This window comes from Algoriphagus boritolerans DSM 17298 = JCM 18970 (genome assembly GCF_900108085.1).
GTDB classification, from domain to species: Bacteria; Bacteroidota; Bacteroidia; order Cytophagales; family Cyclobacteriaceae; genus Algoriphagus; species Algoriphagus boritolerans.
This window is the reverse complement of record NZ_FNVR01000033.1, coordinates 1-48,083: the sequence shown is the minus strand read 5'-3', so window position 1 is coordinate 48,083 and position 48,083 is coordinate 1. Positions and strand designations below refer to the sequence as shown.

Genomic DNA, 48,083 nt, shown 5'->3' with positions numbered 1-48,083 from the left:
CTTGTCCACGGGTTTCACCCGCGGCTATTGAGAGGTTTGACCCCTTGTCAGGGGTCGGGAATTTGAACCATCAATAGGTCTAAATGGTCATGAATCGAAAACAATGACCACGGAGTGGTCGAACCTTTCAATAGCCCTAGGTGCAACCTGGGGAAAAATGTAAACGATAACGAGGACGACAACCCTGAAAGGGTTGAACTTATAGGAAAATGGAATTACTCCCGGCAGCTGTACGGGATTCCGGAAGGGTAGAATTTGAACTCTCCTTCGCCTCGAATGCTGCCTTTGAAAAGCCTGGCGGTGACTGGTATCAGAGTGCCATTATATCGAACAGAATAATTTTCAGAAAAGACCAACCCAATTCAAAAGCACTTTAACCTTCGAAAAATGATCGTCCAAGGCTTGACAAAAATTACCGATGAACCCCAGGTGATTTTGAATTGATCTGTAAAGGAGTAAATCCAAGTGGTATTCGCATTTTCTTTCTCTCCAAAGCCCAATTCTTCTATCTTTGTGCCTTGTTTTGAGCGGGATGCCCCGCGTGAGGGATAGAAGCGGCATCCCGGCACCCCGATGGTAATCGGGGAGACGGGATACAGCGGATAGCCCGACCCGCCTTTTTTCAAGGCGGGGCACGCCCAAAAGCTCCTTTTCTTCAAGTTTATCAGACCACAGAAATTGAAAACGTACCAGGAATTTAAGCAGGTCAACTACCCGCAGATCGGGGAGGATGTCCTTCAGTATTGGAAAGAGCATCAGATTTTCGAAAAGTCAATCGCCAACCGGGAGGGAGCGGAGACTTTTACTTTTTTTGAAGGACCGCCTTCGGCCAATGGCACTCCGGGGATTCACCACGTGATGGCGCGGGCGCTGAAGGATATTTTCTGCCGCTACAAGACCCTGCGCGGATTTCAGGTGAAGCGAAAGGGCGGTTGGGATACGCATGGATTGCCGGTGGAGCTCCAAGTGGAAAAGGAACTGGGCATCACCAAAGAGGACATCGGGAAGAAGATCTCCGTGGAGGAGTACAATAAAAAGTGCCGGGAGACAGTCATGCGATTCAAGCATGAATGGGATGACCTGACCGAGAAAATCGGCTATTGGGTGGACCTGGATGACCCGTATATCACCTTTGACTCGAATTACATCGAGAGCTTGTGGGCGCTGCTTCGCAAGCTGTATGACAAAGGATTGCTGTACAAAGGCTACACGATCCAGCCGTTTTCACCTGCTGCGGGTACGGGCTTGAGTTCGCACGAACTGAATCAGCCGGGCACGTACAAAGATGTAAAAGACACCTCGATCACGGCGCAGTTTAAGTTGAAAGGGGAAGAAAACACCTACATCCTGGCCTGGACGACTACGCCATGGACTTTTCCATCCAACTCGGCATTGGCCATCGGCGAAAACCTGGACTATGTGAAAGTGAGGACTTTCAATCCCTATACCTACGAGGCGGTAAGGGTGATTTTGGCGAAAGCCAGAATGGGGGCATATTTCAATCCCAAAGCCGCCGAACTGAAGCTGGAAGACTACAAACCTGGCGACAAATTGATTCCCTACGAGGTGATCGAGGAGTTCAAAGGCAAAGCGATGCTGGGCTGGGAATACGAACAGTTGTTTCCGATCGCAGAATTGGCCTTGCCTCATCCTGCTTTTACCGTGATCGCAGGCGATTACGTGACCACCGAGGACGGTACGGGAATCGTGCACTTGGCCAAGGCCTTCGGTGCGGATGACTTTCGAACCTTGGTGCAGCATAAGGTGCCGGGAGTATTCGTGAAGGATGAACTCGGAAATGAGATTCCCGTCGTAGACAGACAGGGGAAATTCCTGCCTGTGGTAGGAGAATACCTCGCCGCAAAAATGAAAGAACACGGAATCACAGCCCATAAGGAATACGGTGCGAATGATTTCTTTGTGAAAAATTACCCGAAGGATGACGAATCGGCCGCCGACTACAAAAACACGGACGTCATCATCTCGATCATTCTCAAAAATGAAAACAAGGCCTTCAAGGTCGAAAAATACGAACACACCTATCCGCACTGCTGGAGAACGGACATGCCGATCCTCTACTATCCGCTGGAAAGCTGGTTTATCAAAACCACCGCCTATAAGGAGCGGATGGTCGAACTCAACAAGACGATCAACTGGAAACCTGAAGCGACCGGAACGGGCCGATTTGGCAACTGGCTGGAAAATCTGGTAGACTGGAACCTCAGCCGATCCCGATTTTGGGGTACTCCGCTACCGATCTGGAGAACAATCGACGGGACGGAAGAGAAATGCCTCGGTTCCATTGCGGAACTGAACGCTGAGATCGAGAAGTCGGTGGCAGCAGGCTTTATGGCAAAATCTCCCTATGAAGGCAAGGAACTTGACCTCCACCGACCTTTTGTGGATGATGTGATTCTGGTCTCAGAAAAAGGGGAAAAGATGTTTCGCGAGTCGGATCTTGTCGACGTGTGGTTTGACTCGGGAGCCATGCCTTATGCGCAGTGGCATTATCCATTCGAGAATGAGGATATTTTCACCGCCAACTATCCGGCCGATTACATCGCCGAGGGGGTGGATCAGACCCGGGGTTGGTTCTTCACGCTGCATGCGATTGCGGTAATGCTGTTTGACAGCGTGGCCTTCAAAAACGTAATTGCCAACGGCCTTGTCCTGGACAAAAACGGAAACAAGATGTCCAAGCGACTGGGCAATGCGGTGGATCCATTCAAGACCTTGAAAGAATACGGACCGGATGCTTTGCGCTGGTACCTGATCAGCAATGCCAATCCCTGGGACAACCTGAAGTTTAACCTCGACGGGGTGGCAGAAGTCCAGCGCCGATTCTTTGGCACGCTTCAGAATACCTATAATTTCTTTGCACTCTACGCCAATTTGGACGCCTTTGTCTACGACAAGTCCAAGGCGGTGCCGGTCACCGAACGTGCCGAACTGGATCAATGGATCATCTCCAAACTTCAGTCCCTGATCCAAGAGGTCCAGGATGCAATGGACAATTATGACTCGACCAAGGCTACCCGTGCGATCATGAACTTCACGGTGGATCAGCTGTCCAACTGGTACGTGCGACTGGCAAGGAAGCGATTCTGGAGAGGGGATATGAATGCAGACAAGCAGGCAGCATACGAGACGCTTTACGAAAACTTACTCAGTCTGACGCAATTGATGTCCTCTTTTGCACCATTCTATGCGGACTGGATGTACAAAAACCTCCACGAAACCAGCGAAAACGGCCTGGAATCGGTTCACCTGACCGATTGGGTTTCGGTGGATCATTCGCTGATCAATCCTGATCTGGAAGAAAGCATGGATCTGGCTCAGACGATTTCTTCGTTGGTACATTCGCTTCGCAAAAAGGAAAAACTAAAAGTTCGACAGCCCCTTCAGCGTATCCTGATTCCGGTATTGTCCAAGAAAACCCAGGCTCAAATCGAGCATGTGCAGGAATTGATCAAATCGGAAGTGAATATCAAGGCAGTGGAATACCTCGATGACGCCTCGGGTATTTTGGTGAAAAATGTGAAACCCAACTTACCGGTTTTGGGTAAGAAACTGGGACCTAAAATGCGATTTGTGGTCGCGGCGATCAATTCCTGGGGACAGGAGGAAATCGCCCTGATCGAGCGTGAGGGAAAACTCAGTATTACCGTGGAGGGAGAAGAAATCGAGCTGCTTTTGGAAGAAGTCCTGATCACCTCACAGGATATTCCGGGTTGGTCTGTGGCGTCTGATCAAGGCGTGACTGTAGCCTTGGATGTGACCTTGACCGAGGAATTGAAGCAGGAGGGCCTGGCCCGTGACCTGGTCAACCGTATCCAGAATCTCCGCAAGGAGATGGGATTGGAAGTACAGGATAAAATCAGGATCATGGTGTCTGAGGAGAACGACCTGGTGAAAGCCGCAGTTTCCTCTTTCGGAGAATATATCCAATCAGAAACTCAGGCGGTAAACTTAACCCTCGGTTTGGTTAACAACGGGACCGTCTTGGACATGGATGATTTTGAATTAGCGGTAAAAGTAGAAAAGGCCTCAGCCTGAATCAGATGAACAACTACGTAAAATATTTCGGAATTGCCTTTTTGGTGATCGCCCTCGACCAGATCGTCAAAATGTGGGTACATTTCGAGATGGATTTTGGTACGCCGGGCCAGATTCCGATTTTTGGAGATTGGTTTAAGCTGCACTATACTACCAACCCGGGGATGGCTTTCGGAATGGAACTGGGTTCGGAATATGGTAAAATGATCCTGACTTCTTTTCGATTGGTAGCGATGGTCGGCATAGGCTATTATTTATACTATATCATCGAAAAGAAAAACCACCCGGTATATATTGCCTGCATCTCGATGATACTTGGTGGGGCCATCGGAAACTTGGTAGACTCTGTATTTTACGGGGTTTGGCTAAATAATGCCCCTTACAATGCTCCCACACCCTGGTTTCATGGTCAGGTGGTTGATATGTTTTATTTCGATATTTGGGAGGGGTACATACCGGATTGGATACCCTTTTGGGGAGGAAGCTACACGGCATTGTGGCCGATTTTCAATATTGCAGATGCCTCCATTTTCGTGGGAGTTGCAATTATTTTGATCTATCAAAACCGGTTTTTTCCGGAAAAAAAGGAAGAGTCTTCTGTTGGGGGGAGCGATCTTTCTTCTTAACCAGCAGAAAAAAACGAAGATCTAAGCCTGATTTTTCAAAAAATCAGGCTTTTTTTTATTTTTTTCCCAAATAAATCCGGCATTTCATAAAAAGAAATCTCTTTTTAAGTAATTTTCAACTTGTATGTTTCTGAGCTAACCCCAATCTTATCCTATATAGTTAAAGGAGATTATTCTTGAGCTATATAACTTATATACTTACTAATGATAGTTAATTCTGATCAACCATTTCAAATAGTATATTCCATCTTCAGCCATGAATTTTTGGGGTTGCTTTTTGAATCTTTTGTAGTCCAATTGGATGAAAAAGGGAGACTTTCCCTTGCCAATCAGAACATCAGTTCTGCCAATGCTTCCGAATTTGATTCCGGCCTGGACGAAGCCGATTATAAGTTGATTAGGATCATGGATTCGATGCAGCCTGAGGTAGTGATCAAGCCCTACATGAAGAAAGGGAATATCAAACCCAAGGAGTTTTTGGCAAAGATCTACGATGCTAAAACTGCCGACCCAGTCATCCAGGAGTTAGTGTCAAAAAATCTGGAAATCAAACGCTCGCAAATTCTTCCCCTTTTGATTGGGAAGCGGCTTTTTGAAATGGGATCTGACAACAATCCGACGTGGAAAGAAATAAAAGTCAATGCAGAACGTGCCACGGTAATTTTCCATTTTGACAAGGGAGAATTCAATACGCAATACTATCCCATTGTCAAATTTCGCGGTAAAAAACTGGAATGGCAACATAAGGGTGGCTACCTGGTCTGCAAAGATCCCGCCTGGCTGATAGTCGAGGAACAGTTGTATCATTTCGAAAAAGGAATAGACGGTAAAAAACTTCAACCCTTTCTCAACAAAAGCCGAATCATGGTGGAGCGCAAGTTTGAACTGGAGTACTATCGAAAATTTGTCAACAACCTGATTACTCAATTTGAAGTCGTCGGCACGGGCTTCCAGATCAATACCGAGCAGGGGACTCCCCAGGCCTTGTTAGCATTCAATGAATTGCCTGGTGGCTCCAAAGAGAACCTATTCGGCGAGGAACTTGAAAGCCTCAATGAAGAATCGATCGTGTTTGAACTTCGCTTTAGATACGGGGAATACGATTTTGGCATTCTCACCAAAGACGGTGAAAGCAATGGAAATTCCTGTCGGTTCGAGGAAAAAGACGGGGAATTTATTTTCTGGAAAACTGTACGCACTCCACAGGTGGAGAAGAAATTCGAGACCATTCTGAAGAAAAAGGAAATGGTCTTCAATCACGGGAAATTTTCTCTGCCCAAAACCAAAGCATTCGAATGGCTGGGTACAAATGAGGACTACCTCGAGGAAAATAAGATAAAAATAGTCCAACGTGGCAGCCTCAATGGGAAAACCTACCATATTGGCAAAGCACAAATCACCATCGAAATCAATGAAAACATCGACTGGTTTGATGTCAAGGCATTGATCAAATTCGGAATTTACCTGGTGCCATTTGCCAAGATTCGCAAACTGATCATACAGGGGAAGACCGAATTTGAACTTCCCAACGGCGAAGTGGCGGTAATTCCTGCTTCCTGGTTTGTCAATTATTCGGAGCTGTTCAACTTCATCGAGGAGCGATCCTCCGAAGAGTTGGTGCTTCGTAAGCATCATCTGGCCTTTGCCCGAGAACTACAAAACGGGGAGTTGGTTCGGCTTAATCTCAGCCTGAAACTGGAGCGCCTGCGGAAGTTTGATGCGATCGAGGACTATGAATTGCCTGAGAGTTTCGAAGGAATCCTCCGGCCCTATCAGCATGCGGGCTACAATTGGCTGCGCTTTCTGAATGAATATCAGTTTGGCGGTTGCCTCGCAGATGACATGGGTCTGGGGAAGACAGTGCAGACCTTGGCGCTTTTGGCACATGAGGGGGAGGAAAATCCCGGTTTTGCATCGCTACTGGTGATGCCGACTTCGCTGATTTACAACTGGGAACTGGAAGCCAGGAAATTCACCCCGAAATTGAAAATCATGGTTTATTCAGGTGCCTCAAGAATCAAAGATCCCTGGAAATTCCGTGGCTATGATATTGTCCTGACTTCCTATGGTATTGTGCGGTTGGATGTGGATATTCTGAAGGATTTCTATTTCAATTATGTGATCCTGGATGAGTCACAAGCCATCAAAAATCCGACGTCCAACATCGCTGTAGCTGTGAACAAACTGAAAAGCAAGCGAAGGTTAATCCTGACGGGTACTCCGGTCGAAAACGGAACAATGGACCTCTGGTCCCAGATGAACTTTGTGAACCCGGGTTTGCTTGGCAACCAAAATCTGTTCAAAAAACAATATCTCCTCCCGATCGAAAAGCAAAACGACAAGGAAAAGGCGGTCCGTCTGAATGCGATGATCAAGCCATTTATCCTTCGCCGATTGAAATCTCAAGTGGCCAAGGATCTGCCGGAAAAGCTCACGAATGTGAAATATTCTAATATGACCGCTGCCCAGGAGAATATATATGAAGAAGTGAAGAGCTACTATCGGGAAAAAATCATCGGTGAATTGGACGGTACAGGTCGGGGTTCACAGCAGTTTACTTTGCTTCGTGGCCTGACCCAACTGCGGCAGATTGCCAACCATCCTAAACTGGTTCGGGAAGAATACGAGGGTGAATCAGGTAAGCTGGAGGATATCACCTACATGCTTAAAGAGACGATTTCCGAAAATCACAAAGTGCTTGTTTTTAGTCAGTTTGTACGGCATCTCAGTATCGTAAGGAAATATTTGGATGAGCAGGGGATCCCCTATGCCTACCTGGATGGCTCCACAAAAGACCGCCAAAAGCAAGTGGAGAATTTCCAGGAAAATCCAGACATCAAAGTCTTTTTGATCTCGCTCAAAGCAGGCGGTGTGGGTCTCAACTTGACCAAAGCAGAATACGTATTTCTCCTCGATCCCTGGTGGAACCCCGCCGTGGAAGCACAGGCCATCGACCGGGCACACCGAATCGGACAGGAAAACAAAGTCATCATTTACAAATTCATCACCCGTGGATCGGTCGAAGAAAAAATCATGGCGCTTCAGGATCGGAAACTTGCCATCGCAGGCGAACTGATCAGCAATGAGGAAAGCTTCATGAAGAGTCTGGACAATGAGGATATTCGGGCGCTGTTGGATTAAGGTTTGAAAGTGGTAAGGAGGCAAAGTTGCAAAGTTGGGTTCACGAACTTTCCAACTTTTGAACTTTGCAACCTTCCAACCCTTTTTTATCATTTTGATTTTCAACCCCCTATCCGAACTTGACAATTCTTAACCATTTTTTATTGGTATTTCCTAGCTATTGATGGGGATATTTTTCTAATTTAATTCGAAAGAGTACCACTACAATTTACCTGCGCATGCCTAGAGCCAAGTCCGATAAAGATCGGAAAATCTTTGTGCTGGACACGTCCGTGATCCTATACGCACACAACTCCATTATGAATTTTGCTGAGCACAATGTAGTGATCCCGATCACCGTGCTGGAGGAACTCGATCAGTTCAAGAAAGGGAACGACACCAAAAACTTTGAAGCCCGGGAATTTATTCGCCTGTTGGACAAACTGTCCAAAGATCAGCGGATTGATGAATGGGCTCCTCTAAACGGAAAGACCAGAGGGGACTTTAAGGTGATGATGTATCATCCTGAAAACGAGAAAAATGCCAATGTGATCTTCGGAGAAAACAAAAACGACCACAAGATTCTTAATGTCGCACTCCATCTTCAGGAAAAAGAAAAAACCAAAAAGGTAATTCTCGTCTCCAAGGACATCAACCTGCGACTTAAGGCCAAATCCCTCAATATCCAGGCGGAAGACTACGAGACCGGCAAAATCAAAAACATCACCGAACTCGAAAACACCGGAAAGTATGTGATGGAAAATGTCGATCCCGAAGCCATCAACAAGCTCTATGAGCAGGGGTTTATCGAAGCAAAGACCATACTTGGCACTCGAAAGCGGAAGTCCAATGCCTACTACATCTTAAAAAGCGACAAGAACTCCGTCTTGGCATTTTTCAATTCAGATGAAAATGTATTGGAGCGTGTGGACAAGCGCTTGGCTTACAATATCAAGCCTAAGAATGCCGAGCAGACGTTTGCCCTGCATGCGATTTTGAATCCGGACATCAAGCTGGTTTCGATCCAAGGTGTGGCGGGAACTGGAAAGACGCTTTTGGCACTGGCGGGAGCTTTGGAGCAACGTAGAGAATATAAGCAAATCTTCCTTGCAAGACCAATTGTTCCGCTTTCCAATAAGGACATCGGCTACCTACCCGGCGACATCAAGTCCAAGCTTAATCCCTACATGGAACCGCTCTGGGATAACCTGAAATTTATCCAAAATCAATACAAGGAAACGGACAAGGAATTCCAGAAGATCACCGAATTGGTCAATCAGGAAAAGTTGGTGATTCAGCCTTTGGCTTACATCCGAGGACGTTCGCTCTCCAATATCTTCTTTATCGTGGATGAGGCACAAAACCTGACTCCTCATGAGATCAAGACGATCATTTCCAGGGCGGGCGAAAACACCAAAATCATCTTCACCGGTGACGTCTTCCAGATCGATACGCCATATTTGGATTCACAATCAAATGGCTTGTCTTATCTGATCGATCGTGTGAAAGATCATCCGCTCTATGCCCATATCAAGCTGGAGAAAGGCGAGCGGTCTGAACTGGCGAATCTGGCGAATGAGTTGTTGTAAATAACAATTCAATCTGCGTTTTTCTGACTGTGGATCTGATTTCTTTGGTCAATAGGTCGGATGACCGAAGACGGGGGAATCCCATCAAAAAAGGTCGTGAAAAATTTTCACGGCCTTTTCTCTTTTCTTAGCTCGCAGAAATTTCAATAACTATCGCTCCACCCTGATTTGCTTACGGATCAGGCCATCCTTATTTTCAATATGGAGATAGTAGAATCCATTTTTGAGTTGGCTAAGATCAATTTTAATGGAAGGATTATTGGTCGTTTCGGTTAGGATTATACCTCCTACCGCATTATAGAGACTTACTTGGTAGGATTCAATATCTTCAGACAATACAAACCCTTCAGTGTCCATCCATTCTAGGGACAATTCATTAGATACTGGGTTGGGATACATTCTTGGGCATGGATCACAGGAACCTGATGGTGTTACATACAACAGCGAAGCACCACCTGTCCCACAAGGATTTACACCCATTGCCTGAACATAACCGTCCGAATTTCCCACATTGGCAGTCATCAAAATATCATTTTGGCCGGAATAGAAAGACCAAGGCTGCGAACATCCCACACAGTAGGGAAGGCTCCAAGTCATGGATGACGCTCCTGCTGGTAGATTATTAATGTAGTAAGGCGTAAGACTACCTGGTCCTGGTGATGTATTTCCAGTAATCGGGCCCGGTACTGCAGGCTTCCCGACCCAAAAAGGTCTTTGAATTTGAACTGAACCGCATGGTGTAGTTACATTAAAGGTAATAGTAGCCTGACCGCTGGTATTGGTATGAAATGGGGTAAGCGTTGCAGAAGATCCTGTTCCTGATGTGGAACCTGAAAATAATCTAGTCGGAGTAACCGTCCAGCTAACAGTTGCTGCCACAGGAACATCTTCAAGAATTAATGTATTTGTAGAACAAAGGAAATTTGGGCCAGAAACAAAATTATTGTTAGCTGGAGTTCCATAAATACTTTGAATGCCAGCTATATCGTCTGGGCCTAGAAATCTATGAGATCCTGTGTAATCTGCTTCCATTAATGAACCTGAGACATTGGTATGAAACAGACCTAATGAGTGACCTATTTCATGGGCAGCGACTGTTTCCAAATCGATTGGCTGAGAATCATTATTTCTTAAAACATTTGTCCAAGTTTCATCGTCATCAAAATGAATGTCACCAGCTTGATTACCGCAATCATTTGGGCCAGGACCTCCCATCGAATGTGCCAAAACCCCATTTTGATTGTCAAATGGACCTAAACCTAGCTCTGGATAACAAATGGGGTTTGGATCATTATGATTTTGCACTCCCCATGAAAAAGCAATATCCGCATTAGTTTCATTGCAAACTTCTAGAAAAACAATATCGGTAACATCTTCCCATAAATCTAAGGCATTGCGAATTGACTGTCGCTGAGCAATAATGGTTATATCTAAAGTGCTATTCTGAAATGAATAAGTAATAATTCTATGATCCCACTCTCTTCCAATTAGATTAAAAAATGGCTGAAAATCTGAATCGTATTGGCTTTTAATTCAATCGTTTGATTCAAATGTAGGCCAATTGTCATATTTGACTTGAGCATTTACAATATTACCTAAAAGAATAAACAAAAATACACCTAATACAACTTTCATAAATCGTCTCAATTTTCGATAAATTCAATTTTAGATAAATCCCCTAAAAACACGTGTGGTAATTCAATAAATTCCTTTCCATAAAGCGCAAGATTTCCTGAAAACCTAACCAACTCTCCTTCTTTCATAAAATCATTATGAAGACTACAAGGGATCACCAAGTCTCTAGTATCGTAAGTAGGAGCACTTTGTCCAATTACCCCTTCCATTGATAAAATGTACCAAATTTCCCTTCCTCCCTTCTCCATTTTCATGATTACACCTTTTGCATTAATTGCAGTTTTGATTATTTCACCTTGCTGAACGCATGCCATTTCTTTTTGGGAATCACTAAATTTATCAGAACAAGAAATTAACAGAAGAAAAAGAAAGATAATTTTTGCCGCACTATTTAAATTTCCCATATTAGTAGACTAATTATTCTGATTATACGCTATTCTGCCAGTAGAGGAATATACCCTTGATTTTGGGCTGGGAGACCGAATACGGAAGACCGAAGAAGTCCAAGAATTGGCATTTACTAGTTCATTTGAACTTCGAAGTTAGCTACTGGCAAAGTTCCGTATATCCATATTAATTATTGTTAATTACGAAACCTTTCTTAAAAACGCTACTACTCTCTTAAAAAATATTTATAAGATTATTATTGTCTTTCCATATTCTGTTATATCCCCACATCAAGCTGGAACGGAGAGCGATCCGAATTGGCAAATCTGGCGAATGAGTTGTTGTAAAGTTTGAAATTGAAAAGATTACTAAATTGGCACAGGTCTTCCGGCTTGTGCTTTTTGCATTTTATAAAAGTCACCTTTGTGAAGTGATAAAATACTGATTTGATTATTATGAAGTTAGATAGGTCAAAGCTCAATCAAATCAAGCAATCTTTCAGAGACAAGCCCGTCTTGAAAGCTTATTTATTTGGCTCTTTCAGCCGAGAACAAGCTTCTGTTGATAGCGATATTGACATTTTAGTCGAATTGGATTATTCTCAAAAAATCGGCTTGAAATTTTTCCAGATGCAAACCGAACTTGAGAACATTTTAAACCATAAAGTGGATTTGATCTCTAACGAAGCACTTTCTCCACTTATAAGGCCTCAAGTAATCCGAGATAGAATGCTCGTCTATAAAAAATGAGCTTTGCCTGGGTATAGGTTTAAGTGCTGATTTTTTTCGATGATTTAAAACTTGGTCGGATAAGAAAAAGTATATACTTTAGGTACTACTCAAGATAGTATGAAGACGCTCTCTCTAAAACTAAAGGAAACGATCTTGGAAGAAACCGAGGAAATTCTTCGGGAAAAGCAAATTCCAAGAAATCGATACATCAATGATGCCTTGGATTTTTACAATCGCTACCAAAAGCGGAAAAAGCTGGCCAATGCTTTCAGCAAGGCATCTTTGATGGTCCGAGAATCCTCATTACAAGTCAATAGCGAATTTGACCGGCTGATAGATGAAGGTGCAGTATGACATTTGGTTAGTTAACCTGAATCCTTCCCGAGGGACTGAGCCAGGCAAGATTCTTCCCGCAGTAGTCATTCAGACAAACTTGCTAAATCAGGTAGCTCATCCATCAACCTTGATTTGCCCGATAACCTCTCCACTTTCTTCCGAAGAAAACATTCTTCGTGTTCGGGTCGATACCTCAACTACTGGTTTGGATCAAGAATCCGAGATTTTAGTGGATCAAATCAGAGGGTTGGACAATCAGCGATTCATTCAAAAGCTAGGTAAACTCGAGCCCTCAACATCAATTGAACTTCAACAAAAATTACAGGCGATTTTGGATTTTTGAAGTAATCTGACTTGATAGCTGAGGATTTTTTGAGATAAGAGTTCAGAAATCAATTCCTTTTACAGCAACCTTTATTTTCGAGAGTTTTTGTCCGCCACTGGCAGTATGCTGTACGGAACCGTACAGTGATTTTTGGAAAAAGCGCCTTTGAAACTGAATTTGACCATTTTTAGAGTTTGGTCGTCTTTTGGCATATTCAGTCAATACGAAAACAAACCAACTTATTATTACTGCCATGACTACTGCAATCTTTTCTCAAAAAAACGTCTGTGCGGCTCTGGGACTTGCAATGGCAATTACCATCGTCATCAAAGCGAAAGCTGAAACCCATATCGCTCAGCAAACTGCCCGATTTGAAACTGCTAAACCAACTCCACAGATCGGATTCGATACTACATCTGGCCCTGAAGCACTTCAGGTAAACAGCTACAAAACAGAAAAGTCCCTAGAATCAGGGACTTGTTAAAGACAATTATCCGTAAGGGTTAATTTGGTTGATTGTTTGGTTAATCTAAAGAGGCGGATCCTGTCCGCCTCTTTTTTATTTCTTTCAAGGTATAGATAGAATTAAAATGTGGTTAAGTGTGATTTAGAATAGTCAAATCTCACGAGCCAATATTTCGTCCAACGTAGTTGGACTTATCTCTACCATATTTCGCCTTTGGCTTATCTCCCTTTACTTAACTTTCAGTGATTGTATTCAATTTGGCTAAGAAGCTATTGTAGTACTGTCTTCCGACCTGAATGATTCCTCCTTGAAGCAACGTGATTTCTTTAGTATTAAAGCTTTCGATCTGTCCAAGGTGAACGATGTAGGACTTTTGCACCCGAAGAAACAGGTGCGAAGGAAGGATATCCTCGATTTCCTTCATGGACTTTCGGATACTGTAATCTCTATTTTTTGTGAAAATCGTCACCATGTTTCCATTGGCTTCGACGTAGAAAATATCGTCGTATTGCACTCTTTCGAAGGAATTGTCAGCTTTGATAAATACTGCATCAGTCACCAAGAAAGGACTCTCCGTGCCGGTCTTTACTACTGCAGCTTCCGGTGAGGGCTTTGTACGCTTATTGTAAAGTACGATTTCAACAATTGCATGAATATCATTGGTATTGAAAGGCTTTACGATAAACCCTGCCGGGGAAATTCGTTTGGCACGCTCGATGATCGTAGGATCACTGTAGGAGGTCACAAATACAAGTGGTGCATCCACCATTTGCTTAACAATCTCACCCAGCTCAATTCCATCTTTATCACCCTTCAGCTTGATGTCCATGAAAATGAGATCAGGCCGGTATTTCTTGATCACTTTAATGCACTGATTGGCAGAATTGGCTATGTCTATATTTACATAACCCAAGAGCTCAAGTATTTCCTGAATATTTTCCGCAATACTTTGATCATCTTCGACAATCAGAATCCGTTCTTCTTTCATAAGCTAAGCAATAAGGGTGGTTATTCGGTTCAAAAATGGGTTCTACTATTTTTGATAGGGAACAGTAGCCCTAATGTCAAAATTTTCTTTGGAAAATCAAATGCTTTTTTTTGCCTACGAAAGGGCTACAAGCTCATCATTTCCTTGAAGCGTGCAGCTTGACGTCGGCTTACCTCGATTCGATCGCCACCTTTCAGCGTCACTACCAAGCCACCATTGAACCAAGGCTCGATGGCTTCCACCCAACCGAGGTTGATGATGTGTTTTCTGCTGGCACGAAAAAATGACTTCTCATCCAGCCGTTCGTCCAGTGCATTCAGTGATTTATGAATCATTGGCTTGAAGTTATCAAAGTAAACTTTGATATAATTGCCGTCTGATTCAAACAGGCGCACGTTGGATAATCTCACAAACCAGCATCGGTCTCCATCTTTGACGAAAACCTGATCTTCCAACGTAAGCTTTTTCTGGTTTACGTAGGCGCCTTCCTCATCCCGTTTGGATCCTCCTTCTATTTTGCCCAGCAGCTTATTGATCGCATCTTCCAATCGCTTTGGTTCGATTGGCTTCAGCAGGTAATCGAGCGCATTGACCTGAAATGCCTTCAGGGCATACTCATCATAAGCAGTAGTAAAGATCACATGAGGCACGTGATCCAATTCTTCCAAAAGATCAAAGCCGGTTTTTTCGGGCATTTGAATATCCAAAAATATGACATCAGGCTGCAACTGTTCGATCTTTTCCTTGGCATCATCCACGTTTACAGCTTCACCGACTACTTCTACAGTCTCCAGTTGATTCAATAGATTGATCAGTTCTTTTCGGGCTAGGCGCTCGTCATCGATTACAATTGCTCTCATAGTTATTGAGTTTGTTATTCTAAAGTAACTCTTTGTTTTGGTATTTTTATTTCAGTGATGACGAATTGGTTGCCGGAATTGAAAATCCGAAAACTCGCTTGATCGCCGTATAATAACTTCAGTCGCTGTCTTGTATTTTCTATACCATGTCCTGCGCCCTCTTTTTGGGACTTGAAGGAATTGGGATTGAGGTATCCGCTATTTTTTACCTGAATATACAGCTCTTCCTGTAAGCCTTCCCGGCATTTAATCTCAATCAATCCCCCTTTGACCAGATTGGAGATGCCGTGTTTGATTCCGTTCTCCACGATTGTCTGCAGCATCATCGGTGGAATCTTATAGCCGAATGCTTCCTCTTCAACCTGGTAAATCACCTCCAGACGCTCCTCAAAGCGAATAGACTCCAATGCCAGATAATCTTTGACTGTCGACAGTTCATCCGCAAAGTCAATTACCTGCTTTTTGTCCATCATCAGCGAAAATCGAAGCATGTTCGATATTCGGGTGATCGCTGACTTGGCTTTTTCAGGGTCTTCATCCACCAGGGCACGTACAGAATTCAGGGCATTGAAAATAAAGTGGGGGTTGAGCTGACTCTTTAGGTGATTGAGCCTAATTTCATTAATTTTTGCCTCGTACTTGAGACTATTATTATAATTATCAAGGAAGTGAAATAAAAAATAAAGCAAAAACCAAAATGCGTAGTACAAAAAGCTCACAAACAGATTGACCGCTATCACTAAAGAACGGAAATCCTCATTCGGGTTTAGCGTACCAAAGGCAAGATTGATGAGGATTTGTGCCAAAACATTGACTACAGACAAAGCCAATAATGCCAGAATCGTCTGGACCAAGAGTCTAAAAATGCCCATTTTGAACCAGCCGTAGGATTTGACTACGTGGCGCATAGCATGGGTAGAGATCAGATAGAAAGCTGCAAGAACTACAAAAGCCCACAGCTGCACAGCTGATATTCCCTGAGAAAGTGAGGCAAAAAAGATATTGACAAAGGCAAAGCCTCCCCAGCCCAAGAGCTGCAACATCCAATAAAGCCTGACTCTGTTCATCCTTGGGTTAAAGTTAGCCATGACTGAGGAATGGAGGTCTTTAATTTGATAGATGGACGAGACGCTTGATTTTGGTGTCAATTTCAGCGTTTTAGTTCTGCCTTTAAGAATCTTCCGGTATGACTTTTAGCATGAGCAGCTACTTCTTCCGGTGTTCCTTGAACTACGATCATTCCCCCTTTATTTCCTCCTTCAGGTCCAAGATCTATCACCCGGTCAGCCACCTTGATCACATCCAGGTTGTGCTCGATGATCAGGACGGTATTGCCTTTATTCACAAGCTTTTGCAACACCCCCATCAACAATTCGATATCCTGAAAATGCAATCCTGTCGTAGGCTCATCCAAGATATAAAATGTCCTTCCGGTGTCCTTCTTAGAAAGCTCGGTGGCTAACTTTACCCGCTGCGCTTCCCCGCCCGATAGTGTAGTGGCATGTTGTCCCAGCGTAATATAGCCCAAGCCTACCTCGCTGAGCGTCTTTATTTTTCGGAGGATTTTCGGTTGAAACTCGAAGAAATCAACCGCCTGCTCGACGGTCATATCCAAAACATCTGCTATGGACTTTCCCTTAAACCGAACTTCGAGTGTCTCTCTGTTATAACGCTTACCCTTGCAGGTTTCGCAAGGGATATGCACATCTGGCAGAAAGTCCATTTCGATCAGTTTCATTCCCGCTCCCTCGCAGTCTTCACACCTGCCACCCTTGACATTGAATGAAAAACGACCAGGTTTGTATCCTCTGATTTTGGATTCAGGCAACTCCGTAAAAAGCGTCCTAATTTCTGAGAAAACTCCGGTATAAGTAGCCGGATTTGATCGTGGTGTTCGGCCGATCGGAGACTGATCGACTTCGATGACCTTGTCTAATTCTTTGAGTCCTTCGATGCTTTTATACGGCATTGGATCTTTCTTGGAATTATAAAATTCCCGATTTAAGATCGGATACAGCGTATCATGAATCAGCGTACTTTTGCCGCTTCCGGATACCCCTGTGATCAGAATTAAAGTACCCAAAGGAAGTTCCAAAGTCACATTTTTCAGGTTGTTTCCACTAGCTCCCTTGAGTATAAGACTCGTTCCTTTTCCTTTTCTTCGTTCCTTCGGAATCGACAAACCCCGCATACCGCTGAGATACTTGGCAGTGACTGATCCGTTGTTAAAAATCTCCGTAGGATGACCGGCGGCTACCACATATCCACCGTGTCGACCCGCACCGGGCCCCATGTCCAGCACAAAATCAGAAGCCAGCATCATATCCTTGTCATGCTCCACCACCAAGACCGAATTCCCCAAGTCCCGAAGACTCTGAAGTGCTTTGATCAACTTTTCATTGTCCCGCTGATGGAGTCCAATGCTCGGCTCATCCAAAATATATAAGACACCTACCAGTTGAGTTCCGATCTGTGTAGCCAACCGAATTCGTTGAGCTTCGCCGCCGGAGAGCGTCCTTAGCGGACGGTTTAGGGAAAGGTAATTCAATCCGATGTCCACCAAAAAACCGATTCGCTTTCGGATCTCCTTTAGCACTTCTACCCCGATAAGGTTCTGCTTTTCGGTGATTCGGTTTTCCAATCCTTCAAACCATTCGGCAAGACCCTGAATATCCATCATTGCCAGTTCGCCGATGTGTTTTCCGTCAATCTTGAAATGCAGAGCTTCTTTTTTCAGTCGGTAGCCCTCGCAGTCCGGACAGGTTTTGGTCACAGTAAATTCCGACACCCAATCCTGGATTTTGTCTGAGCTGCCTTCCTGATATTTCTGAAGAAAATTGACAATGCCTTCAAATGTGGTATTCCACTTCGTACCGGGATATTTGACCGAATCAACAGCTACTTCGACCTTGTCCCCAAAAAGCAAAACCTCCACCACGTGGCCTGGCAGATCCTTGATCGGCGTACTCATGCTACATTTGTAGTGCTTGAGTATCGCTTCTATTTTCTTAAAGATCCAAATATCACGGTATTCTCCAAGCGGCACTATTCCTCCGCGGGTGATACTCAGACTTGGATCCGGAATGATGCTTTCCCTTGTGATTTCTTCGATAATCCCCAATCCATTACAAGTCGGGCAGGCCCCATAAGGTGAGTTGAAAGAAAAGGCATTGGGTGCCGGTTCATCGTAGGAAAGGCCTGTTTCCGGGTCCATCAGGTACTTGGAGAAATGGTGGACGTCGCCGTTTTCCTCCCGGATCATGATGACCCCTTTTCCATGCTGAAGTCCGGATTTGAGCGATTGGGTAATTCGAAAGCGATCGGATTCATCAGCTATGATCCGATCGATGACAATCTCAATGTCGTGGATTTTGTAGCGGTCCACTTGCATTTTGGGCACGATATCCATCACTACGCCATCAACCCGGACTTTGGAAAAGCCCATTTTTCGAATCTGCTCAAAAAGCTCCCGGTAGTGACCTTTTCTTCCTTTGACTACAGGAGCAAGGATATACAGCTTTTTCCCCGAAAAATTCGAGAACAATTGTTCAATGATCTGATCTTCCGTCTGACGGATCATCCGCTTTCCGGTCAGGTAAGAGTAAGCTTCTCCTGCCCGGGCATAAAGCAGACGCATGAAATCATAGATTTCGGTCACCGTACCTACCGTCGATCGGGGGTTTTTGGAGGTGGTCTTTTGCTCTATGGCAATGACAGGGGAAAGTCCGTTGATTTTGTCCACGTCGGGACGCTCCATTCCACCCAAAAACGAACGCGCGTACGCCGAAAAACTCTCCATGTAGCGGCGTTGCCCCTCGGCGTAAATGGTGTCAAAAGCCAAAGAACTTTTTCCACTTCCACTCAGACCGGTGACGACTACCAGCTTGTTTCGTGGGATTTTTACATCTATGTTTTTAAGATTATGCTCTCGGGCTCCAAAAATTTCAATATATTCTTCCTGTGAAGCAGGGGATTGACTCATGAAAGTGCGGAATTATTAATCGGCGAAGGTACAATTTTTTAAGGGGAAGCGCGAAGCAAAACCCCAACCTTGTAACCTGAAACCAGGCAACTTGGTTCTCGGGAATTTTCTAAGCAAATGGCTGAGAAATCGAGGGACTGGGCTGAGAAAACCAAACCGGCCCTGATTCAGTCATGTACACACAGTCTTCGTGTCTGATACCGAATTCTCCAACAATAGAAATATTTGGCTCGATGCTGAAACACATGCCCGGTTCGAGGATTTGCGTATTACCCCGGACAGCGTTGCCCCATTCGTGGCCATCCATCCCGATACCGTGTCCTGTACGATGGGGCAAACCCGGCAATTTGTAATCGGGTCCAAATCCTGCGTCTGTAATCACTTTTCGTGCAGCAGCGTCCACGTCTCCAAGCGTCGCCCCGATTTTGGCTGCCCGATAACCAGCCGCTTGAGCCTCTTTTTCCAGATTCCAGATTTCCAATTGCCTGGCTGTTGGTTCAGCTCCGAATACAATCGTACGACTGATATCTGAATTATATCCTTCAACGGTACATCCACAATCGACCAAAACGACATCCCCATTCTTCAACACCTGAGGTCTCGAAGTGCCATGTGGAAAAGCTGAGGCCTCCGCAAAATTAGCCAAGGCAAAGGCATGTCGACCGCCCATCTTTTGGTGTGCTTGGGACACTGCGGATGAAAATGCGGAAGGGCTAATTCCCTCTTTCAGCGCGGAAAAACCCAAAGTCATTGCCTCGATGGTCAATTCCGTGGCACGCTGCATCAATGCAATCTCTGCCGAAGACTTGATGATCCGACAGGGAATGACGATCGGATCTGCACTGACCAACTCAAAATTGGTAGCCACTTGCCGCAATCCGTCGGCGATAAAAAAACGCACCCGCTCTTCAATACCAATCTTGCCGGAGGTCGCTCCGGAATCCAGGATTACTTGTTTGATTTGTTCGTAAGGACTTTCATCTTCTTCCCAAGGATAAACATCACTGCCAATAATAATTCGCTCCTCCAATCTGTCCTGCTCAAACTTAGGACAAACGTAACTCACCTCGCCTTTGGCAGGGATAACGGCTACCATGGGTCGTTCGCTTTGTCCCCAAGTCATCCCCGTGAAATAATTCATGGAAGTGCCAGAATCCAGTACAATTGCCCGAAAGCCTTTTTCCTCCATGAGGCGCTGTGCTTTTGAGATCCTGGATTTCCTTTCGGCTATGGAAATAGGGACAATATCGGCGACACAAGAAGTCAATTGGTCTAATTGAAAATCGAACATTGTGGATTTAGATCCTGCAAAGGCTGAACTGCCTGCAAAAAGGGAGGTGCCTACTCCTAAGGCAGAAGCCTGAATAAAATTCCTTCGTTTCATTTTGGTCGGTTTTGGTGATTTTGACTAATCCTTATTCTGGTAAGATTATTTCGTAGGTTTTCCCTCTTCTTACATTGAGATTGCGATCTCTCAACCATGGATTATACAGCTTCAGATCCTTGTAGGAACTACCCTGATCTTTCGCCCATTTTGCAAGATCCTTGATATCCTCCTCTACTCGAATCGTTCTGAATGTCGGGTTTTTATAGTAATCACTTTCCCTAAAGTGATATCCAAAAGCTCCCGGATTCTCAAAAATCACCTTGAAAGCAAGTATGCGAAAAAGATAGCGACTCGTCTCATCGTTCAGGTATAGTTCGTAATAATTGTCATGCAGCTGCTCTTCCTGTCTTCGGCTAAATCCAGCCTGCCCCATGTTGTAGCTCGCGGCCACCGCGGTCCAGTCCCCAAACCTCGCATGTGCTTTTTTGATGTATTTGCTGGCTGCCAAAGTTGACTTCTCAAAATGGTAGCGCTCATCCACGTTATTAGTGATTTCCAAGCCATATTCTTTGCCCGTACTTTCCATAATCTGCCAAAATCCCCTCGCTCCGGCTGGGGAACCCACATTCATCAGTGCACTTTCGGCAATAGCCACATATTTGAAATCATCCGGAATTCCGTTTTCTTTCAGCATCCGCTCGATTTCCGGAAGGTATTTCGCAGAGCGTTTGAGCAAAAGGATCATATTGGACTCCCAATAGGCATTGACATAGATCTCACGCTCCAGTCGCTCGAAGATGTCACCTTTTTCCAGTGGAACTTTCTCTCCCGCAAAGTCCAGCTCTTTTGGAATGTCAAAGAGCCGAATGGAATCCCGTGTAACTGTAAATACCTGTACCGGATAAGATCTTTCGTCCATCTGAATCTCAGCGTTGCCTTGGATAGTTGGAGTTTTCAGAATCGCCCATGCTCCCAAACCTATGGCAATGAAAAGAAGAAAATAAATGAAAAAGAGGTGATTTCTGGTCATAGACTCAAGTTAAAACCAGATCAGATGGATTCCTAGGGTGTTTTGTAAACGGTCAGAAAAATCGCTCAAAGATCGATCGGGCAATTCATCCGAAGAAGAAAATTGTTTTCTAGAAAGAACAATTTTTGTTTTTGTTTTTAAAAAAACAGAATTAAGAATTGTTTTCCGTAAACAACTCTATCCACCACAAGCTTTCAAAAATTTCAATCTTTAAGACTAATTTTCGCTTTGGTTTTTTGTATTGAATTCACTTCATCATCTCCAATATCTCATCCAAGTATTCTCTCGAATTAGACAATCTTGGCACTTTGTGTTGACCGCCTAGCTTGCCTTTTTTGCTGAGCCAGGCTTCAAAAAGGCCTTCGGGAGCCTGATGAAGGATCGGAAGTTTCAGCGCCAAATCTTTGTAGCGCTTGGCATCATAATCTGAATTGACTTCTCTGAGTTTTTGATCCAAAAGCAAAATAAACTCTTTCAAATCCGCCGGTGGCGTGCTGAACTCCACGATCCATTCATGCGCACCATTGGACCCATTCCCCTCAAAATAAACCGGTGCTGCTGTAAAATTGACGATGGTGGAATGGGTTTTCTCAGCTGCAAATTGGATTGCCGCTTCCGCATTTTCTACGATCACCTCTTCTCCAAAGGCATTGATAAAATGCTTGGTTCGCCCTGAAATCCGGAATCTAAAAGGAAAAGTCGAAGTGAACTTCACCGTATCACCTATTTTATATCGCCAAAGCCCTCCATTTGTCGTGATGACCATGGCATAGTTTTTTCCGATTTCCACATCTTTTAAGGAGACAACCTGCGCATCTTCTTTTTCCCACTCTTCCATGGGGATGAATTCATAGAAAATCCCGTAGTCAAGCAATAGCAAAAGCTCATCGGAATCCAGTTGGTCCTGAATACCAAAAAAACCCTCTGAGGCATTGTAGGTCTCCATGTAGTGCATCTTGTCCGAAGGAATCAATTCTTTGAAAAGGCTTCGATAGGGGCCAAATGCCACCGCACCATGAAAAAATACCTCCAGATTTGGCCAGACTTCCAGGATATTTTTTGCCTTTTTCAATTCAAGAATTCGGCGAAGTAAAACGATCGTCCAGGTCGGCACTCCTGCAATACAGGTTACGTTTTCATTCATCGTCTCCCGAGCCATTTTTTCGATTTTGGCCTCCCACTCGCCCATTAGCGCGGTCTCAAGCGAGGGAGTCCGGGCAAACTGTGCCCACAACGGTAGATTCTGCATAATCACCGCAGAGACATCTCCCGCTTTGGCTGTACCTTGAGGATTCAATGGATTTTTCTCCAATGTACCCCCTATAGTCAGACTTTTTCCGGTGAAAAGCTTGGATTCCGGAAATGCCGTGACATACAGCGATAACATGTCCTTTCCTCCTTTGTAGTGGCATTCTTCCAGGCTTTCTTCCGAAACCGGAATGTATTTACTTCGGCTGCCCGTAGTCCCGGATGATTTCGAAAACCACTCGATATCCGTATTCCAAATGACATTCTGATTGCCTTGCATCGTTTTTTCGATGAACGGCTTAAAGGATTCATAGTCAAAGACCGGGACCTGCCGGGCAAAATCCGCATAGGTTTTTATCTGCTCAAACCCATATTTTTTCCCAAATTCCGTGCGCTTTCCTGCTTCGATCAACTCTCTAAAAGTAGCTTCCTGAACTTGAATTGGATTTTGCTTAAAATTTTCGATCTGACCTATTCGGTTTTTAAAAATCCAGGTCATGAAGCTGTTGATCACTTCCATTTATTTAAAAATTTTGCGTTTCAGCTCAAAGTTACTTCCCAAATAAACTTTTCGGACCTGCTCATCAGCTGCCAATTCCTCGGCAGTTCCAGCCTTGAGTAGCTGTCCTTCAAACATCAAATAAGCCCGGTCCGTGATAGACAATGTCTCATTGACATTGTGATCGGTGATCAATATGCCAATATTTTTGGTTTTGAGCTTTGCTACGATGGTCTGGATTTCTTCTACAGCAATCGGGTCTACGCCGGCAAATGGCTCATCAAGCAAGACAAACTTGGGATCTACTGCCAAAGCACGGGCTATCTCAGTCCGTCTCCGCTCGCCACCCGAAAGCACCATCCCGAGATTTTTTCGGACATGGGTTAAGCTGAATTCTTCCAAAAGGGTTTCCATCTTTTCCTTCTGCTCGGGTTTCGGCATTTTGGTCATTTCCAAAACTGCCAGGATGTTTTCCTCCACTGACAACTTGCGAAAAACCGATGCCTCCTGTGCCAAATAGCCAATTCCCAGCTTGGCACGCTTGTACATGGGCAGGCTCGTGATTTCAAGGTTTTCAAGAAAAATCTTCCCTTCATTTGGCTGAATCAAGCCGACGATCATATAAAAAGAAGTGGTCTTTCCTGCTCCGTTTGGTCCCAAAAGGCCTACGATTTCCCCTTGCTCTACCTGTACGGAAATATCATTGACCACTCGGCGGCCTTTATAAATTTTGACGAGGTGTTCGGCTCGTAGCATCATATCAGTCAAATTTGATATCTTTCACATAGAGTTGCAAGCTACTCTTATCCCGGAAAAAATTCTCGCGCATTTCCACGACAATGTCAAAGCGCATTTTTCCTCGCAGCATGTTCACAGTAGTCAAATCCGGATCTTTTGCCCGATCTGCCATGCCAAAACCCAAACAGACTGGGGTAGTAACTTGTCCGTCCTGCACGATTTTGAACCGTAAATGCCTGTCTTTAAGTACGGTGACTTCTTCCGCATAGACGTTGGAAATCCTGAAAACGGGCTCGGTATTGCCTGGTCCGAAAGGTGCCATTTGCTTCAGAATGTTGTAAAACTTGTAATTGATCTGGTCCAAAAGCAAACTGTCATCTACTTCTATGACGGGTTTGAGGTGGATTTCCTCAATTCTACTTCTAACCACCATTTCAAATTTTTCCTGAAAGGCAGGTACATTTTCGACCGAAAGGGTCAAGCCCGCAGCATATTTATGGCCTCCAAACTGATCCAAAAGATCAGCGCATTCCGCTATTGCTTCATAAATATCAAAGTCGACCACTGAGCGCGCACTGCCGGTGGCCTTATTGTTTGACTCGGTCAGGATAATCGTCGGCCGGTAATATTTCTCTATGCATCGGCTGGCCACTATTCCGATGACACCTTTATGCCAATCCTGCTTGAACAGCACCGTGGAATTCCATTGCGCTCCCTCTTCACGTATCGCCAGCATCTCAAAAGCCTCTTTGGTGATATTCTCATCGAAATTCCTCCGGGTAGAATTCACCTCATCCACCAATTTTGCCCGCTCGATGGCTTCATCCAGATTTTGCGCAATGAGAAGCTCAACTGATGCCTTGGCATGCTCCAATCTTCCGGAAGCATTGATTCGGGGACCAATTTTGAATACAATGTCCGAGATCTGAATTTCCTTTTCAATCTTGGCTTGGAGGATTAGGGCTTTCAGACCGGGTCTTGGGACATTATTGATCCGGTCGAGTCCGTAATAAGCCAAAATCCTGTTTTCACCCGAAATGGGAACGATATCCGCTGCAATACTGACGACCAGTAAATCAAGGTAATTGTACAAACTGGACTCTTCCATTCCCGCGAATTTTGCATAAGCCTGAATCAGCTTGAAGCCGACTCCACAGCCGCTTAGTTCTTTGTAGGGATAGTTACAGTCTTTCCTTTTTGAATCCAAAACGGCCACTGCTGGGGGGAGCTCATCACCCGGTGTGTGGTGATCGCAAATGATAAAATCCACTCCCAGTTCAGACGCCAACTTTACTTTATCCATCGCCTTGATTCCACAATCAAGTGCTATAATAAGGGAAAATCCATTTTCAGAAGCAACTCTTACCCCGCGCTCAGAGATCCCATAGCCTTCTTTGTATCGGTCGGGAATGTAAAAATCCACATTGGCATAGAACGTTTTCAGAAAGCTGTACATCAGCGCAACCGCCGTGGTACCGTCGACATCATAATCCCCATAAACGAGGATTTTTTCCTGATTTACTACAGCTTTGCTAATGCGGTGAACTGCTGCCTCCATATCCTGCATCAGAAAGGGGTCATGCAGCTGACTGAGGCTTGGTCGAAAGTAATCTTTTGCCTGATCAAAACTCTCCACACCCCGATTGATCAGCATATTGGCCAGGGTAGGATTTACATTGATTTCCTTACCGAGTCTTTCGATGGCTGCTTGTGAGGCTTTGGGTTTTTGTTTCCATACGTACTCCATCTGGCTAAATTACAAAAGTAAATGAGATGAAATGCCCATGAGAAAAGGTTCTCACACAGGGGGATGATTATTTTGGGCATTCCATGTGACCAAAAAAAATCAAATTATATTCACATGAAATCGAGCATGACTAAAAAGTCACACAGGGGGATGATTATTTTGGGCATTCTCCCGATGAAAGATCGGGACAGGCTATATGGTCGTTGAAAAAAAATTATAATCATTTGAAAATCCCCTTGACACGAGTTGAGCGATCCCCCGATAGCGGCCTTTAGGGTTAAAAGTTCCTTTATGAGAGGTACTACCGCTGTCTTTGCTTTTGGTATTGCCACCAGAAGTACCCCGGGAAAACCAAGGATTTTAACTTCCAATCGTTTTTCTCTTTGAAACTCAAGCTAGCATCCTGATGGACTGCACGATACATCTTACCCGCCAATAAGCAATGGCCTGTCAGCAATAAAAAAACGATCGCATAAGTAATCAGTTCAGTCATTTTAGAAAGTGAATGGCAAAATTATAAAATCGCAGATTTCATTCCCCTGCTCAGTTTCAAGAGGAAAACTTTAGCACTTTTTAACTTATGGGACATCAATTTTTTGCAAAATCAAAGCGGCCCAATTGTCTTTTGCAGATTTCTTTCTCAGGACTAATCCAAGGGGTGTAGTCGCGTTGAGCAGATCTTCAATATCCTCGGTATAAAATCCACTCAACAACAGAAAGCCCTCAGGAGCCAAAAGCCCAGCATAAATTTCAAGCTCATCCAGAAGGACATTTTTATTGATATTGGCGAGGATAATTTCAAATGGCCCAAGGGGATTGACCTGTCGGATCGTCCCTAAGCCCATTCGGGTAGTCAATCCATTCAGATCAAAATTCTCATTCCCGTTGTCCACACACCAGTCATCGATGTCAAAGGCTTCCACTTGACTCGCTCCAAGCAGCTGAGCCATGATTGCAAGTATTCCGGTACCCGAGCCCACATCCAGGACTCTTTTTCCGGTATGATCCAGTTCTCCCTGATGTCGGAGCATCTGATAAGTCGTCGCATGATGTCCCGTCCCAAAAGACATCTTGGGGTTGATGACGATCTCATGCCTGAAACCCGGCTTGGACTCATGAAATGAAGCCCTGACGTAGACCAAGTTTTCTACTTCAATGGGATCGTAGTTTTTCTCCCATTCTTCGTTCCAGTTGACCTTAGGCATGACCCCTTCAGTCAGGGTGATTTGCCCGGCTTGCTGATACTTGGAAATTATTTCAGTGAATTTCTTCCGATCAAACTCTGATTGAAGAATATAAGCATCGATTCCATCTTCATTTTCCAGAAAAGAATCAAAGCCTATCTCCGCCAGTTCAGCAATCAGGATTTCCTGAAATTCTTCCAGGCATTTGATTTTAAACTCCAGGTAATCCATTGAAAGTTGGGCTATGCATTGTGGGTAAAAGGGAGGTCTGTGCATTCACAGACCTTTGTTGTGATTTTACGAGGCTGTCTCAAAAAGCTGCCTATCACCTTGAGCACCTTCCCAAGGAGAGTCGAGAAGTCGAAATTCGGCTGTATGCCCTATACATGACTTTCAACTTCTATCACCCTGATCGAAGTCAGAGGGTCAGGCTGACACAAACAGACCTTTCAGATTAGACAGCATTGTGGTATGCAAAATTTAAAACGATTTGATGATGTCCAAAAAGTCTCTCGACTTTAGCGAAGCACCGCCTATAAGCCCCCCATCCACATCTGGCTTGGAGAAAAGCTCTTTTGCATTTCCGGGATTTGCGCTGCCTCCATAAAGAATCGAAATACTGTCAGCCAGGTCTTTGCCGTATTTGGTAGCGATGTGTCTTCTCAACGCACCATGCATTTCCTGAGCTTGCTCGGCGGTGGCAGTTTTTCCTGTTCCAATAGCCCAGATTGGCTCGTAGGCGATGACCACTTTTGCCATATCCTCCGGGCTTAGGTCAAAAAGACTCGCGGTCAACTGGAATTTTACGTTGGATTCGTGAGTTTCAGCCAATCGGATTTCGAGCGACTCACCACAGCAAAAAATCGGGGTAAGGCCATAAGCCAAGGCTTGCTTTACTTTTGCGGCAATCAATTCATTTCCTTCTTTGAAGTATTCTCTACGCTCAGAGTGGCCAAGAATCACATATTGTACACCAAAGGAAGCCAGGATTTTTGCCGATACTTCACCAGTAAAGGCTCCGCCTTCTTTATCGGAACAGTTTTGAGATCCCAAAGCAATTCCGGGAGTATCCCCGATTAGTTTTTTGACTGGGAAAATATGTGGAAATGGAGGATTGAGGACAGCAATCACGTCTTTGACTGCTTCATCCTTGTACATATTTACGATTTCGGAGGTGAGTTTTTGCCCTTCATCAAAGGTCATGTTCATCTTCCAGTTGCCGGCAACGATTTTCTTTCGCATGGTAGGTTTAAAATTTAGTGTGGTTTGAAAAAAGAATATGGGGAGGTACTTTGGGCTAAAATTACCAAAAATGTCCGGTTGGGGAAAAAATAACCCGGATCATGCTCCAAAAAAGTATTGGTCCCTCGAAGAAGCTAAAGGAAAACTAGAGACTTACTGCGCCTATCAGGAACGGAGTCAATGGGAAGTGCGTCGTAAACTATACCAGAAAGGCATAAAAGGCGATGCGGCCGAGGAACTGATCTCGGAGATGATTTCCTCAGATTTTTTGAATGAGGAGCGCTTCGCCAGAGCTTTTGCCCGGGGCAAATTCCGGATCAAGCATTGGGGAAAAATACGAATCACCAGAGAACTGAAAATGCGTGAAATCAGCCCCAGGTGTCTCCAATATGGGCTTTCAGAGATTGATCCTGATGAATATTACGATACCCTTTTGACACAAGCGGAGAAAAAGTGGGAGAAAACCCTTGAAAAAGATCCCTTCAAAAAGCGCTATAAAGTCATCCAATACTTGATAAGTCGGGGCTTTGAGCAGGATTTGGTGCAGGAGGCGGTTGCCGGTTTGCAGTAGAAATTTTTGGTCGGTTGACTTGTTGACCATTTTCTGCAAGTCGAAGGAACGCCGCCTATCCGGTGATAGATGAGCCGAATAGGCGTATCTTGTTTTTCACCTCGTAGTGCATGAACCTAAACTCCGAATAGGTTTAAAAAAACCGGTACAACTTAAAAACAAGGTACAGCTTCAGAAAACCGAGCCGCGTAAAAAAGCAGACTACACCAAGTGGCTTTGGCCTGAAAAAATTCGTCGACGAAAGCTTCTCCGGAAACCTCATGAACTACGGTGGAAATACCCCAGTCATCCGTTATGCGGAAGTTTTGCTCAGCTATCTGGAAGCCAAGCTGGAGGCAGGAAAGCCCATATCTCAATCCGACTTGGACGCTACGATCAATAGGGTCAGAGGAAGAGCTTCCGTAGCTATGCCGCCAATTACCACAACTTCGCCAGCAAAGCTTAGACAGATCTTGAGAAAAGAACGCAGCGTAGAAATGGCCTGCGAAGGTCTTCGATACAGGGATCTGCTCCGTTGGAACCTCGCCAAGGACGTCCTCAATGCAGATTTCTATGGGGCTTCGTTTCCGGGAGCAGTCAAAAAGCGATTGAAAAATAGGCAACCTGATCCCCACAGCCGATGGTAGGTGACTTCCAGAAAATTCCGTGAAGGAGTGGACAATCTTTGGCCGGTACCTCAAAGCGAAGTGACTATCAATCCAAGACTTAAATCAGTGAAATGTCTTGGACGAATTTCAACTTCTTCAGGGCAAAATCTTATATTGAAAGGCTTTATGGAAGCATTATTTATATCATCCTATTAAAAACAAATCATGAAACGACGATCGGCCGTGAAGGCCATGGCATTGACCTCATTTTCTACGCCCTTTATGCTAAGTCAGGGCTTCACAGGCATTCGGCAGCTATTTTCCACACCCACTCCGGTGTTTCAAAGCAATTGGGAAAACTGGCCGGATATTCACTGGATCGGTCCGGAGTATTGGGGAAACAGGCTGCAGGACTGGGAGATTCAGGACGGTAAGGCAGCCTGCGTCATCTCTGCCCCAAACCGCACCCTCCATATACTCACCCACCAACTGCGGGATGGAAAGGAGGATTTCGAACAATCCGTCCTCGTCTACTGGAGAAACGAGAGCTTGAAGGGAAATCCCAACGCCTATGTGGGATTTAGATCAGGAGCCAAGGGAAAATTTATAGATTATCGCTCCGCCGCTGTCTTTGGACAGGGTATTGATCTCGGGATCAATGGTTTAGGCCAGCTGGTAATCGGTGATAAAAGCACCGAAGCCAAAGTCGATCTGAATCGTCCGGTTTATCTGAGCATGCAGGCAAAGTGGACAGGGAATTCCTACACCCTTGCGCTATCAGCATCAAATGATACCGGATTCAGTTCCCCGGTTCAACTCCAAACTGAGGGGATCAAGATGGAAGACCTTAGTGGTAACTTGGCACTCGTAGCCCACACAAGTAAGGATGATCAAAGCGATGAGGCTTTGGTAACTTTTTCAGACTGGAAGTTTCAGGGAGAAAAAATCGTCACAGACCCACGGCAGATTTTTGGACCCATCGTCTTCGCACAATACACCGTGAACCGAAATACTCTCAAACTCACTGCTCAACTCGCTCCAGTGGAGAAAGTACAGGGACTTGAAGTCCTCCTCCAACTCCATCAAGCGGGTAAATGGGAAACAGTTGCCAACGCTACACTAGACCCGGAAGGGCGTTATGTTCATTTTCGTATCGAAAATTGGGACAAAAAAGAGCAGGTACCTTATCGCGTATTTCTGGATTTTCCCCTCAAAACCGGAAATTCGGAATTCTTTTATCAAGGTGAAATTGCAAGGCAACCAAGCCCATCAGAAAAACTCAAAGTGGCAGTATTCAGCTGCAATGCTGACTATGGCTTTCCCGATCAGGAAGTAAGCGAACACGTGGCCATTCACCGGCCGGACTTAGCTCTTTTTCTTGGAGATCAGTTCTATGAGAGCACCGGTGGTTTTGGAATACAAACCAGCCCGTTGGAAAAATCCTATCTGGATTACCTTCACAAATGGTATATGTTCGGCTGGTCTTATCGAGAGATTTTTCGAAATATCCCCGCTGCAATCATCCCTGACGATCATGACTTATACCATGGAAATGTCTGGGGTGAAGGCGGGAAAAATGCTCCTACGGATAAAGGTTGGAATTATGACGCCCAAGATCAGGGGGGTTATAAAATGTCCCCCAAATGGGTCAATATGGTCCAGCGTACGCAAACCAGCCATCTCCCGGACCCCTTTGATCCGACTCCCGTAAAACAGGATATCGGAGTCTATTATACCGAATGGGTCTATGGTGGGGTGAGTTTCGCCATCATAGAAGACCGAAAGTTCAAATCCGCCCCGAAAAACGTCCTTCCCCAAGAGGCAAAAGTCACCAATGGATTTATCCAAAATCCAGACTTTGACATCAAAAAGTATTACGATTTAGAGGCAAATCTTCTGGGTCAACGCCAAATGGACTTCCTGGAAAAATGGACTCAAAACTGGGATGCTGATATCCGGATGAAAGCCGTGCTTTCGCAAACTAATTTCTGCACGGTGGCCACACTTCCAGAAGGAAGCATTATAGATAGTATTGTCCCAAGGCTGCCAATCCCAAAACTTGGAGAATACGTTCCAGGTGACGCACCCACCACTGATATGGACTCCAACGGTTGGCCCCAAAAAGGCCGGGATGAGGCGCTTCGCCTGATCCGAAAATCCTTCGCTCTGCACATCGCAGGAGATCAGCATTTACCCAGCACGGTCCAGTATGGAGTGGATGAATTTGGCGATTCGGGCTATGCATTTTCCGGTCCCGCCCTGAATAATTTCTTTCCCCGCCGCTGGTGGCCCAAATTACCCGAAGGTCATCAGCCTATCCCGGGAAAAGCTCCAAACACAGGAAATTTCCACGATGGCTTTGGCAACAAGATGACCATTCATGCCGTGGCAAACCCACATCAGACCGGCATATTTCCGGCTATCGTTCACGACCGAAGTACCGGCTATGGGATTATTACTTTTGACAAAGTGAAAAAGTCCATGGAAATCGAATGCTGGCCGAGATACGTCAATCCAAAAGAAAATCCAGGGGGTCAATTTGACGGCTGGCCGATTCAGATAACCGAAGCGGATAACTATGGTAGAAAAGCCTTAGCCTACCTGGATACCTTAAAATTTCAGGGGGTAGACAACCCATTGGTTTCCATCTTCGATGAAGCTACAGGAATACTGGAATACAATCTGAGAGTAAATAGCAGCTCTTTTCGCCCAAAGGTATTCTCAAATTCTACACACCGCATCGAGGTCAAAAACCTCGATTCCGGAGAAACCAAAACATTCCAGGGGATGAAACCAAGTTCTGACACCGATAGGGAAATCCTCGTAACTTTTGCCTAAATGCAATTCAAACATCGTCATTATCTAGCTGGATGACCTCGGCTAGGGAGATCTGAGTCCCTATGGAGCGACTCAATTATCCACGCCGAACATCGATCAAACGCCGATGGAGGTATCCGTTTTACGAACGGCTATGCCCCGTCGGCGACTTGTATTCCCAGCTGATAACCATCACTACAGGTGTTTATCCCTGGAGAAATCAAAACGCCAAGTTCCTTCCCGGCAGTGCTCTCCGGCTGATCGATACCGCCCAATTCACCTTGTCCAAGAGGCCCAAGGCTACAACGCTGGAATCGTCGGCAAATGGCATCTGGGATTGGGCTCAGGTGATACCGGTTGGAATAGAAGCGACAGTCCCAGACCTAATCAGATTGGCTTTGACTACAGTTACATCCTGGCTACTTTCCTTTATTATGCCCTTAAGCAGCCACATGTACCGCGCACACCTAATCCGGGATTTGTGGGAAAATCAGGACTTGGACCTAGGGGTGACGTGATTCCGGAGGCCGATTAGCCGATTGGCGAATTCATCAAAAGACTGGAAGAAGAAAGCATTTTAGAAAATACCCTGAGCATCTTCCGAAGTACCAGCGGGCCCGTTCTGAACGACATATAGGGCGAAGATGCGCTTTTGGACAAACTAAAAAATGGCGAGAAAGCCTGGTTTTAGAGCCAAGTGGCCGCACTGCTTTGCGTAAGGAAGACTGGGTGATGATCCCTCCATATCGAGGGAATAGGGTTCTTCAAACCGTCAAAATTGAAACGGGGAATTTGGCACAAAACCAGGTCAAGCTGACCCTTCGACTCAGCTACCGATGACAGATTGATTTTAAGAAACAAAAATTGTGTCAGTCCGAGCACCTTACCGACGAGAGTCGGGAAGTACGAGGACCTTTCGACTCCGCTCAAGGTGACAATACCCCTGCTTTTACATTAAACCACAGTCATTTCCATTTTGTATGTTTGCGGAATATTTAAGACTTAGGGGGACTTTCACACGACTCACTCTTCACTACTTACCTTTTCCAAAATCACCACCACTTTTCCAGATTGAAAACCGATCACAGATCACTGACTACTAACTCCGTCATAATCTTCGCAGACAGTAGCGATAGCGGAATACCTCCTCCCGGATGGACAGATCCTCCGCAGAAGTACAGGTTTTTGATATCGGAAGAGAAGTTGGCATGGCGAAGAAATGCCGCAAATTTGTTGTTGGAACTATTCCCGTACAATGCACCCTGAGCGGAGGATGTTTTCGATTCAATGGTCCTCGGGTCCAGGATTTCTTCCACTTCGATCAGTGGGTCGAGATCGGTTTTTAGTATTCGGTTGATTTTTGCGAGGATATTTTTTCTGGCCTCAGCGATCATTTTGTCCCAATCCTGGCCCTGATTATTTGGGACATTGATCATGGTAAACCAATTCATGCATCCAGCCGGGGCATCGTCTTCTTTGTAGACGGAAGTAATATTGATGTACACTGTGGGATCAGAATAGATGGAGCCTTTATTGAAAATATGATCAAACTCGGCTTTGTAATCCCCAGAAAAAAGAATGTTGTGTAGATCCAGTGCTGGGAAATGCTGCTTTACACCCCAGTAGAAGATCAAGGCTGAACTTGATTTTGGCTGTTCGAGTAGTAACTTGGGTTGCTTTTGCTTGCGCAAAATGGTCTTGTACGCATTGACCATGTCCATGTTATTCACCACGATGTCGGCTCGCAATTCCCCTTCTTTGGTAAGGACACCGACTGCTTTTCCATTTTCTACCAAGATTTCTTCCACCGGCGAGATGAAGTGATAGGTTACCCCCAGCGATTTGGCCAATTTGTAAAGACTCATGGTGATATCGTGCATGCCTTTTTTTGGAAAAAATGCACCGATATTGAATTCCAAATGCGGAATGATATTCAGCGTAGCGGGAGTTTGGTAGGGGTTTGATCCATTGTATGTCGCATACCGATTGAAGAGCTGAATCAATTTTGGGTGTTGAAACTGTTGTTCATTTGCCTTATTCATCGTTGAAAAAATCCCAAGCTTGCCCATTTTGAGGTAGGACTTGAGCGCCTGTGGATTGGTCCACGTCCCAAACTTATGCAAGGAACGGTGCATAAAGAGTGGGGCCAGATGATCGTAGATAAATGCCGATCGTTTCAAGGCTTCCCGAATGTGGGATGCGGGTTCACCTAATTTGGTCTCTACCTCTTCTGCAAAGCGATTGACATCGGACCAAGCCTTCAATTGCTTGCCATCTTCCCAGAAGTAATGACACGCTACATCCAGCTTTAGATATTTAAAATGTTCATCGGGATTTTGGCCAGCTAGTTTAAAAAGTTCCTCCACTTGATCAGGTAGCGTAAAAAGAGAAGGCCCGGCATCAAAACGGTAGCCCTGAATCACCAACTCGGAAAGCTTCCCACCCGGATAAGCGTTTGCTTCGAAAACCTCCACCTGATAGCCTTTGACTGCTAAACGGATGGAGGCTGCAATGCCTGCGATACCGGAACCGATGATTAATGCTTTTTCCTTCATTTGATTAAAATCATCTGAATAAACTGGCGATTTGTTGGTTGAGTTTGCACTTGATTGTAAATATTTTCATTTTTTTTAAAAATTCTTTTCTCGTTTTAACTTTTCCACAACTTGAGGATTTCTGGAAAAATACCGGAAATCTGGGAAAACCTTTTCTAGATGAGTTAACAAAAAATCCCACTTTTTAGATTTGCACAGAAATATTCACCAGAACCATAAGTAAAACTAATATTTTCTATATTATTTAATTTAAAAATCATTTTTTTGTATTCAAAAAAGCTTTTATATTTAATAAAAATCAAACACTATGGGAAATTTAAAACTCAAATTTTTGGGATTGGCTCTGGTAGGGTTAATTCTGGGAGCGTGTAGCCAAACAGGCACGTATGAAACGGCTGACTTGATGAATGAGCAAGCCGCAGCGAACAAGGCGGGATTCAACTTGACTCCTTTTGGTATGGGTGGTGCAAATGCGAGTCTTTCCACTTGTGCAAATTGTGTGGCGGAGCCAGTAGTTCAAAGTTTTACTACGACATCAAACAATAATGACAATTATGCTGATGTAGAAGTGTGGAATGATATGGAGAAGCTTTACATAAAAGTTACCGCCAATTCTTCAAACACTATGGAGGAGATTCAACTATCTTATCCATTTGATTCATCCTTAAGTGGACAGGCTCAAAACTGCAATTATCAAATAGATTATAACAATACTTTTGATAACGGTGGGATACCATTCTCAACCCATACTTTTGAATTTGAACTGGGTGAATTTGAAACTGATTGGAATAAGTGTGATTTAGAATCTTTTGCGCTAAGAGTTGCAGGAATTTCTGGTCAACCAGTATTTCTTCAAGGGCAGAATGATACAGTTAGCGGAACATACACACAAGGGCAAAACACCTTACCATTTACATGCGATAACGTCCCTACTGCTGTAAGCTATGCATTGCATGAAATTTGCTCTGGTTGCGATGAAGAGACTTTCTCTTATGAAGCTATTGTAGCAGGTACTGATCTCGTAAAGGTTGTTTTTACCTATGATGCTGCAGAGCCACTTGAAGATGCTGTGGTTAACTTTACTTTCCCGCAAATTTTGGATGTAAGCGAAGAGGGTGTTTATACAGCTCCTGATGGAAAACAATATATTGTAAATAACGATGGAAATAATACAGTCTTAACTTGGACTGGAGACATCGGATGTACGGATGCGGAAGCAATCTCCTTTGAATTTGAAGTTATGGCAGATTGTAATGCCAGTGGAAAAGCTCAAATTTGGACTGATACAAAAGTAAATGGTGAATCTGTGAAAAATGATAATACACTAAATATCAGATTTTATTGTTCTGACCAATCCATAGAAGAAACTAACGAGGAAGACTAATTAAAATAAAATACTTTCCAAATCCTCCGAGCACTCTCGGGGGATTTTTTTGCATATTAAGTAAAAGTCCATTTTTCCTAACAGACGATTATTCTGTTTTGTCACTCAACCCCTCAAGTAATTCTTCCCGTTTCTTCTGAGCCCTGCTGCCATGAGCAAACCTAATCGGCGTATAGAGGAAGTAAGCAAAACCGGATACAGGACCCGCAAACGGACTTTTGATAAAACTACAGCCAGTAAAACCGAAAAGGCAAGAACATCGGATAAAGGCAACAAAGTTAGGCCGATGCTTTACGAATTTTGCTGCTGCATGCATAACTTTTAGCAACAGAATTGCGATCAAGGCAGTCCAGATCTGGATAATGACTGCATTTTTCGAGATTCCGATGAAGGTTTTGATATGCAGTAATTGTTTGATGTCCCAAAAGAATTCCTCAATCTCCCATCGTGATTTGTAAAGATCGCCGAGGATCGGAGCAGCCCACTTGTGTTGTTGGTGAACAGCTCGATGGTTTGCTGGTTTTGATCATCCTTACAGCCACCCTTTTGAGCTTTCGGTGATACTTCATTTTGGACTGCGTGCTGGTCAGTTCGATTTTTTCGTCTTTGAGGATGAGTTGGGCAGTATTTTCTGGCAGTTCTCGTTCTTTGACGGTGCTGAAAGCTAGGTTGTCTTTGTGACGGATCACGAAGAGTGAGGATTCAATCATCCAGAGGTCGTCTTTCACCCTTGAATGAAAGGTTAGCACCACTATTTGCTAAAACAAACACTGTCAATTACTGACAGAAACTCAAAAAAAACCCAGTACAGGGTATTTTTCAGACCATTTTTTACCGTAAACTAGCTAAGAATTTTTCCAGAGGTCAAGATGTGACAAGTAGTGTCACTAGGTGTTTAAAGGAATGAAGAATTCTTAGATTTGAACATTAAGCTTTTGAAAATGAGATTTAAACTAACCCTAGAGCGAGCCGACCAGCGGCGATTCATCCCGATAAACTATCAGTATGAGCTCTCTTCGGCCATTTACAGGGTGATTGAACGGGGAAATGAGGATTTCTCCGCCTTTCTCCATGACGAAGGGTACCGATTGGGCAATAAGCCGTTTCGCCTTTTCACTTTTTCCAGGGTATTTTTGGATAAACAGCGCGTGCATATCAATCAGGGCAGAATCGAGCACCTCGGCACAAGAGCGGAGCTTTGGGTATCATTTTTAATAGATCGGGCAGCGGAAGAATTTATTAAAGGGCTGTTTTTGGGTCAACAGTTTTTCCTCGGGGATCAGATTTCGGGAGTAAACTATCAGGTATCTAAAATTGAGGCCACTGCTCCGGTCTATTTCCAACGAAACATGTACTACCGCTGCCTGTCTCCCATCCTAATCAAGGAAAAGCGAGCAGCCGGTGGAGCAAACTACCTGGACCCAAGCCATCCTAAGTATGGTGAGTTGCTGGTTCAAAATCTGATTTCCAAATGGGCAGCACAAGCCATAGCGGGAGTGGAACAGAAAGGTGAATCCTTTCAAGATCTTGATTATCGATTTGAACCGGTAGGGAAAATCTATAAAAACGGAGTGGTGATCAAGCAGATGACTCCGCAAGAGAGCAAGCTGATCGGCTACAGTTTCGAATTTATTCTAGAGGGCCCTGAGGAACTTCATGAAATCGGCTATTACTCCGGCTTCGGGCATTTGAACAGTCAGGGGTTTGGGTGTGTGGAAGTGAAAATTAAAAAGCTATGATTAAAGAACTGATAAATTTTACGGAAAATCTAGATGAGGAATTTAAAAATTTAGGTTCTTCCCCTAAAGAAGGATTACATATCCTGATGAAGTACCAAACTGATGAATCTGGTGTGACATCAATGGATACCACGAATTATTTTTATGAGTTTTTCTCAAAAAAGCTAAAATCGGATGTTTCTGATTTTCTAAAAAATTGCAAATTGTTGCATCAGAATGCTTGGTGTATCGATACCTATAAATGTTTCGACCTTCCAACAAAAGCAATTCATACCTGCTCCCCTTTTGCGGTGGCTTTTAAAAGGGAACATTTAGAGGGTGGAGCCAAGTTTAGTGAGAATCAAAGCAAAAAGAAGAAGCAGATTTATGAACGCTTCAATGATTATTTTACAAAGGCATTCTTGCTTTTCAAAGAAGAAGAGGAGCAAGAAAAGTATGTTATCTTCAAGCACTTTTTTACGAATAATACTTTTTCAAGTGTCCTTAAAAAGATTGAGGAGGAACGAAAAATCGTATTCGACTCACTAACAGAAAAAATAGAGACTTTAAAACATCTATTTAAGGAAGAGAAAGAAAAAATCGCTAAAGAATCTTTAAAAAACCAACTAGCGGATTACGAACAAGCGCTCCTAAGGGTCAAACCTTTAGAGGATAGCAACTACATCCTTTTTTATCTGGATCTACCTGTAGCGCAGTACAAGGAAGTGCATAAAAAGTATTTAGATGACAAGCTTTTTAACACTGATAAATACAATACCGAACCCAATGGAGAAGGCTTAATATTCGGTACCAATAACTTTATGAACGGCTTTAATGGGAACATGCCTTTTTTAATGCACCAGACTGCCAGTTTTGACATCACCGGTAGAATTTCAAATCAGGATGCAAAACTGCTGAACGATCTGAAGAATATGTTCCCGAATAAAACGCTGCCCAATCCACTGCCTATATTTATCTATAAGGATGAGTTGCAAAACAAAGTCATTGGTCTTTTCAGAGAAAGTGACTTCAAACTAGGATACAAAGAAATTGTAGAAAAACTAATTACCGACAATGAAGTAGACTTGTCGAATTATTACCTGTTGTTCTGGCAAAATACGATGGATGGGATTGTCTTTAAAGATTTTGATTATGTGTCCAAATTTGAATATAAGATCAGGGATCTCACCATCCATAACCTATTTGAAATAAAGGAAAAAGGTGGTAAAGCGGACAAGCATTATCCTTTGATCAAGAATATTTTTGACTTAGAACTACAAGTATTAAAGCCCTTCATTCAAAACAGGTACCATCGGCTAGATTTCTTCGGTGACCTGAATAAGGAAGATTATGCTAAACTTGACTTGACCTTTTCTTCCTTTTCCAAATACCGCAAAGCCGTCTATGATTTTGTGTGCAAATCACAGCGAAGCAGTATTGATGGTCATGCTTTTTATGAAATGGTTTTCAATAGCATATTGGATGATGTGAAGAACCACAATGATTATGGAATCAAGGAAAAGCTCAATATATGGTACAGCCTTTACGACTATTTTAATCCTAAAAAAACTATAGATATGGTCAATAAATTAAAAGAATACCAAGACTTCGTCCGAGCACTTATAGACGAACAAGAACCAACTGGTATTACGGATGAGAAATTTGCTTTTGCAGCAGGGCAAGTCATTGAGTACATATTAAGCAAAAGTAAATCAGCTGACAACAGCTTCAATCTGCTTGAACCGTACTTGCAGCAATCGAAATGTGCGGAATTCAAAAAGGCGATTGCTAATGATTTCGGTCGCTATAAACATGAAAACTTCTCTAAAAACTTTGAGAAAGTAGCAGCTTTCGTATTGAGCTACGAAACAGACGCCAATTTAAAACATCTCCTACCTCAAATTCTATCTGGGGCATTTGCCAAAAATCAATTATTCAGTTCTAATTCTTCAAAATAACAATCATGACAACATTCAACAATCGTGTTTACGGAGCCGCAATTATTAAATCGATCAACTCCAATTACAATGCAGACTTTTCCGGTCAACCTCGTAAACTGCCTAATGGGACGGTCTATGCAACAGATAAAGCCTTGAAATATTCCATACGCAACTTTTGGAAAGACGCCCTAGCCGAAAAAGTGTTCTATTTCAAATCGCTCAGCGAAGAAATGTCTCCGCGCACTTTGGATGAAACATATAATCTCCATTTTGGAGAATTTAAATCGAATGATAAAACCAAGCTTCGATTAGAAGTATTAGGGAATATTTTAAAATGTTTAGACGTCAAACTTTTTGGTGGAACCTATGCCGGTAAAACCAACATTTCCATCCATGGCACTTGTCAGATAACCCATGGCCTAAATAAGTTTACAGAAAACGTGATTTATTCTGAACAAATTATGTCACCTTTTAGAAATTCCAATGATAAAAGTGCGGATAGCACCATGACGACTTTAGGTTCTCAATCACGTTTGCAAGAAGGTCATTATGTGCATCACTTTTCGGTAAACCCTAAAAATATTGAAGAAGATGTAACACGTGTGGGAGTTGAAGGCCTGACAGATGCAGATATTGCCAAATTGAAGGAGGGCTTACGCAAAGGCGCTACCTATTATGACTCTGCCGCAAAAGCAGGCACAGAAAACGAGTTGTTACTTTGGGTGCAGCTGAAAGCTGACTCTAAGTTAGTACTGCCTTCTTTTGTGAGCTTAATTGAGGTTAACGAAGGCAAAGAAATTGATCTATCGAAAGTGTCATCTTTATTAGCAGAGGCTCATGTGAAAAGTGAAATTGAAAAAATTGAAATCTATTATAACAAAGCCAATACAAAAGTATTAAGCGAACCTGCTGGGGCGGTATTCACGGAGCTTTGACAAACACTGCTGCTATGAAACTGATATCATTTGATGTGAAGGCCGATTTTGCTTTTTTCCGAAAGCCTGAAACCAATAACACGATCAATCTATCGTACAACATCATCCACAAGCCTGCTATTTTAGGTTTTTTGGGAGCTGTCTTGGGATTGGCCGGTTATCGGGAGAAAGATAAGCTGCCTGCTTATTACGAAAAGCTGAAAGGTGTAAAGGTTGGAGTAGAACCCTTGCAGCATGAAAAAGGAAATTATGCAAAAACGAATATTAAGTATACGAATACGATAGGATATGCCAATAAAGGCACCAATTTCTTAACAGAAGAACTGACCTTAATTAATCCCGCTTATCGTATTTATCTGCTATTGGATGAAAGTGACGCTTTGCACGATCAACTTCTGGCATCTCTAAAAAAAGGGGACTCGGTTTTTGTACCCTATTTGGGGAAAAATGAATTCACGGCATGGTGGGAACCGAGCAGCTATAAAGAACATAGGTTTTCAGATATAACAATTAGGGCAGGTGAAAGCGTGAAAATTGTAACTGTATTTCAAAAAGAGATACAGCTGAAAGATCAGCTAGAAGCCCCGTTTCCGGATTTTTCTAAACCCTTCAATTTTGAGGAGTCACCTTTTGTTTATTTTGAACGGTTGCCTAAACAGTTTGACGAAGTACTGATGCAGTACGAACTGGTAGAATTTGCCTATTCGACCTACCAGATCAAAAATGCGCAGCTCTTGGAAAATCTATATTTTCTGGATGATTTAGATGCTTATGCCCAATTATCTTAAATCATCAAATGAGATAGTCCGTGAGTTGCCTGCGTTGTCGGATTTTCTGATAGATGCAGAAGCTTATTTTGCACACTTGCCCAGGTCTGCTATGACATTTCCGAAAGAAACCTTGGAAGAGCATGTCAGGCTGGTGAATACGTGTGCATTGCGATTAATTGAAGTACATTGTCTCGATGAAGTCATCAACAAACTTGTTGCTGACTACGACAAGGGCGGTGATGAACGAACGTCTAATTATCTCAAGAAGCTATTTATCCACACCATTGTTTTTCATGATTTTGGCAAGATCAACGAGCATTTCCAGCTTGATAAAATGAAGAACGATTTATTTAAAGGTGCTCTTCCGGGCAATAACCCGATAGGATCAACACATTCCGCATTGAGTGCCTATATCTATTTGACCAAGCACCTGCACGAAATATTCTTTGAATACAACGGGAATCCACGTTTGATCACCGCCTGTATTTATTTGTCTTATTCGATATTCAAACACCACAGCAGTCGCTTTACAGATGACACGCTGAGTACGACCAATTTTGATACGTTTCAAGCCAAATATAAGTTTGAGGAGGTCTCTCAATTTCTATCCAATTACTTGAACCGTTTTGGATATCAAATCAATCCCAATATCCTGGGCATGATAGGCAAAAACGATTGGCTAAAATCAAATCTGAGGCTGGTCGAGCATAACTCTTTTTCACTCTATGCACTTTGCAGGCTCAATTTTTCACTTCTCACCGCCTCCGACTATCTAGCAACCCATGCATACATGAACCAAGCTCCTATTAAAGAATTTGGAGTACTGTCAGAAAACCGGATAAATGAAATTTATACGCATGTCACTGGGTCGGAATGGATTAACGAAACTGAGGGAGAACGAAACTACAACAAAGCGGTATTTGAGAAGGTAGACCACTATCACTTGCAACATCCAATAGTAGCAAATGGAGATAATCTGAACTTGCTGCGAACTGAAATGGCTATTGAAGTCATTCGGAATATCCGAGCCAATAAGAACCAAAACCTATTCTATATTGAAGCACCTACGGGAGGTGGAAAAACAAATTTGTCAGCGTTGGCTGCTTTAGAATTGCTTAAATTGCACCACGGCAAATATAATAAGGTCTTTTACGTATTTCCTTTTACTACGTTGATTACGCAAACGTATAAAGCGTTAAAAGACACCTTGTTTTTGGCTGATCATGAAATGGTGGAGTTGCATTCCAACGCAGGAATGAAAGTGATGAGGAATGAGGAAGATGATGCCTATGGCAGTGATAAACTGAATTATATCCACCACCTCTTTGTCAACTATCCGTTCGCATTTTTATCGCATATCCGATTCTTCGATATACTGAAAACGAACGAAAAGGAAATCAATTATCTGCTGCACCGTTTGGCCAACGCTATCGTAGTTATCGATGAGCTGCAATCGTATAATCCGGAGCATTGGGATAAAGTCATCTATTTCATCAAGCAGTATGCCGACAAGTTCAATATTAAGTTTATTCTAATGTCGGCCACACTACCCAAATTGGACAGACTCCATGTCATTAAAAATCAGGTGCAGGAGTTCACCTACCTATTGCCAACTGCAAAAAAAAGGTATTTCAACAACCCCAATTTTGCAGGCCGGGTTAATTTCAATTTTGAGCTATTTGACCGTGATGATTTACAACTTCAGGAAATTGCAGAAAGACTGCTTTTGGAGTCTGAAAATTATGTCGGCAAAGATTTTGGAAGGGCGAAACCATTCGGCAGTGTGTATGCCATCATTGAATTTATATTTAAGAAAACGGCTACGGAGTTTTACAAATTGATAAAGAAATCGGATTTTTTCGATGAAGTCTTGCTCCTGTCTGGAACCATATTGCCGCACCGCCGGAAGGAAATCATCAACTACCTGAAAAATAAAAATAACCGCCAAAAGAAAATACTTTTGGTGACGACTCAGGTAGTGGAGGCCGGCGTAGATATCGATATGGATTTGGGCTTTAAAGACCGCTCCCTGATCGATAGCGATGAGCAATTGGCAGGTAGGATCAATCGGAATGTCAATAAGGAGGATTGCTCCTTGTTTCTCTTTAACTATAATAAGGAGGCCATCATCTATGGAAAAGATAAAAGACTTGAACTGACACGTAGATTTATCACCCGGGATACCTATCAGGAAATCTTGTGTAACAAGGATTTTGACAAGCTCTACGATCTCGTGCTGAATAATAGAAATGAATGGAACAATAAAGAGATGGTGGTTGGCTTCCAGGATTATGAGCATAAAATCAAACAGTTAAAATACCAATCCGTTCATGAACAGTTTAAACTAATTGACCAGAACAACCTTTCTTGCTTTGTGCCCATTGCTGTCCCCATTACGGTTGATAGTAGTATCGAAGGACAGGTTGATGTTGTTTTTACCTCGGCAGAAGTAGATTTTTTAAACCAACATGAAGTCTATCCCAATGCAAACAGTGAAATTGAGGGTGCTGAGGTTTTTGACATTTATTTGGCTCTAATCCATAACAGTAAAGAACGTAAAAAGGAAGATTTCGCAAGAAGCAAAACGGACGACAAAATATTGCAGGGCATTATGTCCAGGTATGTGTTCTCTTTGTTTGCTACAGATAAAGTAGAACAGCAGATTGTCTTGTTTTCGGATATGGAGAAAAGTGTATTTGGCTACAAATACCTAGCACGCTGGTATGAATTCTATGCTGTAGATACAGGAATGCGTGATTCTGATTTCAACAGTAACGAAACCCAATTTTTATGACCAAGCAGTTTACACAGATTGTCTTGCTTATTCAAGAGGCGCGAGGTAAAGCCATTAGCGCTGTTAATACCGAGCTGATCAATGTGTACTGGAAAGTAGGAGCCTATATTTCCCTGCAGCTCCAGCAGGCTGTCTGGGGGGAAAAAACCGTAACGGAACTGGCTGCTTATATCAAAAAGAGCCATCCGGAGATAAAAGGATTTGAGCGGAGGGGGCTTTACCGGATGAAGCAATTTTATGAAACCTACGCCGGAACAGCAGTTGTGTCATCAATGACGGTACAAATGCAAACAGCTGGAAATGAAAGTGATAAAATTGTGTCATCACTGATGACACAATTAGATTTATCCCGGCAAAGAGACTGTCTGCTGACCAAAATCAGCTGGACACACCACCTTGTCATTATGTCCCGCTGTGCATCCAATGAAGAACGGCTATTCTATATCGAACGCGCAATAAAGGAAGCATACAGCGTCCGGGAACTCGAACGACAGATTAATAGCGGCATATATGAACGCTCTTTATCGGGCATACAAGTGTCGCCGGCCCTGAAGGCAAAGCAATCCGAAATTGCTGGCATCTTCAAGGACAACTACGTATTTGAATTTCTAAATATAAATGACCCAATAAAGGAAAGTGAACTACAGCAGGCACTGATAAGCCAGATGAAAGCATTTGTGCTGGAGCTGGGCAGAGATTTCCTGTTTGTAAGTGAAGAATTTAAGCTACAGGTTGGGAAAAGCGACTTCTTTATCGATCTGCTGTTCTACCACCGCGGACTGCAATGTCTGGTCGCATTTGAGCTCAAAGCCGATAAATTTCGGCCTGAGCATCTCGGTCAGCTGAATTTTTATCTTGAAGCGCTCGACAGGGACGTAAAGAAGAAACATGAAAATCCCAGCATCGGGATATTACTCTGTAAAGGTAAAGATGCGGAAGTGGTGGAGTATGCATTAAGCAGGAATCTATCTCCGGCCATGGTCGCCGAATATACCATGCATCTGCCTGATAAGGCCTTATTACAGAAAAAACTGCATTCAATTTTTGAAGACAATCTAGAACTGTGACCATCAACGCCACACTTATCAACCTCTACCATGTATGCAAGCGCCAAACCTGGCTTCATGCCAACGGCATCCGAATGGAGCATACTTCCGATATAGTCGCTGAAGGAAAACTAATCGGAGAAACGAGCTACCAAGACCGATCGGCCAAATACACCGAACTGGAAATCGATGGGGTGAAAATCGACTTCTATGATCCAAAAACCAGAACCATCCACGAAGTCAAAAAGTCCGATAAGGTAGAAACCGCCCATATTGCACAGGTGAAATACTACCTATACATCCTCCGGAAAAACGGAATCGAGGATCCTCAGGCCATTCTGGAATATCCCCGACTCCGACAGCGGGAATCGGTCTTTTGGGAGGAAGGTGATGATGAAAAAATCCAAGATTGGATCAGCGAAATCCAATCTCTTACCAGCCAAGACTCCTGTCCTCCCCTAGAAAGAAAGCCGATTTGTAAAAAATGCAGCTATTTTGATTTTTGTTACTCCGGAGAATTGGAGGAAAAAGTAACTTGAGGCCATCTAACATTTCAAGACTTAAATTCACAATACAATGATTTTACAACTGAAAATTCAACTTAAAGGAATCACCAAACCACCCGTATGGCGAAGACTCAAGATTCCGGGTCAACTTACATTTCAACAACTTCATCAAGTTATTCAGGCTGCTTTTGGTTGGCATGGCTATCACCTATTTCAGTTCTCCCCGGAAGGATTTGGGTCTTATCCTCAAATTGGCATAGCTGATGAAGACTGGTCCGATGAAGAATTGGAAGATGCAAAAACCACGCTGGTAAGCCAGTATCTAACGGTCAAAGGCGAGAAGTTTTGTTACATCTATGATTTTGGAGATGACTGGATTCATCAAATAACAGTAGAAGAGGTATTGAATGAGGCACAAATTGGGCCCTTGCTGATGGGTGGAAAAGGTGCATGCCCACCCGAAGACTGTGGTGGGGTCTGGGGATATGAAGAATTGAAATCGATCCTAGAAAACCCCAAACACCCGGATCATAAAGACACGAAAAAATGGCTGGGTCTAAAACCCAGAGATCAGTGGGACGCAAATGGGTTTGACTTGGAAGAAACTAAATATGCTGTGACATTTTCACTTTAATCGGCCAGGCAATCATTTAATCTTCGGAAGATCTTTTATCCTTTCCCAAATGAATCCCCATGAAAAAAACCTATTATCTCTTCAATCCAGGGAGATTGAGCCGCAAAGACAATACGCTGAAGTTTATTCCAGTGGATGAAAACGGAAGAGAAGGGCAGCCCAAGTTTATTCCAGTTGAAGGTGTTTCCGACTTATACTGTTTTGGCTCCCTGGACGCCAATTCTGCCCTGTTCAATTTCCTGGGAAAGGCGGGGATCAGCGTACATTTTTTTGATTATTACGAACATTACACCGGTAGCTTTCAACCCAAGGAATACCTTCTGGCCGGCAAAATGCAGATCCAACAAACCAGGCATTACCTCGACCTTGAAAAGCGTCTCAAGATTGCTAAAAAGTTTATCGAAGGAAGTGCCTTCAACATCATCAAAAACCTCCGCTATTACCACAACCGGGATAAAGATCTAGCGTCCCAACTGGTCAAAATAGAACAGCTAAATGGAAAAATAGCCAGTACCAAAGCCGTCCCGGAATTGATGGGAATCGAAGGGAATATCCGTCAAACTTATTACAGTGGCTTTGACACTATTATTAACGACCACGCCATGGAAGGTCGAAGTATGCGGCCTCCACTGAATGAAGTAAATGCTCTAGTCAGCTTTGGCAACATGCTGTGCTATACGCAATGTCTGGATCAAATCTACCATACCCAGCTCAATCCGACGATCAGTTTTTTGCACGAACCCGGGTACCGAAGGTATTCCCTTGCTCTGGATATCGCAGAGATATTCAAGCCGATATTGGTGGATCGGGTGATTTTTAGGGTATTGAATAAAAAAGAAATTCAATCCAAGGACTTTGATATTCAGGTAAACCGGGTCATTCTCAAGGAATCCGGAAAGCGAACCTTTATCAAGGCATTTGAAGAACGATTATCCGAGACGATTGCACACAGGACTTTGAAAAAACAGGTTTCATACAAGCATTTGGTAAAGCTGGAATGCTATAAACTCAGTAAGCATCTACTGGAAATGGAGAGCTATCAACCTTTTAAAATATGGTGGTAAGATGTATGTGATTTTGGTTTATGATATTGGAGAGCGGAGAGTCACTAAGATGTTGAAGCTTTGCAGGCAATACCTCAATTGGATTCAGAACTCCGTTTTTGAGGGAGAAATTACGGAGGTAAAACTGAAGGAGCTCCTTTCTGTGGCAAAAAAAATCATGAAAGAAGAGGAAGACAGTGTCATTATTTTTAAAAGCCGGGACGAGAAATGGCTGGAGAAGGAAATTATAGGAATAGAAAAAAACAGTCTGGATACTATTATTTAGGCATTTTGGTTGTCGAATGCGGCAAAATGAGCCAATAGCAGACTTGGATGAGGACCAATTCTTCTGATAAAGCTTAAGTTTGGCTTTTCCAAATAGTTGTCGATGTCCGGATAAAATCGGGTTACCAAAGATCGACAACTTGAGCCCCGGTTTTTTTAAAAATAAAGTGCTCAAATATGGTTTTTAGGCTTATTTTTGAGCGAGGTCTGTCGGCCTTCAATCGCACCTTACTGGAATTGAAATAATTCCAGCCTGAATTTAACGACAAAATCCAAAAAACCTTCAATCGCACCTTACTGGAATTGAAATAGCAAAAGGTAAATTATTTTTAAAAATATATTTAACCCTTCAATCGCACCTTACTGGAATTGAAATTTGAGT

The 48,083-nt window shown here is 43.5% G+C and carries 40 protein-coding genes and 1 pseudogene; 24 read left to right on the top strand and 17 right to left on the bottom strand.

The genetic code is table 11. The annotated features are described in order from the left end of the window. Positions 1 to 209 precede the first annotated feature (209 nt). The 5 genes from C4S61_RS21925 (at position 210) to C4S61_RS19010 (ending at position 9,391) form a co-directional block, all read left to right on the top strand. Positions 210 to 377 carry a hypothetical protein gene (locus tag C4S61_RS21925; RefSeq protein ID WP_160111276.1) on the top strand — a complete coding sequence of 56 codons (168 nt, stop codon included), beginning with the start codon at positions 210 to 212 and terminating at the stop codon, positions 375 to 377. A gap of 301 nt (positions 378 to 678) precedes the next feature. Continuing rightward, a complete protein-coding gene (gene ileS / locus C4S61_RS19025; RefSeq protein WP_103926378.1) occupies positions 679 to 4,056 on the top strand; it encodes an isoleucine--tRNA ligase in 3,378 nt (1,125 codons plus the stop codon). 5 nt (positions 4,057 to 4,061) lie between these two features. Continuing rightward, positions 4,062 to 4,682 carry a lipoprotein signal peptidase gene (locus tag C4S61_RS19020; RefSeq protein ID WP_103926377.1) on the top strand — a complete coding sequence of 207 codons (621 nt, stop codon included), beginning with the start codon at positions 4,062 to 4,064 and terminating at the stop codon, positions 4,680 to 4,682. 204 nt (positions 4,683 to 4,886) lie between these two features. Next, positions 4,887 to 7,823, top strand: coding sequence for a DEAD/DEAH box helicase (locus tag C4S61_RS19015; RefSeq protein WP_103926376.1), 2,937 nt, complete (start codon positions 4,887 to 4,889; stop codon positions 7,821 to 7,823). 218 nt (positions 7,824 to 8,041) lie between these two features. Next, on the top strand, positions 8,042 to 9,391 hold the full coding sequence (locus C4S61_RS19010; protein ID WP_103926375.1) for a PhoH family protein: 1,350 nt from the start codon (positions 8,042 to 8,044) through the stop codon (positions 9,389 to 9,391). A gap of 150 nt (positions 9,392 to 9,541) precedes the next feature. On the opposite strand, the gene C4S61_RS19005 is transcribed toward C4S61_RS19010, so the two are convergent. Together C4S61_RS19005 and C4S61_RS19000 are read right to left on the bottom strand one after the other, a co-directional pair. Beyond that, positions 9,542 to 10,879 carry a matrixin family metalloprotease gene (locus C4S61_RS19005; protein WP_262495033.1) on the bottom strand — a complete coding sequence of 446 codons (1,338 nt, stop codon included), beginning with the start codon at positions 10,877 to 10,879 and terminating at the stop codon, positions 9,542 to 9,544. A gap of 155 nt (positions 10,880 to 11,034) precedes the next feature. Next, positions 11,035 to 11,430, bottom strand: coding sequence for a hypothetical protein (locus C4S61_RS19000; RefSeq protein WP_103926373.1), 396 nt, complete (start codon positions 11,428 to 11,430; stop codon positions 11,035 to 11,037). A gap of 438 nt (positions 11,431 to 11,868) precedes the next feature. Here C4S61_RS19000 and C4S61_RS18995 point away from each other — a divergent pair, with 438 nt between their 5' ends. The 4 genes from C4S61_RS18995 (at position 11,869) to C4S61_RS18975 (ending at position 13,289) form a co-directional block, all read left to right on the top strand. Then, positions 11,869 to 12,162 (top strand): nucleotidyltransferase family protein, encoded by a 294-nt coding sequence (locus C4S61_RS18995; protein WP_103926372.1) that lies wholly within the window; start codon positions 11,869 to 11,871, stop codon positions 12,160 to 12,162. A gap of 99 nt (positions 12,163 to 12,261) precedes the next feature. Beyond that, the gene (locus C4S61_RS18990) at positions 12,262 to 12,498 is read left to right on the top strand and encodes a hypothetical protein (protein ID WP_103926371.1); all 237 of its coding nucleotides are present in this window, start codon (positions 12,262 to 12,264) and stop codon (positions 12,496 to 12,498) included. Next, a complete protein-coding gene (locus tag C4S61_RS18985) occupies positions 12,482 to 12,823 on the top strand; it encodes a type II toxin-antitoxin system PemK/MazF family toxin (protein ID WP_103926370.1) in 342 nt (113 codons plus the stop codon). Before C4S61_RS18990 ends, C4S61_RS18985 begins: the two co-directional genes overlap by 17 nt. Before the next feature lie 235 nt (positions 12,824 to 13,058). Then, positions 13,059 to 13,289 (top strand): hypothetical protein, encoded by a 231-nt coding sequence (locus C4S61_RS18975; protein WP_103926368.1) that lies wholly within the window; start codon positions 13,059 to 13,061, stop codon positions 13,287 to 13,289. 214 nt (positions 13,290 to 13,503) lie between these two features. On the opposite strand, the gene C4S61_RS18970 is transcribed toward C4S61_RS18975, so the two are convergent. From C4S61_RS18970 to tpiA, 12 genes are all read right to left on the bottom strand, one after another. Beyond that, positions 13,504 to 14,259 (bottom strand): LytR/AlgR family response regulator transcription factor, encoded by a 756-nt coding sequence (locus tag C4S61_RS18970; protein WP_103926367.1) that lies wholly within the window; start codon positions 14,257 to 14,259, stop codon positions 13,504 to 13,506. Between the two features lie 125 nt (positions 14,260 to 14,384). Next, positions 14,385 to 15,119 carry a LytR/AlgR family response regulator transcription factor gene (locus C4S61_RS18965; protein ID WP_103926366.1) on the bottom strand — a complete coding sequence of 245 codons (735 nt, stop codon included), beginning with the start codon at positions 15,117 to 15,119 and terminating at the stop codon, positions 14,385 to 14,387. A 14-nt stretch (positions 15,120 to 15,133) separates the two neighbouring features. Beyond that, positions 15,134 to 16,186 carry a sensor histidine kinase gene (locus C4S61_RS18960; protein WP_103926380.1) on the bottom strand — a complete coding sequence of 351 codons (1,053 nt, stop codon included), beginning with the start codon at positions 16,184 to 16,186 and terminating at the stop codon, positions 15,134 to 15,136. An 83-nt stretch (positions 16,187 to 16,269) separates the two neighbouring features. Then, positions 16,270 to 19,101: an excinuclease ABC subunit UvrA gene (gene uvrA / locus C4S61_RS18955; RefSeq protein ID WP_103926365.1), complete on the bottom strand. Its 2,832-nt coding sequence runs from the start codon at positions 19,099 to 19,101 to the stop codon at positions 16,270 to 16,272. 109 nt (positions 19,102 to 19,210) lie between these two features. Beyond that, a complete protein-coding gene (locus tag C4S61_RS18950) occupies positions 19,211 to 20,485 on the bottom strand; it encodes a M24 family metallopeptidase (RefSeq protein WP_103926364.1) in 1,275 nt (424 codons plus the stop codon). Between the two features lie 31 nt (positions 20,486 to 20,516). Next, the gene (locus C4S61_RS18945) at positions 20,517 to 21,458 is read right to left on the bottom strand and encodes a lytic transglycosylase domain-containing protein (protein WP_103926363.1); all 942 of its coding nucleotides are present in this window, start codon (positions 21,456 to 21,458) and stop codon (positions 20,517 to 20,519) included. Positions 21,459 to 21,705: 247 nt separating this feature from the next. Then, positions 21,706 to 23,226 (bottom strand): GH3 auxin-responsive promoter family protein, encoded by a 1,521-nt coding sequence (locus C4S61_RS18940; RefSeq protein ID WP_103926362.1) that lies wholly within the window; start codon positions 23,224 to 23,226, stop codon positions 21,706 to 21,708. Then, the gene (gene lptB, locus C4S61_RS18935; protein ID WP_103926361.1) at positions 23,227 to 23,964 is read right to left on the bottom strand and encodes an LPS export ABC transporter ATP-binding protein; all 738 of its coding nucleotides are present in this window, start codon (positions 23,962 to 23,964) and stop codon (positions 23,227 to 23,229) included. Position 23,965: 1 nt separating this feature from the next. Continuing rightward, a complete protein-coding gene (gene recJ / locus C4S61_RS18930) occupies positions 23,966 to 25,690 on the bottom strand; it encodes a single-stranded-DNA-specific exonuclease RecJ (protein WP_103926360.1) in 1,725 nt (574 codons plus the stop codon). A 301-nt stretch (positions 25,691 to 25,991) separates the two neighbouring features. Next, positions 25,992 to 26,183, bottom strand: coding sequence for a hypothetical protein (locus tag C4S61_RS18925; protein ID WP_103926359.1), 192 nt, complete (start codon positions 26,181 to 26,183; stop codon positions 25,992 to 25,994). Between the two features lie 85 nt (positions 26,184 to 26,268). Further along, complete coding sequence (gene prmA / locus C4S61_RS18920; RefSeq protein WP_103926358.1) at positions 26,269 to 27,105, bottom strand: 50S ribosomal protein L11 methyltransferase; 837 nt, start codon at positions 27,103 to 27,105, stop codon at positions 26,269 to 26,271. Between the two features lie 249 nt (positions 27,106 to 27,354). Next, a complete protein-coding gene (tpiA, locus tag C4S61_RS18915) occupies positions 27,355 to 28,116 on the bottom strand; it encodes a triose-phosphate isomerase (protein WP_103926357.1) in 762 nt (253 codons plus the stop codon). Between the two features lie 70 nt (positions 28,117 to 28,186). On the opposite strand from tpiA, the gene C4S61_RS18910 reads away from it, so the two are divergent. The 4 genes and pseudogenes from C4S61_RS18910 (at position 28,187) to C4S61_RS18895 (ending at position 32,609) form a co-directional block, all read left to right on the top strand. Then, entirely contained in the window at positions 28,187 to 28,687 is a 501-nt protein-coding gene (locus C4S61_RS18910) for a regulatory protein RecX (RefSeq protein WP_103926356.1), read from the top strand. Between the two features lie 194 nt (positions 28,688 to 28,881). Next, a pseudogene (locus C4S61_RS18905) lies at positions 28,882 to 29,313 on the top strand (RagB/SusD family nutrient uptake outer membrane protein); the annotation flags it as partial. A gap of 186 nt (positions 29,314 to 29,499) precedes the next feature. Then, on the top strand, positions 29,500 to 32,112 hold the full coding sequence (locus tag C4S61_RS18900) for an alkaline phosphatase D family protein (protein ID WP_103926355.1): 2,613 nt from the start codon (positions 29,500 to 29,502) through the stop codon (positions 32,110 to 32,112). A gap of 62 nt (positions 32,113 to 32,174) precedes the next feature. Then, entirely contained in the window at positions 32,175 to 32,609 is a 435-nt protein-coding gene (locus C4S61_RS18895) for a hypothetical protein (RefSeq protein WP_146064443.1), read from the top strand. A gap of 564 nt (positions 32,610 to 33,173) precedes the next feature. On the opposite strand, the gene crtD is transcribed toward C4S61_RS18895, so the two are convergent. Next, complete coding sequence (gene crtD, locus C4S61_RS18890; protein ID WP_103926353.1) at positions 33,174 to 34,646, bottom strand: 1-hydroxycarotenoid 3,4-desaturase CrtD; 1,473 nt, start codon at positions 34,644 to 34,646, stop codon at positions 33,174 to 33,176. A 307-nt stretch (positions 34,647 to 34,953) separates the two neighbouring features. Between crtD and C4S61_RS18885 the strand changes: the two genes are divergently transcribed. Beyond that, positions 34,954 to 36,030: a hypothetical protein gene (locus C4S61_RS18885; RefSeq protein WP_103926352.1), complete on the top strand. Its 1,077-nt coding sequence runs from the start codon at positions 34,954 to 34,956 to the stop codon at positions 36,028 to 36,030. Positions 36,031 to 36,118: 88 nt separating this feature from the next. Here the strand turns inward: C4S61_RS18885 and C4S61_RS22695 are convergent, their stop codons facing one another. Continuing rightward, a complete protein-coding gene (locus C4S61_RS22695) occupies positions 36,119 to 36,469 on the bottom strand; it encodes a hypothetical protein (RefSeq protein WP_407640582.1) in 351 nt (116 codons plus the stop codon). After that, positions 36,465 to 36,758: a hypothetical protein gene (locus tag C4S61_RS22385; RefSeq protein WP_235010112.1), complete on the bottom strand. Its 294-nt coding sequence runs from the start codon at positions 36,756 to 36,758 to the stop codon at positions 36,465 to 36,467. The genes C4S61_RS22695 and C4S61_RS22385 overlap by 5 nt, the downstream gene beginning before the upstream one ends. A 213-nt stretch (positions 36,759 to 36,971) precedes the next feature. Here C4S61_RS22385 and cas6 point away from each other — a divergent pair, with 213 nt between their 5' ends. The 10 genes from cas6 to cas2 are packed head-to-tail and all read left to right on the top strand — an operon-like array spanning position 36,972 to position 47,702. Beyond that, positions 36,972 to 37,769, top strand: a complete 798-nt coding sequence (gene cas6 / locus C4S61_RS18875; protein ID WP_103926351.1) for a CRISPR-associated endoribonuclease Cas6 — start codon at positions 36,972 to 36,974, stop codon at positions 37,767 to 37,769. After that, complete coding sequence (locus C4S61_RS18870) at positions 37,766 to 39,706, top strand: hypothetical protein (protein WP_103926350.1); 1,941 nt, start codon at positions 37,766 to 37,768, stop codon at positions 39,704 to 39,706. Before cas6 ends, C4S61_RS18870 begins: the two co-directional genes overlap by 4 nt. A gap of 5 nt (positions 39,707 to 39,711) precedes the next feature. Beyond that, positions 39,712 to 40,623, top strand: a complete 912-nt coding sequence (locus C4S61_RS18865; RefSeq protein WP_235010111.1) for a type I CRISPR-associated protein Cas7 — start codon at positions 39,712 to 39,714, stop codon at positions 40,621 to 40,623. A gap of 14 nt (positions 40,624 to 40,637) precedes the next feature. Continuing rightward, the gene (gene cas5b / locus C4S61_RS18860) at positions 40,638 to 41,411 is read left to right on the top strand and encodes a type I-B CRISPR-associated protein Cas5b (protein ID WP_103926348.1); all 774 of its coding nucleotides are present in this window, start codon (positions 40,638 to 40,640) and stop codon (positions 41,409 to 41,411) included. Continuing rightward, complete coding sequence (gene cas3, locus C4S61_RS18855) at positions 41,395 to 44,187, top strand: CRISPR-associated helicase Cas3' (protein ID WP_160111275.1); 2,793 nt, start codon at positions 41,395 to 41,397, stop codon at positions 44,185 to 44,187. The genes cas5b and cas3 overlap by 17 nt, the downstream gene beginning before the upstream one ends. Beyond that, complete coding sequence (locus C4S61_RS18850) at positions 44,184 to 45,254, top strand: PDDEXK nuclease domain-containing protein (protein ID WP_103926346.1); 1,071 nt, start codon at positions 44,184 to 44,186, stop codon at positions 45,252 to 45,254. The genes cas3 and C4S61_RS18850 overlap by 4 nt, the downstream gene beginning before the upstream one ends. Then, a complete protein-coding gene (gene cas4, locus C4S61_RS18845) occupies positions 45,251 to 45,772 on the top strand; it encodes a CRISPR-associated protein Cas4 (protein ID WP_103926345.1) in 522 nt (173 codons plus the stop codon). Before C4S61_RS18850 ends, cas4 begins: the two co-directional genes overlap by 4 nt. Positions 45,773 to 45,809: 37 nt before the next feature. Continuing rightward, positions 45,810 to 46,373, top strand: a complete 564-nt coding sequence (locus tag C4S61_RS18840; RefSeq protein WP_103926344.1) for a plasmid pRiA4b ORF-3 family protein — start codon at positions 45,810 to 45,812, stop codon at positions 46,371 to 46,373. A gap of 59 nt (positions 46,374 to 46,432) precedes the next feature. Beyond that, positions 46,433 to 47,437, top strand: a complete 1,005-nt coding sequence (gene cas1b / locus C4S61_RS18835) for a type I-B CRISPR-associated endonuclease Cas1b (RefSeq protein ID WP_103926343.1) — start codon at positions 46,433 to 46,435, stop codon at positions 47,435 to 47,437. Between the two features lies 1 nt (position 47,438). Next, positions 47,439 to 47,702 carry a CRISPR-associated endonuclease Cas2 gene (gene cas2 / locus C4S61_RS18830; protein ID WP_103926342.1) on the top strand — a complete coding sequence of 88 codons (264 nt, stop codon included), beginning with the start codon at positions 47,439 to 47,441 and terminating at the stop codon, positions 47,700 to 47,702. Positions 47,703 to 48,083: the final 381 nt, after the last annotated feature.

Excerpts from the sequence above, each read along its gene's own strand:
- C4S61_RS21925 (WP_160111276.1), top strand. The coding sequence starts at position 210 with ATGGAATTACTCCCGGCAGCTGTACGGGATTCCGGAAGGGTAGAATTT.
- C4S61_RS19020 (WP_103926377.1), top strand. The coding sequence starts at position 4,062 with ATGAACAACTACGTAAAATATTTCGGAATTGCCTTTTTGGTGATCGCC.
- C4S61_RS19015 (WP_103926376.1), top strand. The coding sequence starts at position 4,887 with ATGATAGTTAATTCTGATCAACCATTTCAAATAGTATATTCCATCTTC.
- C4S61_RS19010 (WP_103926375.1), top strand. The coding sequence starts at position 8,042 with ATGCCTAGAGCCAAGTCCGATAAAGATCGGAAAATCTTTGTGCTGGAC.
- C4S61_RS19000 (WP_103926373.1), bottom strand. The coding sequence starts at position 11,430 with ATGGGAAATTTAAATAGTGCGGCAAAAATTATCTTTCTTTTTCTTCTG.
- C4S61_RS18995 (WP_103926372.1), top strand. The coding sequence starts at position 11,869 with ATGAAGTTAGATAGGTCAAAGCTCAATCAAATCAAGCAATCTTTCAGA.
- C4S61_RS18990 (WP_103926371.1), top strand. The coding sequence starts at position 12,262 with ATGAAGACGCTCTCTCTAAAACTAAAGGAAACGATCTTGGAAGAAACC.
- C4S61_RS18985 (WP_103926370.1), top strand. The coding sequence starts at position 12,482 with ATGAAGGTGCAGTATGACATTTGGTTAGTTAACCTGAATCCTTCCCGA.
- C4S61_RS18975 (WP_103926368.1), top strand. The coding sequence starts at position 13,059 with ATGACTACTGCAATCTTTTCTCAAAAAAACGTCTGTGCGGCTCTGGGA.
- C4S61_RS18970 (WP_103926367.1), bottom strand. The coding sequence starts at position 14,259 with ATGAAAGAAGAACGGATTCTGATTGTCGAAGATGATCAAAGTATTGCG.
- C4S61_RS18965 (WP_103926366.1), bottom strand. The coding sequence starts at position 15,119 with ATGAGAGCAATTGTAATCGATGACGAGCGCCTAGCCCGAAAAGAACTG.
- C4S61_RS18960 (WP_103926380.1), bottom strand. The coding sequence starts at position 16,186 with ATGAACAGAGTCAGGCTTTATTGGATGTTGCAGCTCTTGGGCTGGGGA.
- uvrA (WP_103926365.1), bottom strand. The coding sequence starts at position 19,101 with ATGAGTCAATCCCCTGCTTCACAGGAAGAATATATTGAAATTTTTGGA.
- C4S61_RS18950 (WP_103926364.1), bottom strand. The coding sequence starts at position 20,485 with ATGAAACGAAGGAATTTTATTCAGGCTTCTGCCTTAGGAGTAGGCACC.
- C4S61_RS18945 (WP_103926363.1), bottom strand. The coding sequence starts at position 21,458 with ATGACCAGAAATCACCTCTTTTTCATTTATTTTCTTCTTTTCATTGCC.
- C4S61_RS18940 (WP_103926362.1), bottom strand. The coding sequence starts at position 23,226 with ATGGAAGTGATCAACAGCTTCATGACCTGGATTTTTAAAAACCGAATA.
- lptB (WP_103926361.1), bottom strand. The coding sequence starts at position 23,964 with ATGATGCTACGAGCCGAACACCTCGTCAAAATTTATAAAGGCCGCCGA.
- recJ (WP_103926360.1), bottom strand. The coding sequence starts at position 25,690 with ATGGAGTACGTATGGAAACAAAAACCCAAAGCCTCACAAGCAGCCATC.
- C4S61_RS18925 (WP_103926359.1), bottom strand. The coding sequence starts at position 26,183 with ATGACTGAACTGATTACTTATGCGATCGTTTTTTTATTGCTGACAGGC.
- prmA (WP_103926358.1), bottom strand. The coding sequence starts at position 27,105 with ATGGATTACCTGGAGTTTAAAATCAAATGCCTGGAAGAATTTCAGGAA.
- tpiA (WP_103926357.1), bottom strand. The coding sequence starts at position 28,116 with ATGCGAAAGAAAATCGTTGCCGGCAACTGGAAGATGAACATGACCTTT.
- C4S61_RS18910 (WP_103926356.1), top strand. The coding sequence starts at position 28,187 with ATGTCCGGTTGGGGAAAAAATAACCCGGATCATGCTCCAAAAAAGTAT.
- C4S61_RS18900 (WP_103926355.1), top strand. The coding sequence starts at position 29,500 with ATGAAACGACGATCGGCCGTGAAGGCCATGGCATTGACCTCATTTTCT.
- C4S61_RS18895 (WP_146064443.1), top strand. The coding sequence starts at position 32,175 with ATGGAGCGACTCAATTATCCACGCCGAACATCGATCAAACGCCGATGG.
- crtD (WP_103926353.1), bottom strand. The coding sequence starts at position 34,646 with ATGAAGGAAAAAGCATTAATCATCGGTTCCGGTATCGCAGGCATTGCA.
- C4S61_RS18885 (WP_103926352.1), top strand. The coding sequence starts at position 34,954 with ATGGGAAATTTAAAACTCAAATTTTTGGGATTGGCTCTGGTAGGGTTA.
- cas6 (WP_103926351.1), top strand. The coding sequence starts at position 36,972 with ATGAGATTTAAACTAACCCTAGAGCGAGCCGACCAGCGGCGATTCATC.
- C4S61_RS18870 (WP_103926350.1), top strand. The coding sequence starts at position 37,766 with ATGATTAAAGAACTGATAAATTTTACGGAAAATCTAGATGAGGAATTT.
- C4S61_RS18865 (WP_235010111.1), top strand. The coding sequence starts at position 39,712 with ATGACAACATTCAACAATCGTGTTTACGGAGCCGCAATTATTAAATCG.
- cas5b (WP_103926348.1), top strand. The coding sequence starts at position 40,638 with ATGAAACTGATATCATTTGATGTGAAGGCCGATTTTGCTTTTTTCCGA.
- cas3 (WP_160111275.1), top strand. The coding sequence starts at position 41,395 with ATGCCCAATTATCTTAAATCATCAAATGAGATAGTCCGTGAGTTGCCT.
- C4S61_RS18850 (WP_103926346.1), top strand. The coding sequence starts at position 44,184 with ATGACCAAGCAGTTTACACAGATTGTCTTGCTTATTCAAGAGGCGCGA.
- C4S61_RS18840 (WP_103926344.1), top strand. The coding sequence starts at position 45,810 with ATGATTTTACAACTGAAAATTCAACTTAAAGGAATCACCAAACCACCC.
- cas1b (WP_103926343.1), top strand. The coding sequence starts at position 46,433 with ATGAAAAAAACCTATTATCTCTTCAATCCAGGGAGATTGAGCCGCAAA.
- cas2 (WP_103926342.1), top strand. The coding sequence starts at position 47,439 with ATGTATGTGATTTTGGTTTATGATATTGGAGAGCGGAGAGTCACTAAG.